49 protein-coding genes, 2 rRNA genes and 1 riboswitch (2 of these 52 cut by a window edge) are annotated in these 57,671 nt (G+C 61.6%); of the genes, 31 read left to right on the forward strand and 20 right to left on the reverse strand.

All coding sequences use genetic code 11. The features are described 5' to 3' along the window. Window positions 1-2,664 (forward strand): 23S ribosomal RNA (locus tag A0W34_RS02790) (it extends 472 nt beyond the left edge of the window). A 153-nt stretch (window positions 2,665-2,817) separates the two neighbouring features. After that, window positions 2,818-2,934, forward strand: a 5S ribosomal RNA gene (rrf, locus tag A0W34_RS02795). Window positions 2,935-3,245: 311 nt separating this feature from the next. Here the strand turns inward: rrf and pdxR are convergent. Continuing rightward, window positions 3,246-4,640 (reverse strand): MocR-like pyridoxine biosynthesis transcription factor PdxR, encoded by a 1,395-nt coding sequence (gene pdxR / locus A0W34_RS02800; protein WP_081305463.1) that lies wholly within the window; start codon window positions 4,638-4,640, stop codon window positions 3,246-3,248. A gap of 47 nt (window positions 4,641-4,687) precedes the next feature. Between pdxR and A0W34_RS02805 the strand changes: the two genes are divergently transcribed. From A0W34_RS02805 to A0W34_RS02820, 4 genes are all read left to right on the forward strand, one after another. Next, complete coding sequence (locus A0W34_RS02805; protein ID WP_007727180.1) at window positions 4,688-5,146, forward strand: carboxymuconolactone decarboxylase family protein; 459 nt, start codon at window positions 4,688-4,690, stop codon at window positions 5,144-5,146. A 620-nt stretch (window positions 5,147-5,766) separates the two neighbouring features. Further along, window positions 5,767-7,230 (forward strand): hypothetical protein, encoded by a 1,464-nt coding sequence (locus A0W34_RS02810; protein ID WP_231915070.1) that lies wholly within the window; start codon window positions 5,767-5,769, stop codon window positions 7,228-7,230. 129 nt (window positions 7,231-7,359) lie between these two features. Further along, window positions 7,360-8,058, forward strand: coding sequence for a class F sortase (locus A0W34_RS02815; RefSeq protein ID WP_058039293.1), 699 nt, complete (start codon window positions 7,360-7,362; stop codon window positions 8,056-8,058). A gap of 77 nt (window positions 8,059-8,135) precedes the next feature. Then, window positions 8,136-8,933 (forward strand): SDR family NAD(P)-dependent oxidoreductase, encoded by a 798-nt coding sequence (locus A0W34_RS02820; RefSeq protein WP_007727170.1) that lies wholly within the window; start codon window positions 8,136-8,138, stop codon window positions 8,931-8,933. Window positions 8,934-8,947: 14 nt separating this feature from the next. On the opposite strand, the gene A0W34_RS02825 is transcribed toward A0W34_RS02820, so the two are convergent. Then, window positions 8,948-10,069: a GGDEF domain-containing protein gene (locus A0W34_RS02825; protein ID WP_042450505.1), complete on the reverse strand. Its 1,122-nt coding sequence runs from the start codon at window positions 10,067-10,069 to the stop codon at window positions 8,948-8,950. A gap of 175 nt (window positions 10,070-10,244) precedes the next feature. Between A0W34_RS02825 and A0W34_RS02830 the strand changes: the two genes are divergently transcribed. Then, window positions 10,245-10,889: a GntR family transcriptional regulator gene (locus tag A0W34_RS02830; RefSeq protein ID WP_007727164.1), complete on the forward strand. Its 645-nt coding sequence runs from the start codon at window positions 10,245-10,247 to the stop codon at window positions 10,887-10,889. Next, entirely contained in the window at window positions 10,889-12,163 is a 1,275-nt protein-coding gene (locus tag A0W34_RS02835) for an MFS transporter (RefSeq protein WP_081557280.1), read from the forward strand. Before A0W34_RS02830 ends, A0W34_RS02835 begins: the two co-directional genes overlap by 1 nt. Window positions 12,164-12,208: 45 nt before the next feature. On the opposite strand, the gene A0W34_RS02840 is transcribed toward A0W34_RS02835, so the two are convergent. The 6 genes from A0W34_RS02840 to A0W34_RS02865 form a co-directional block, all read right to left on the reverse strand. Beyond that, window positions 12,209-13,780 (reverse strand): flotillin family protein, encoded by a 1,572-nt coding sequence (locus tag A0W34_RS02840; protein WP_050655914.1) that lies wholly within the window; start codon window positions 13,778-13,780, stop codon window positions 12,209-12,211. A gap of 11 nt (window positions 13,781-13,791) precedes the next feature. After that, a complete protein-coding gene (locus A0W34_RS02845; protein WP_037129298.1) occupies window positions 13,792-14,307 on the reverse strand; it encodes a DUF1449 family protein in 516 nt (171 codons plus the stop codon). Window positions 14,308-14,455: 148 nt separating this feature from the next. Further along, window positions 14,456-15,757, reverse strand: a complete 1,302-nt coding sequence (locus A0W34_RS02850; protein ID WP_047269739.1) for a M1 family metallopeptidase — start codon at window positions 15,755-15,757, stop codon at window positions 14,456-14,458. An 11-nt stretch (window positions 15,758-15,768) separates the two neighbouring features. Next, on the reverse strand, window positions 15,769-19,662 hold the full coding sequence (locus A0W34_RS02855) for a Pls/PosA family non-ribosomal peptide synthetase (RefSeq protein WP_081557281.1): 3,894 nt from the start codon (window positions 19,660-19,662) through the stop codon (window positions 15,769-15,771). A gap of 122 nt (window positions 19,663-19,784) precedes the next feature. Then, the gene (locus A0W34_RS02860) at window positions 19,785-21,638 is read right to left on the reverse strand and encodes a BCCT family transporter (RefSeq protein WP_064688676.1); all 1,854 of its coding nucleotides are present in this window, start codon (window positions 21,636-21,638) and stop codon (window positions 19,785-19,787) included. A gap of 428 nt (window positions 21,639-22,066) precedes the next feature. Continuing rightward, window positions 22,067-22,369, reverse strand: a complete 303-nt coding sequence (locus tag A0W34_RS02865) for a ribosomal protein L7/L12 (RefSeq protein WP_232329970.1) — start codon at window positions 22,367-22,369, stop codon at window positions 22,067-22,069. Between the two features lie 3 nt (window positions 22,370-22,372). Between A0W34_RS02865 and A0W34_RS02870 the strand changes: the two genes are divergently transcribed. Beyond that, complete coding sequence (locus tag A0W34_RS02870; RefSeq protein ID WP_425328784.1) at window positions 22,373-22,837, forward strand: hypothetical protein; 465 nt, start codon at window positions 22,373-22,375, stop codon at window positions 22,835-22,837. On the opposite strand, the gene A0W34_RS33080 is transcribed toward A0W34_RS02870, so the two are convergent. Beyond that, on the reverse strand, window positions 22,825-22,965 hold the full coding sequence (locus A0W34_RS33080) for a hypothetical protein (RefSeq protein WP_003941170.1): 141 nt from the start codon (window positions 22,963-22,965) through the stop codon (window positions 22,825-22,827). The genes A0W34_RS02870 and A0W34_RS33080 overlap by 13 nt on opposite strands. Window positions 22,966-23,209: 244 nt before the next feature. Here A0W34_RS33080 and A0W34_RS02875 point away from each other — a divergent pair, with 244 nt between their 5' ends. The 8 genes from A0W34_RS02875 to A0W34_RS02910 all read left to right on the forward strand — a co-directional run bounded on the left by A0W34_RS02875 (window position 23,210) and on the right by A0W34_RS02910 (window position 33,152). Then, on the forward strand, window positions 23,210-23,941 hold the full coding sequence (locus tag A0W34_RS02875; RefSeq protein ID WP_081557282.1) for an SDR family oxidoreductase: 732 nt from the start codon (window positions 23,210-23,212) through the stop codon (window positions 23,939-23,941). 150 nt (window positions 23,942-24,091) lie between these two features. Next, a complete protein-coding gene (locus tag A0W34_RS02880) occupies window positions 24,092-25,459 on the forward strand; it encodes a purine-cytosine permease family protein (RefSeq protein ID WP_081557283.1) in 1,368 nt (455 codons plus the stop codon). A gap of 30 nt (window positions 25,460-25,489) precedes the next feature. Beyond that, window positions 25,490-27,070: a hydantoinase/oxoprolinase N-terminal domain-containing protein gene (locus A0W34_RS02885; RefSeq protein ID WP_081557284.1), complete on the forward strand. Its 1,581-nt coding sequence runs from the start codon at window positions 25,490-25,492 to the stop codon at window positions 27,068-27,070. Further along, complete coding sequence (locus A0W34_RS02890; RefSeq protein ID WP_050655919.1) at window positions 27,067-28,176, forward strand: DUF917 domain-containing protein; 1,110 nt, start codon at window positions 27,067-27,069, stop codon at window positions 28,174-28,176. The genes A0W34_RS02885 and A0W34_RS02890 overlap by 4 nt, the downstream gene beginning before the upstream one ends. A 6-nt stretch (window positions 28,177-28,182) precedes the next feature. After that, window positions 28,183-29,241, forward strand: coding sequence for a DUF917 domain-containing protein (locus A0W34_RS02895; RefSeq protein WP_081557285.1), 1,059 nt, complete (start codon window positions 28,183-28,185; stop codon window positions 29,239-29,241). After that, the gene (locus A0W34_RS02900; RefSeq protein WP_081557286.1) at window positions 29,238-30,773 is read left to right on the forward strand and encodes a PucR family transcriptional regulator; all 1,536 of its coding nucleotides are present in this window, start codon (window positions 29,238-29,240) and stop codon (window positions 30,771-30,773) included. The genes A0W34_RS02895 and A0W34_RS02900 overlap by 4 nt, the downstream gene beginning before the upstream one ends. A gap of 60 nt (window positions 30,774-30,833) precedes the next feature. Beyond that, a riboswitch (SAM riboswitch) is annotated at window positions 30,834-30,948 on the forward strand. A gap of 53 nt (window positions 30,949-31,001) precedes the next feature. Next, on the forward strand, window positions 31,002-32,327 hold the full coding sequence (locus tag A0W34_RS02905) for an aminotransferase class V-fold PLP-dependent enzyme (RefSeq protein WP_003941108.1): 1,326 nt from the start codon (window positions 31,002-31,004) through the stop codon (window positions 32,325-32,327). Between the two features lie 210 nt (window positions 32,328-32,537). Continuing rightward, window positions 32,538-33,152, forward strand: a complete 615-nt coding sequence (locus tag A0W34_RS02910; protein ID WP_050655923.1) for a hypothetical protein — start codon at window positions 32,538-32,540, stop codon at window positions 33,150-33,152. Here the strand turns inward: A0W34_RS02910 and A0W34_RS02915 are convergent. Continuing rightward, window positions 33,131-34,009, reverse strand: a complete 879-nt coding sequence (locus tag A0W34_RS02915) for a phage repressor protein (protein WP_050655932.1) — start codon at window positions 34,007-34,009, stop codon at window positions 33,131-33,133. The genes A0W34_RS02910 and A0W34_RS02915 overlap by 22 nt on opposite strands. 143 nt (window positions 34,010-34,152) lie before the next feature. Here A0W34_RS02915 and A0W34_RS02920 point away from each other — a divergent pair, with 143 nt between their 5' ends. Beyond that, window positions 34,153-35,151 (forward strand): alpha/beta hydrolase family protein, encoded by a 999-nt coding sequence (locus A0W34_RS02920; RefSeq protein WP_042450570.1) that lies wholly within the window; start codon window positions 34,153-34,155, stop codon window positions 35,149-35,151. Next, window positions 35,144-36,355, forward strand: a complete 1,212-nt coding sequence (locus A0W34_RS02925; RefSeq protein ID WP_081557288.1) for a saccharopine dehydrogenase family protein — start codon at window positions 35,144-35,146, stop codon at window positions 36,353-36,355. The genes A0W34_RS02920 and A0W34_RS02925 overlap by 8 nt, the downstream gene beginning before the upstream one ends. Here the strand turns inward: A0W34_RS02925 and A0W34_RS02930 are convergent, their stop codons facing one another. Together A0W34_RS02930 and A0W34_RS02935 are read right to left on the reverse strand one after the other, a co-directional pair. After that, window positions 36,356-36,700: a hypothetical protein gene (locus A0W34_RS02930; protein ID WP_042922749.1), complete on the reverse strand. Its 345-nt coding sequence runs from the start codon at window positions 36,698-36,700 to the stop codon at window positions 36,356-36,358. Window positions 36,701-36,793: 93 nt separating this feature from the next. Then, entirely contained in the window at window positions 36,794-37,171 is a 378-nt protein-coding gene (locus A0W34_RS02935; protein WP_042922747.1) for a hypothetical protein, read from the reverse strand. A gap of 63 nt (window positions 37,172-37,234) precedes the next feature. Here A0W34_RS02935 and A0W34_RS02940 point away from each other — a divergent pair, with 63 nt between their 5' ends. Further along, entirely contained in the window at window positions 37,235-37,813 is a 579-nt protein-coding gene (locus A0W34_RS02940; RefSeq protein ID WP_042450527.1) for a CGNR zinc finger domain-containing protein, read from the forward strand. Window positions 37,814-37,947: 134 nt separating this feature from the next. After that, on the forward strand, window positions 37,948-39,555 hold the full coding sequence (locus A0W34_RS02945) for an ABC transporter substrate-binding protein (protein ID WP_081557289.1): 1,608 nt from the start codon (window positions 37,948-37,950) through the stop codon (window positions 39,553-39,555). A gap of 354 nt (window positions 39,556-39,909) precedes the next feature. Here the strand turns inward: A0W34_RS02945 and A0W34_RS02950 are convergent, their stop codons facing one another. Further along, window positions 39,910-41,412 carry an MFS transporter gene (locus tag A0W34_RS02950; RefSeq protein ID WP_081557290.1) on the reverse strand — a complete coding sequence of 501 codons (1,503 nt, stop codon included), beginning with the start codon at window positions 41,410-41,412 and terminating at the stop codon, window positions 39,910-39,912. A 158-nt stretch (window positions 41,413-41,570) separates the two neighbouring features. Between A0W34_RS02950 and A0W34_RS02955 the strand changes: the two genes are divergently transcribed. Then, window positions 41,571-42,245 (forward strand): TetR/AcrR family transcriptional regulator, encoded by a 675-nt coding sequence (locus A0W34_RS02955; RefSeq protein WP_047269737.1) that lies wholly within the window; start codon window positions 41,571-41,573, stop codon window positions 42,243-42,245. Here A0W34_RS02955 and A0W34_RS02960 read toward each other — a convergent pair. Next, window positions 42,235-43,194 (reverse strand): DMT family transporter, encoded by a 960-nt coding sequence (locus A0W34_RS02960; protein WP_081557291.1) that lies wholly within the window; start codon window positions 43,192-43,194, stop codon window positions 42,235-42,237. The genes A0W34_RS02955 and A0W34_RS02960 overlap by 11 nt on opposite strands. Before the next feature lie 269 nt (window positions 43,195-43,463). Here A0W34_RS02960 and A0W34_RS02965 point away from each other — a divergent pair, with 269 nt between their 5' ends. Continuing rightward, window positions 43,464-43,742, forward strand: coding sequence for a YHS domain-containing protein (locus A0W34_RS02965; protein ID WP_003941173.1), 279 nt, complete (start codon window positions 43,464-43,466; stop codon window positions 43,740-43,742). A gap of 78 nt (window positions 43,743-43,820) precedes the next feature. Here A0W34_RS02965 and A0W34_RS02970 read toward each other — a convergent pair whose 3' ends face one another. From A0W34_RS02970 to A0W34_RS02980, 3 genes are all read right to left on the reverse strand, one after another. Then, entirely contained in the window at window positions 43,821-45,143 is a 1,323-nt protein-coding gene (locus A0W34_RS02970) for an MFS transporter (RefSeq protein ID WP_198035683.1), read from the reverse strand. Further along, window positions 45,127-45,654, reverse strand: a complete 528-nt coding sequence (locus A0W34_RS02975) for a carboxymuconolactone decarboxylase family protein (RefSeq protein WP_058227976.1) — start codon at window positions 45,652-45,654, stop codon at window positions 45,127-45,129. Before A0W34_RS02975 ends, A0W34_RS02970 begins: the two co-directional genes overlap by 17 nt. Before the next feature lie 73 nt (window positions 45,655-45,727). Next, the gene (locus A0W34_RS02980; protein ID WP_081557292.1) at window positions 45,728-47,158 is read right to left on the reverse strand and encodes an MFS transporter; all 1,431 of its coding nucleotides are present in this window, start codon (window positions 47,156-47,158) and stop codon (window positions 45,728-45,730) included. Between the two features lie 311 nt (window positions 47,159-47,469). On the opposite strand from A0W34_RS02980, the gene A0W34_RS02985 reads away from it, so the two are divergent. The 3 genes from A0W34_RS02985 (at window position 47,470) to A0W34_RS02995 (ending at window position 49,204) form a co-directional block, all read left to right on the forward strand. Next, window positions 47,470-48,216, forward strand: coding sequence for a hypothetical protein (locus A0W34_RS02985; protein WP_442971942.1), 747 nt, complete (start codon window positions 47,470-47,472; stop codon window positions 48,214-48,216). Between the two features lie 198 nt (window positions 48,217-48,414). Further along, window positions 48,415-48,792, forward strand: coding sequence for a metal-sensitive transcriptional regulator (locus tag A0W34_RS02990; RefSeq protein ID WP_020906032.1), 378 nt, complete (start codon window positions 48,415-48,417; stop codon window positions 48,790-48,792). 7 nt (window positions 48,793-48,799) lie between these two features. Further along, entirely contained in the window at window positions 48,800-49,204 is a 405-nt protein-coding gene (locus A0W34_RS02995; protein ID WP_054187872.1) for a 6-carboxytetrahydropterin synthase, read from the forward strand. A 41-nt stretch (window positions 49,205-49,245) separates the two neighbouring features. Here A0W34_RS02995 and A0W34_RS03000 read toward each other — a convergent pair whose 3' ends face one another. Continuing rightward, window positions 49,246-50,847, reverse strand: a complete 1,602-nt coding sequence (locus A0W34_RS03000) for an ABC transporter substrate-binding protein (RefSeq protein WP_081557294.1) — start codon at window positions 50,845-50,847, stop codon at window positions 49,246-49,248. 163 nt (window positions 50,848-51,010) lie between these two features. Next, window positions 51,011-51,466, reverse strand: coding sequence for a hypothetical protein (locus A0W34_RS03005; RefSeq protein WP_228401782.1), 456 nt, complete (start codon window positions 51,464-51,466; stop codon window positions 51,011-51,013). A gap of 91 nt (window positions 51,467-51,557) precedes the next feature. Here A0W34_RS03005 and A0W34_RS03010 point away from each other — a divergent pair, with 91 nt between their 5' ends. After that, entirely contained in the window at window positions 51,558-52,232 is a 675-nt protein-coding gene (locus A0W34_RS03010; protein WP_065352843.1) for a class I SAM-dependent methyltransferase, read from the forward strand. Here the strand turns inward: A0W34_RS03010 and speB are convergent. Beyond that, window positions 52,196-53,152 carry an agmatinase gene (speB, locus tag A0W34_RS03015; RefSeq protein ID WP_003941134.1) on the reverse strand — a complete coding sequence of 319 codons (957 nt, stop codon included), beginning with the start codon at window positions 53,150-53,152 and terminating at the stop codon, window positions 52,196-52,198. The two genes, A0W34_RS03010 and speB, sit on opposite strands and share 37 nt — an antisense overlap. A 146-nt stretch (window positions 53,153-53,298) precedes the next feature. Here speB and A0W34_RS03020 point away from each other — a divergent pair, with 146 nt between their 5' ends. The 4 genes from A0W34_RS03020 to A0W34_RS03035 form a co-directional block, all read left to right on the forward strand. Then, complete coding sequence (locus tag A0W34_RS03020; RefSeq protein ID WP_007727089.1) at window positions 53,299-53,934, forward strand: helix-turn-helix domain-containing protein; 636 nt, start codon at window positions 53,299-53,301, stop codon at window positions 53,932-53,934. 133 nt (window positions 53,935-54,067) lie between these two features. After that, on the forward strand, window positions 54,068-54,913 hold the full coding sequence (locus A0W34_RS03025; protein ID WP_050655995.1) for a carbon-nitrogen hydrolase family protein: 846 nt from the start codon (window positions 54,068-54,070) through the stop codon (window positions 54,911-54,913). Next, window positions 54,910-56,598: a flavin monoamine oxidase family protein gene (locus tag A0W34_RS03030; RefSeq protein WP_007727084.1), complete on the forward strand. Its 1,689-nt coding sequence runs from the start codon at window positions 54,910-54,912 to the stop codon at window positions 56,596-56,598. The genes A0W34_RS03025 and A0W34_RS03030 overlap by 4 nt, the downstream gene beginning before the upstream one ends. 127 nt (window positions 56,599-56,725) lie before the next feature. Further along, on the forward strand, window positions 56,726-57,671 hold the 5' end (the start) of the coding sequence (locus A0W34_RS03035; RefSeq protein WP_081557295.1) for an NAD-glutamate dehydrogenase domain-containing protein. The gene runs 2,261 nt beyond the window's last position; only the first 946 of its 3,207 coding nucleotides appear in the window; the start codon lies at window positions 56,726-56,728; its stop codon lies off the right edge, out of view.

Genomic DNA, 57,671 nt, shown 5'->3' on the forward strand with positions numbered 1-57,671 from the left:
CGTGAAATCTGGTGTGAATCTGTCGGGACCACCCGATAAGCCTGAATACTCCCTGGTGACCGATAGCGGACTAGTACCGTGAGGGAAAGGTGAAAAGTACCCCGGGAGGGGAGTGAAATAGTACCTGAAACCGTGCGCTTACAATCCGTCAGAGCCTTCGAGCAGTTTACTGCTGGGGGTGATGGCGTGCCTTTTGAAGAATGAGCCTGCGAGTTAGTGGCATGTCGCGAGGTTAACCCGTGTGGGGTAGCCGTAGCGAAAGCGAGTCCGAATAGGGCGATCGTAGTGGCATGCTCTAGACCCGAAGCGGAGTGATCTACCCATGGCCAGGTTGAAGCGACGGTAAGACGTCGTGGAGGACCGAACCCACTTAGGTTGAAAACTGAGGGGATGAGTTGTGGGTAGGGGTGAAAGGCCAATCAAACTCCGTGATAGCTGGTTCTCCCCGAAATGCATTTAGGTGCAGCGTCGCGTGTTTCTCACCGGAGGTAGAGCTACTGGATGGTCTAGGGGGCCCACAAGCTTACCGAAATCAGCCAAACTCCGAATGCCGGTGAGTGAGAGCGCGGCAGTGAGACTGCGGGCGATAAGGTTCGTAGTCGAGAGGGAAACAGCCCAGATCGCCAGCTAAGGTCCCTAAGCGTGTACTAAGTGGAAAAGGATGTGGGGTCGCGAAGACAACCAGGAGGTTGGCTTAGAAGCAGCCACCCTTGAAAGAGTGCGTAATAGCTCACTGGTCAAGTGATCCTGCGCCGACAATGTAGCGGGGCTCAAGTACACCACCGAAGCTGCGGCATTCACGCAATAGCCCCCCTTCACTCTGCGGAGTGTTGGGCAGGTGTGTGGATGGGTAGGGGAGCGTCGTGTGGCCATGGAAGCGGCAGGGTGACCTAGCCGTGGAGGCCACACGAGTGAGAATGCAGGCATGAGTAGCGAAAGACGAGTGAGAAACTCGTCCGCCGAATGACCAAGGGTTCCTGGGCCAGGTTAATCCGCCCAGGGTGAGTCGGGACCTAAGACGAGGCCGACAGGCGTAGCCGATGGACAACGGGTTGATATTCCCGTACCCGTGTGAACGCGCCCATGGTGAATCAGTGATACTAACCATCCTGAAGCCACGAGAAGACCTTCGGGTCTCGAGTTGGTGGATGCATGGGACCTGATCTGGTAGTAGCCAAGCGATGGGGTGACGCAGGAAGGTAGCTGAGCCAGTCAGTGGTAATACTGGTGTAAGCGTGTAGGGCGTGACCTAGGCAAATCCGGGTCGCACATAGCCTGAGACGTGATGCGTAGCCGATTGAGGCGAATTCAGTGATCCTATGCTGCCGAGAAAAGCCTCTAGCGAGCTTTCACACGGCCCGTACCCCAAACCGACACAGGTGGTCAGGTAGAGAATACTAAGGCGATCGAGATAACTATGGTTAAGGAACTCGGCAAAATGCCCCCGTAACTTCGGGAGAAGGGGGGCCCTGTCTGGTGACGACATTTACTGTCTGAGCTGGGTGGGGCCGCAGAGACCAGTGAGAAGCGACTGTTTACTAAAAACACAGGTCCGTGCGAAGTCGTAAGACGATGTATACGGACTGACGCCTGCCCGGTGCTGGAAGGTTAAGAGGACCGGTTAGTTCCTTTTAGGAGCGAAGCTGAGAATTTAAGCCCCAGTAAACGGCGGTGGTAACTATAACCATCCTAAGGTAGCGAAATTCCTTGTCGGGTAAGTTCCGACCTGCACGAATGGCGTAACGACTTCTCAGCTGTCTCAACCGTAGACTCGGCGAAATTGCATTACGAGTAAAGATGCTCGTTACGCGCGGCAGGACGAAAAGACCCCGGGACCTTCACTACAGCTTGGTATTGGTGTTCGGTTCGGTTTGTGTAGGATAGGTGGGAGACTGTGAAACGGTGACGCCAGTTATCGTGGAGTCGTTGTTGAAATACCACTCTGATCGAATTGGACCTCTAACCTCGGACCATGATCTGGTTCAGGGACAGTGCCTGGTGGGTAGTTTAACTGGGGCGGTTGCCTCCCAAAATGTAACGGAGGCGCCCAAAGGTTCCCTCAGCCTGGTTGGCAATCAGGTGTCGAGTGCAAGTGCACAAGGGAGCTTGACTGTGAGACTGACAGGTCGAGCAGGGACGAAAGTCGGGACTAGTGATCCGGCACCGGCAAGTGGAAGCGGTGTCGCTCAACGGATAAAAGGTACCCCGGGGATAACAGGCTGATCTTCCCCAAGAGTCCATATCGACGGGATGGTTTGGCACCTCGATGTCGGCTCGTCGCATCCTGGGGCTGGAGTAGGTCCCAAGGGTTGGGCTGTTCGCCCATTAAAGCGGCACGCGAGCTGGGTTTAGAACGTCGTGAGACAGTTCGGTCTCTATCCGCCGCGCGCGTTAGAAACTTGAGGAAGGCTGTCCCTAGTACGAGAGGACCGGGACGGACGAACCTCTGGTGTGCCAGTTGTTCCGCCAGGAGCACCGCTGGTTAGCTACGTTCGGAAGGGATAACCGCTGAAAGCATCTAAGCGGGAAGCCTGTTCCAAGATGAGGTTTCTCACCCCCTCGAGGGGGTAAGGCCCCCGGCAGACCACCGGGTTGATAGGCCAGAACTGGAAGTGCAGTAATGCATGCAGGTGACTGGTACTAATAGGCCGAGGACTTACCACAAAGAAGCTACGCGTCCACTGTGCGGTATCTGAAACAACACACAGATACTGATGAGAAACCCTGTTTTCTCCATCCCCCAACACCAGAAACTGGTGTTGACGGGTGGTGAAACCAGGTGATCAGAAGAAGGTTACTGTGACAGTTTCATAGAGTTACGGCGGTCATAGCGAAGGGGAAACGCCCGGTCCCATTCCGAACCCGGAAGCTAAGCCCTTCAGCGCCGATGGTACTGCACTCGACAGGGTGTGGGAGAGTAGGACACCGCCGAACACACATTAGAGAAGCCCCCCAACCAGTACTGGTTGGGGGGGCTTTCTCGTACCCAAAACACCCCACCCCGCCAACACCCGAAAGCACCGCCGCCGGCACCCCCGACTTCGAGCGAACGGCACTGTCGTCGCCTCAGATCGACCGAACGCACCGTTCGCACCATCAAGGGGCGCGAGCACAGCGGGCTCACCACCCCGTCCGGGATCGAGTGAACGACACGCTCACCCTCTTGGGCGAGGGGAACGGTACGTTCACTCCATCAGGGCAGGGCAGGGCAGGGCAGGTGAGCGGATGCGCAGGGCCGGCAGGCGTTATCGCAGAGCCGCCTGCAGCACCTCGCAGAGCACGTCCAGCGTCTTCGAGTACTGCGACTGCGTCGGCGTGCTGTAGCCGACGACGATGCCGTCACCGCCGACTGACGACACGTCGGGATGTCGGAAGACCGACAGCCCTTCGAGCCCGAGATCGCGCGCCCGGGCCGCTGCAAGAACAGATTGTTCGGTGCCGGAGGGCAGACGGATCACAGCGTGAAGTCCCGCGGAGATCCCCTCGACCCTGACCTGGGGTACTTGCTGCGCAAGTGTCGCGACCAGTTGATCGCGTCGTCGTCGGTACGAGGTGCGCATCTTTCGAATATGGCTGTCGAATCTTCCGGATTCGATGAAGTCCGCCAAGGTCAATTGATCCGTTGAACTTACCCAGCGTTCGTAGGGTCCCTTTGTTGCGAGGACAGGTTCGATCAGCCTGTCCGGCAACACCATCCATCCGATGCGAATTGCCGGCGACAGTGTCTTGCTGACAGTGCCCAGGTACGCAACGTGCTGCGGTGCGATTCCTTGGAGTGCACCGACAGGTTTTCTGTCGTAACGGAATTCGCCGTCGTAGTCGTCCTCGATGATGACGCCGCCCGTAGTCGTGGCCCATTCGAGAGCGGTCGCGCGCCTCGCCGGTGTGAGGGGACCGCCGAGAGGGAACTGATGGGTCGGCGTCAGCAGAACACTCTCAGCAGAAGTAGACGCCAATTCGTCTGTGCAAGTGCCTGATTGGTCAACCGATATGGGAACTGTCAGCAGCCCTTCGTCGGCGAGCAACTGCCGGTGCAGGTGAAGGCAGAAAGCGTCGACCGCAATCGTTCCTCCGAGTGCGCGGGCAAGGAGGGAGATCCCGTGACCCGAGCTGGCACTGATCACAATGCAGTTCGGATCGACGCGAACGCCTCTGGTGCGGCTCAGGTATGTGGTGAGGGCGTTTCGGAGTTCGACTCGGCCTCTGGGATCAGTAGTCGCGAACGCGTCGGTCGGCGCGGTGGTCAAAGCACGTCTGGCGGACGAAATCCATGCAGTGCGGGGAAACGCCGACGCGTCGGGCGATCCAGGGAGAAGGCTGTAGGTCCAGCGTCGTCGAGTCGGTGATGGCTCGACCTCGCGGGTGTGTGTGCTGGCGAGCGTGGCGACCAGGGTCCCGGAACCAGGCCGTGTGACAAGCCACCCAGCTGCGGCGAGCTCGGCATAGCAGTCCGCAACGGTGTTTCGGGCAACTCCGAGGTCGAGCGCGAGGGTGCGGGAAGGTGGGAGTCTGGTGCCGGGCTTCAGCAGTCCACTGTCGATCGCGTCGCGAAGGGTCTGAAGCAGTGCAGCGCGAACCCCGATTCCCTGTGGCAGCTCGATATGTAGATCGAACCCAAGATTGGCCCACGAATTCACCACCGGATTGAACCATGTTTCCGGGTCTTTCCGGGATTACCGTTTGAGTTATGACTACAGCAACAGGACAAAGACTGGATATCGCAAAGCTGGCGCCCGAGGTCTACAAGGCGATGATTGCGTTGGATGCCGCTGCACGCAAGGGGCTGGAGCCGACGCTCGTCGAGCTGGTCCTCACGCGTGCGTCGCAGCTGAATCATTGCGCATGGTGCCTGGACATGCACACTCGCGACGCACGAAAGGTCGGCGTGACGGAGCAGAAGCTCTACCTACTGAACGCGTGGGAAGAAGCGCGAGGGATGTACTCCGATCGTGAACGTGCCGCGCTCGCCTTGACCGAGGCCGTGACAGTCCTCACCGACGGTTTCGTTCCGGACGAGGTGTACAGCGAGGCTGCCGGCGAATTCTCGGACGTGGAACTGGCTCAGCTCATCAGCGTCATTTTGACGATCAATGCGTGGAATCGCATTGCGGTTACCACGAGGAAGGCGCCTCCGGTCCGAGACTGATCCGAGGCTCGTGCTCCGCTCTCCGGCAGGGCAGGGTTCCGCCGTCGGAGATCTGGGTAATCGGCGCAAAGAGGACCAAAAGATTGGTTCAGGGTGTGAACAAAACCAACAGATTCTTTGAATGTGAGGCAAATCACATAATGTGAGTGGAGATTGTTCTGGGTCATCTACAAGTTGCCCGAATCCCGACAAAGCAGTCTCGGTCGGAAGTTTCCGGCGAAGGGGTCCGCATAGCGGGCCCCTTCTTTTGCGCGCGAGCTGAAAACGCCCCTTCCTGTGAGTTTCCCCAGAATGTCCAAGTTACCGACTGGCTAGCGTTGGCGAAATGTCGGGAACGTCGCGGTTGGATGAGCAGATTTTGGGGGGATCGCGATTGTTGTGCGGTTGGACAAAGGTTCAGTCACCTTCATGGCTAACTCGTCATCCGAATGTCCAAGCTGCGCCCTGGGTGCTCGACGATTGGGTGATCTTTCTTGAAACATGCACTACATTGCCATTCAGTAACTGGCTGATTGCCAAAAGTGATCGGCTGATCCTCTCGGAAGTGAGCGCTGGGTGGCGTGGTATTGGGAATCCAGGCAACCGTCCCGCTACCGAAATGTCTTGAAAGGGAAGCTTTGATGACTGTGTCTGGTTCACGGCGTAGGCCGCTTGTTCTCCGGCTCTCGCTAACTGCAGCTATTGCCGTAACGGTCGCCGGTAGTAGCGTTGCTTTTGCTTCGCCAGCTGTGTCCGCGCCGATGCCGGTGCGAACCGCGGCCGCTCCGGCGTTCACCGCCGGGTTGTGTGAGGGCACCGAGTACACGCCCTCGGAGCAGATGCTCGACATCTCCGGCATTCGGCTGGATCACTACAACGACGGCAACATCGTGCCGATGTACGGCACCACCGATCGGGGTACCTCGGCCGCGGTGGATGCTCCGGTCTGCGGTGTCCGCGATGTCGACGGAATTGCGAAGTCGGAATGGATGTACTGCACGGACTTCGATCTCGATCCGTGTGCCGGTGTCGACGAGAACGGTTTGCCGGTTGACAAGCACAACGACGAGATGGGTGCGACGGTGCCGTCTTCGGGCAATCCCGATCTGTCAGCCGACGATCTCGCTGTCATCAGTTGGTTGCTGCAGAATCCCGCCAAACTCGACGGTGTCGTTTCGGGAAATGGCAGCGAGGATGCACGTTCGGCGCGGCAGACGCTTGTGTGGTGTGTCTCGGACTACGACAATCCGCTGATGGCCGATTTCAAAAGCCTGTGTGACAGGAACATCGGCGACGACGAGCGAGCTCGCATCGTCGAGATCATGAACGTCACGCAGACGCTCGACCTCGTTCGCAAGACACCCGCGACGGGGACTCTGAAGGCCGGCGAGACTGCCGTTTTCACCCTGAATACGAATATGTACCGGAAGCCGATCACTGTTCAGTCCTCGGCGGGCACCGAACTGACCGTCTGTGGTGACAACGCCAAGGCGACGTTGTCTGCAAATCAACTGACGGTCGACGGCCGCGGCGACGCACCGACTGCTGTTGATCTTTGCCTCACCGCTGCGGCCGGCGGGGACTACTCGGTGACTGCAAGCGTCATTCCGGATTCGGTCGAGAACCTGCACTGGAACACGGCAGGCGCACAGTGCCAGATCTTCGCGTCGTTCGACACCGTTCGGCCGGCTTCGATGAATGCATCTGCCAGCGTCGGATATGCAGCAGCACCCACGACGACACCGGCAACGAGCACGCCGGCAACGACCACACCGGCAACGACCACACCGGCCACCACGACGCCTGCAACCCCGGTCGTTCCGATCGTGCCGATTGTTCCGATCGTGCCCATCGTGCCGATTGTGCCGATTGTGCCGATCGTGCCTGTAGTTCCGGGTGCACCTGTTCCGTCGCAGCCGGTTGCAACTCCCGCAACTCCGGCGCCGTCGGCTCCGAAGCCGGCCACTGGCCCCCGCCCGGTTGCCATCGACGGTGGTGCTGCTGAACAGAATTCAGGCCGCAACGTCGCCGTCGCAGTGACGGGCCTCGGGCTTGTCGGAATGGCTGCTGCCGGAGCAGTTGCTCTCCGCCGCAAGCGATCCTGACACCAGGCACGTGTAGTAGACGTCGGCACCGATCACGCTTCGTGTGATCGGTGCCGACATTGATCAGACGCAGGGGGCGTCAATTCGCACGAGGTGCCGGGGGCGCCTCATCCCGCAGGAGACAGTTCGATGACCATGTACGAGTCGGATCCCAATCCATCCAATCCATACGACGATCCCAACCACGATCAGCCCGCGAGTCCAGGCAAAGGGCGTCGTGTCGCGTTCATTCTGGCTCTCATCGCGGTGTTGGTCGCCGGTGCTTCCATGGCCTTCGTCGGCCTGCGATCCTCCGATGACGATGCTGCGATCCCGCCGAGTCCGGGAGTTGTCATGTCGCACTCCGCGAATCCGGCAACGCCTACGGATGCGTTGATGACTCCCAACACCCTTTCGCTCGACCCGGTCGGTGTTCAGGCGCCGATCGTGGACGCCACCGTGCCGGAAGGAGTTCTCACTCCGCCGGAGAACGTCAAGAACGTCGGAATCTGGCTCGACGGTGCATCTCTCGATTCCGCCACCGGCACGACCTTGATTGCCGGACACGTCAATCTGACCGGCCAGGGTAACGGCGCGCTGTTCGACCTGGGCACGATCGAGCCGGGTGAAGTGATCCGTACATCCGACGCGACGGGTAAGAGCACGTCGTGGAAGGTGACTGCGGTGACGACGCGACCGAAGGCCGATGGTGTGGAGGAAAGCGTGCTGGCCGGCCCGGAGGGCCCTCGTAAGTTGGCAGTCGTAACCTGCGGCGGCGAACTGCAATTCGCGGACGGTGTGGGCAACTACGCCGACAACGTCTACCTGTACGCGGATCTGATGCTCTGAGACACAGGAATGATTCCGACGGTCCCCGATCCCTCTTCGTAGCGATCGGGGATCGCCTGTTGGATAGTGTCGCAGGTATGGATCTTCACTTGTCTGGAAAGCGTGCGATCGTTGCCGGTGGTAGCAAGGGGATCGGTCTGGCAATCGCCAGAGGTCTGGCCGCTGAAGGGGTCGACATCGCGATACTCGCGCGCACTGAGCGAACCGTCGTAAGCGTTGCACGAGATTTGGTTTCGGAGTTCGGAATTCGTGCGATCGGAGTCGTGACGGATACGCGAGACGACGACGCGGTTCAGGCGTCGGTGCGGCAAGTGGTAGAGGAGTTCGGCGGTGTCGACATTCTTGTCAATTCGGCAGCGACGCCGTTCAGCGCCGGAAAGCCGACGGATTTCGAGGCGACCACCGACGACGTCGTGCGAGACGAAGTCGAAGTGAAAGTGCTGGGGTACCTGCGAACTGCGCGCGCTGTAGCGCCGTATCTGATCGATCAGGGTTGGGGTCGGATCATCAACATCAGCGGTTTGGGTGCCAGACAGGCAACTTCGATCGCCCACACGATCCGCAACGTCAGTGTGTCTGCACTGACCAAGAATCTTGCAGACGAGCTGGGCCCCAAGGGAATCAACGTCACCGTCGTCCATCCGGGCGTGACGAGGACCGAGAGGTTGACCGCACGGATTACGCGCGAGTCGGAAGAATCCGGCCGCTCGCAGGCAGAGGTGGAGCGTGGTATCGCGACGAACTCGATACATCGGATCATCGATGCCGAAGAAGTAGCCGACGTCGTGACCTTCCTGGCATCGCCGCGAAGCATCGCGATCACCGGTGACGCAGTGGCAGCGGGTGGAGGAGTGCCAGGGCCGGTCTACTACTGAAATTGTGCGTACTGCTACCTGCCGGCGGTGGTGACGATCGTGTGAACGCGTCCGCCGCCGAGTCTCTTGCTTTCGTACATCGCCGAATCGGCGACTTTCTGCATGTCCGTGAACGCTGCTGCGCGGTCTTCTCCGGCGACGAATTTGTGGGTACGCACGGCGATTCCGATGCTCGAAGTCGACGGTATCTCGTCGGTATTCGAGTGCATTGCCGGTCCGATCGAGTTGAGCATCGGTCCGATGGCTGGCACGGAAAGTCTTTGGACGAGGATGAATTCGTCGCCACCGACCCGCGCGACGACAGCATCGGCGTGTGCCCAGGCGGATAACCGCTGCGATACCCGGAGAATGATGCGATCGCCGACGTCGTGGCCGTGCACGTCGTTGATCGTCTTGAACCGGTCGATGTCGATCGCGATCACGAGTAGTGCCGCAGATTCTTGACGCTGGAACCCCTCGAGTACCTTCTCGACGTGGCGGTCGAGGCCACGACGGTTCAAGAGGCCGGTGAGAGGATCGAGGTCGGAACTGGAAGCATCCATGCTGAGCATCGTCAGCACGATCTGCGAGATGAATGCGCAGACCACCAACGCGGTGATGACGACCAGTACTTTCGAAACACCAAGGGCTGGATCGCGATCCGGCCCGAACAGAATTGGCTGCGCAGCCACCGCGATCACAAGAAGCGAAAAAGCTATGTGCGCGATCTGCAACTTCGGGTTGTGGAAGTAGGCGATGTAGATGCCGACCAGAGCAAAAATGACACAGGTGAGCAATCGTGCGAGCTGGGAGGAATCTCCAACGACGGAGATCGTGACCGCGATGTCGCAGAAGACCACGAAACCGAACGAGCGACGCTTTGTGGGGCCGAAGACCCACCATGAGACTCCGACTACGAAGCACGAGATCACGACAACAGTATTGAAGAACAGCGCAATCGTGCTTGTCGGACCGGCAGGGCTGAATCTGTTCAGTAGTGCGCACACTCCCAGTCCGATGACAATGATGCCAAGTAATAGCCGGGTGGCGGTCGTGAGGCCGTTGTCGCGGAGATAGCGAGTGAAGCGGTCGTATTGATCGGGAAGAATCAACCACTCGCGGGTCAGCGTCCTCATCGACTTCATCTGCGATGTCATGAGTGCATCAGTCTTCGAAGGCTGGAGCGTGCGCCATTCATCGCGAACTGATTCCTCTTCTGTCTGGCACCTTGCAATGCTAACTGGATCGATGCCGCATCGGACCGAGATGTTCGGATCGGTGACCCGGATGTCTGCGTTGCGCCAGCGTGGAGTATAAATACATCTTGTGTCTATGTTGTATTCCGCTTCCGAAACCGTCTTCCGCGAAGTCAAGGAGCTGATCCTTTCCGGCGAGCTCGCCGGCGGGGAGCTGATCAGTGAGGGTGACATCGCTGCACGGACCAATGTGAGCCGAACGCCGGTGCGTGAGGCGTTTCTGCGTCTCGAATCGGAAGGTTGGATGCGCCTCTATCCGAAGAAGGGGGCGCTGATCGTCCCGGTCGCGGATGGGGAAGCGGAACACGTAGTCAGTGCCAGACAGCTCGTCGAGACTCAGAGCGTTCGAGTGGTGTCGGTCCGACCGCACGCACGGGAAGCGCTTGTCGCAGCGTTGCGCGCGAATCTGATCGAGCAACGTGAGATTGCTGATCGCGGGGACGTGGCCGCGTTCAGCGCAATCGATGCAGACTTCCACAAGATGATCGTTGCCGCCGGTGGGAACCCTTTGCTCGACTCGTTCTACGCGAGTCTGCGCGACAGGCAACGACGGATGACAGCCCGGTCGATCTCACGCGACCCTGGCCAACTCTCGCGCATCCTTGCCGATCACACCGCGCTTACCGACCTCGTCGACACAGGCGATGCCGACGGATACAACACTGCCGTCCTCACACACATGCGCCAGGTCCACGGCCTCGGCTTCGAAGGAACTCTGTGATGAGCACCCAAACGATCGGCGCTGGGACCGCGGCCGAAACTCGTCTCGAGGGTGAACGCCTCTCCGGCGGAAAGTGGCTGTGGCTGACCGTTGCCGCCAGTATGTTCGCCGCTGCCTGGGGCGGAAACGAATTCACCCCACTGCTGGTGATGTACCGACTCGACCACGGCTATTCGCCGGTGATGGTCGATTTCTTCCTCTTCGCCTACGTCGTCGGAATTGTGCCGGCCCTGCTGCTCGGCGGCCCGCTGTCCGATCGATTGGGTCGACGCCCGATCATGCTCCCCGCGCCGATCATCGCGATCGCCGGTTCGACGCTGCTCGCTTTCGGGGCGGACTCCGCCGCTGCTCTCATCCTGGGAAGAATCCTCTGTGGCATCGCCTTGGGGATCGGTATGGCCGTCGGCGGCTCCTGGGTCAAGGAGTTGTCCACGCAACCTTGGGACCCGACGGCGTCGGAAGGCGCAGGTGCTCGGCGAGCAGCGATGAGTCTGACCGCGGGCTTCGCCTTGGGAGCGGGTGCTGCGGGAATCTCGGCGCAGTGGGCGCCCATGCCGAGTGTGTTGGCGTACGTGCTGCACATCGCGATCACCGTCCTCGCCGCCATGGCGCTGTGGCGTGCGCCCGAAACACGACCGGCACAGGCGAAATCCGACCGTCGCAGGTTGATCGACGACCTCAAGATCCCCTTGGCAGGTCACCGCAGATTCCTCTACGTCGTCGTTCCGTTGGCGCCGTGGGTGTTCGGTGCCGCCAGTGTCGCGTATGCAGTTATTCCGGCGCTCATGACCGGGCACAGTGGCGATGCGCCCGTGGCCTTTTCGGCTCTGCTGTGCATGGTCGCGCTGACATGCGGATTCGCGATTCAGTCGTTGGGGCGCAAGATCGACACCGACCGCAGTGCTCGTGGCGCCGTTGTGGCTCTGGTGTTTCTGGTGGTCGGTATGGCCGGTGCTGCTCTGGTTGCGTCGACGCTGACCGTGGCGATCGCGATCGTGGCTGCAGCGATCCTCGGTTGCGGGTACGGCATGGCACTGGTGTCCGGGTTGCTGGAGATCCAGCGAATCGCGGGGCCGGACGATCTGGCAGGATTGACCGCGGTGTTCTACTCGATCACCTACATCGGGTTCGCGGTGCCTGCGTTGCTGGCGATGCTGTCGGAAAGCATTCCGGCACTGAGCTACACGGTGACTCTGCTGTTCGGATCAGCCGCCGCCGCTGCCTGCTTGATTCTGATTCTCTTCAAGTCGCGTTCACATCTTCCGAGCGCGTGAAGCCGGCCCGCCGACTCCTGCGAGAGTCGGCGGACCGGGGCGAAATCACGCGTCTACGGTTGCGGAACCGTTTTCCGAATTGTGGACCGAATTGTGTACCGAACCAGCCGGAACCGATGCGGTCTTGTTCAGGCCGTTGAGCAAACCGGTGATATCGACGCCTGAGCTTTCGAGAGTTTCGATGACACCGGCAATCACCTGGGGACTGATGCCCAGGATCGAGCCGATCGAACCCTGCGCCCCGTCGCTTCCGCCGACGATGGAGATCCGATCGATGTCGCCGACCGGCTTCGCTGCTGCTGCGGTGGCGTCGACCAGTGCTGCCAGAACGTCAGGCAGAGTGAGCAACTGCGCGGCCTGCGGGGTGTAGGAATTGAGCGCCTCGGCGATCTGACGCTTACCGGCAGCCTCGGCTTCGAGCTTGGCGCGCAAACCATCCGCTTCGGCCTGCTGTTCGGCGCGAACGGCGTCGGCCGCTACCTTGCGGCCGTCAGCTTCGGCTTCCAGACGTGCTCGAAGGCCGTCGGCATCAGCCTGCTGCTCGGAGCGAACAGCGTCGGCGACGAGCTTTCGTGCATCGGCCTGAGCCCCGCCGGCCTGCCTTGCTGACTCGGCCTGTGCCTGGGCGCGGAGGATCGCGGCCTGTCGCTCACCCTCTGCGCGTGCGATGGAGGCTTGGCGTTCGGCCTCGGCCGGTGCAATGACATCTGCCTGCAATGCCGCTTCCGATTGCTGGGCGCGACGACGCTCGACCTCGGTGCGAGCTTCGACGCGGGCCGCCTCGGCCTGCTCACGTGCGATGCCGACGGCCTTCTCGGCCGTTGCCTGCGCGAGTGGTCCGGCCTGGTCGGCTTCGGCGTTCTCGGCTTCGGTCTGTGCTCGAAGGCGAGCGAGTTCGACGTCGCGCTTCTGATTTGCACTCGCGATCGCAGTGTCGGCCTCGGCCTGTGCGACGGAGCCTGCCTGTCGCGCCTTTGCCGACTGGATCTGCGAATCACGCTCTGCTTCAGCAGTTCCGATCGCGGCATCACGTTTGACCTCGGCGATGCGGCGCTGACCGAGCGATTCGAGGTAGCCGTTGAAGTCGGAGATTCCCGCGATCTTGATGACATCGACTTCCATGCCGATGCGTGCGAGGTCGCCGCCTGCCTCCTCGACCACGCTGCGTGCGAGCGAATCGCGGTTGGAGTTCAGATCCTCGACCGTCATGGTCGCGGTGATTCCGCGCAGGCTGCCGGCGAGGATTTCGTTGATCTGCTGCTGGAGTTCGTCCAGGTCGGAGGTCAGGAATCGTTGCACCGCTGTCTGAACCGCTTCGTCGGCGGAACCGATTCGTACCAGGCCGACTGCCTCGACGTTGACCGGAACACCGTCGTTGGAGAGCGCATTCTTGAGATTGATGCTGACGTTGAACGGCTCGAGCGACATGATGTCGACGCGTTCGATTCCCGGAATCTTGAACCGGGCTCCGCCGCGGACGACTTTCGGCTTGCCTCGTCCGGTGAAAACCGCCACTTCGTTCGGCGGGACCTTGACGTAGTTCTTCACGTAGATCGCGGGGAGAACGATGAAGATGATTACTGCGACTACAACCGCAATGATGATGATTGGCAGCATGTATCGAGTCCTTAGATCGCGTCGTCAACCGTGACGACGTGAAGGTATTGATCGTCTACATCGGCGATGTAGACGGTGGTGCCGGTGGTGAGCGCCATCGGCTGTGCACTGACGGCCTTGGCCTGCACGCGATTGCCTTCGGCGTCGACGAACGAGACTTCTCCCCAACCTTCGGCTGCAATGGTGAGGGTGACGGTGCCCAACAGCCCGGAGTACGAAGCTCGTCCGATGTGCGAATTATCTTGTTGTTCAAGGAGATAGGGGAGAAGTAGGCCGCGCGTGACGACAACGAGAACGGCGGCGAGTGCGAGTGCTGCAATCGCCGCTACCAATGTCGGAGCGTCCGCGAGAGTGGCAGCTACGCCGCCGGCGCCGAAGCCGAAAAGTGCTGTGGCCAAGGTTGTCAGGCTCAGAAATGGCAGCCCGTCTGCGTGGCCGCCGCCCAGATCTGCAACCTCGCCGACGGCAAAGGCTCCGACCAGGGCCACGACCCCGATCACGAAACATATTGTGAATACAACGAACATCGATCCCCCGATCTACCTGTCGAGGAAGCGTGCCCTGAGAATTGTGTTGTCGGGGTCGTCCCTCGGCCCACCTCTATAGTAAAGGTAAGACAAAGATAATCGGCGCATTCGGAATGTTTCGGCGTGGTGATATCGCGGTGAGAGAGCGTCAGAGACGGGGCAGGGAGCGCTGATTCAGCCATGCATCCCACAGTGGGCGCAATGGAGTGTCGGTGAAACGTGAAGCGAGATCGGTGAATTGCTCGGTACTGACCGTGCTGTGTCGATGCTTCGTGGTCCACTGACGGATCAGTTCGAAGAACTTCTCGTCTCCGAGAACGCCGCGCAGGGCGTGCAGAGTCAATGCGCCCCGCTTGTAGATTCGATCGTCGAACATCAGGGCAGGACCGGGATTGGCGACGATCAAGTCCTGAGATTTACGCCCGAGCCCTTGATAGGCGTTTGTCGCGAGTTGGTTCGAGGACGGGCCACCGGAATTCTCGGACCAGATCCACTCCGCGTAACAGGCAAAGCCTTCGTGCAGCCAGATGTCGCACCACTGCCCGAGAGTGAGGCTGTTGCCGAACCATTGATGGGCAAGCTCGTGTGCGACAAGACGTTCGGAACCGCGCCTGCCTGTGCAGTGGTTGGCTCCGAAGATCGAGAGTCCCTGCGCTTCGATGGGGATTTCGAGTTCGTCGTCGGTGACCACAGCGGTGTAGTCGGTAAAGGGATACGGTCCGAACAGCTTTCCGAAGACCTCCAACATCTGGGGTTGGCGCCCGAAGTCGACGTCGAACGCTGCTCGCAGCCGAGGTGGGTGAACGGCGAAGACCGGTACCGGCCCGGCGCTCACTTGTCGGTGCTCGTACTGACCGATCTGAATGGTTGCCAGGTAGGTTGCCATCGGTTCGGTCTGCTCGTAGACCCACGTCGTCTGACTCGCACGGGTCTGCTTGCGGATCAGCTTGCCGTTGGCGAGGGCATAGAACGGGGAATCGGTGGTGATCGAGATGCGGTACGACGCTTTGGAAATCGGATGGTCGTCGCACGGGAACCAGGACGCCGCGCCGTTGGGCTGACTTGCGACCAAAGTTCCTTCGTCGAGTTCCTCCCAGCCGACTTCGCCCCACAGGCTCTTGATCGGCTCGGGGTTGCCGCTGTACGCGATGGTGACCGACAGGGCACCGCCCGCGGGGATCTTGGTAGACGGCGTGAGGATCAGCTTGTTGTTCAAGTGCGCGTACTTGGTGCCGCGGGCACCGTTGACGGACACCTTGGACACCTGCAGGTTCTGCGCGAGGTCGAAGCTGAACTTGGATCGGCTCTCGGTGGTGACAGCGGTGATGACAGCTTTGCCGGCGAGACGGTTGCTGAAGACCTTGTACGTCAGTTCCAGTTCGTACCGGGACACGCGGTACCCGCGGTTGCCGTTGAGCGGCAGGTACGGATCGATCGGCTCCTCGAGCATTCGGTTCGGCTTCACGACGCCACCCACGGTGCAATCGGGTTGCCCTGCCAGCGGGTGGAGGGCGGAACGGTGTCACCTCGCATCACCAGAGATGCAGGCCCTACCGTCGCTCCCGCGCGGATGCCGGCTGCGGGTAGCGCGACACAGTGCGGTCCCAGCGTTGCTCCTGCTCCCAAAGTGACGGTGTCCATGGACATGATCCGATCATGGAAGAGATGAGTTTGCACGACGCACCCCCGTTCCACTGTCGCTCCGTCGCCCAAAGTCACAAGATCTGCCTCGGGTAGCCAGTACGACTCACACCAAACGCCCTTACCGATCTTGGCCCCGAGTCCACGCAAGAAGATGTTCAGTACGGCCGTACCAGTCGCCGCGCGAGCGAACCACGGCGCCGCGACGGTCTCGACGAAGGCGTCGGCTACCTCGTTTCGCCAGACGAACGAACTCCACAGCGGATGCTCGACCTTGGCGATGCGTCCGACGACGATCCACTTGGCGGCGATGGTGATCGCGCCCGCCACTGCTCCGGCGACGAGCAGAATTACGCCGCTCAGCAGAGCCGCGAACCAGAATCCGACTGCGCCGACCAGTGCTTCGAGTGCAAACAGAACACCGAGACCGATGCCGAACGTGACCATGACGGGGATCAGTCGGCAGGTTTCGACCACTCCGCGGGCGATCTTGAGGCGCATGGGCGGATTGAACGTGCGGGCGGCGTCGGTGTCTCCGGCAGCCCTTCTCAGACGTACCGGTGGACTACCCAGCCACGATGATCCGGACTTGGCCTTGGACGGGGTAGCCGACAGAACCGCCACCAGACCGTTCTTGGGGACGCGTCGACCGGGGGCGGTCATACCGGAGTTGCCGAGGAACGCGCGCTTGCCGATCTTCGCCTGTTCGATGTGCATCCAGCCGCCGCCGAGGCCGTAGCTCGCAACCATGGTGTCGTCAGCGAGGAATGCACCGTCGGCGACCGTCGTGAACTTGGGAAGGAGGAGCACGGTGGATGCTTCGACGTTCTTGCCGATCTTGGCGCCGAGAAGGCGGAGCCATCCCGGCGTCAGCAGGCTCGCGTAGAGCGGGAAGAGGAAGGTTCTGGCCGAGTCGAGCAGGCGTTCGGTCGCCCACACCTGCCAGCCGATGCGGCTGCGGACAGGGTGGTAACCGGGGGTCAGCCCGATCGAGAGAAGACGAACGGCCACAAGGGTGACGACTGCGAAGACGAGCAAACTCAGGATGGTCGCGACGGGAAGCATGATCAGCGATTGGAGCACTGCGCTCGCGAGCGTGTCGGTGTCGCGAATCCACCAACCGATCAATGCGATCCCGGCCATCAGCGCGAAGATCGGCATACCGGCCAGGAAGACCGAGGTGACGCCGTATACCGGCACCCAGCCGGGTGCACGCTTCGGATGTTCGGCAGGCCAAGGATGATTCGCTTTCCCGACCTTGGTGGCGGGGGAGCCGGCCCACTGCTGGTTTGCCTTCACTCGGCCGAACACCGCAGATCCGGGTTCGACGACGGCGTCGCGACCGATACGCGCGCCGGGCAGAAGCGTCGAGCGTGAACCGACGGAGGCGCCGTCACCGATCTTGATCTCGCCGATGTGAATGACGTCGCCGTCGATCCAGTGGCCGGAGAGGTCGACTTCGGGTTCGACGGAGCAGCCGTCACCGAGTTCGAGCATGCCGGTGATGGGAGGAAGGGTGTGGAGATCGACGCCGCTGCCGATGTCGGCGCCGAGGGCGCGGGCGTAGTAGAGCATCCACGGTGCGCCCGAAAGGTTGGCTGCGCCACTGGCTTCGGTGAGTCGCAGCGCTATCCACAGACGCAGGTGTTCACTACCGCCTCGGGGATACGTGCCCGGTTCCAGCTTGCGCAGGAGCAGGCGCGCTCCGACGACAGCGATGGTCATGCGCCCGATCGGCGTGATGAACACGATGAATGCCAACAGGATCCACCACCACGAGACCGTGGGCGCCCAGCTGACGTCGACGAACCAGCCGAGGACGTTGTTCGCGATCGCCAGCCACGTCACCCACTGCAGTCCGGTGAGCGTCGTGAGCGGAACGGTGACGGCGATCTGCGCCAGCTGAGTTTTCAAGGGTGTCGGAGCGACGATGCGCGGCTCCACAGTTTCGGTGGGTGCCAATTCGTCGAGATATTCGGCGAGCGATCCCAACCGCGGATGGTCGTAGAGTTGTGCGACGGTCACTTCTGGGAACCGCTCGCGCAGGGCGGTCACCAACTGAGCAGCAGAGAGGGATCCGCCGCCCACTTCGAAGAAGTCGTCGTCGAGTCCGGTGATCTGGGCTCCCAGGATCGATCCCCACAGGCCGGCAACCCAGGCAGCGGTGCCGTCGAGGCCCAACGCGGCCCCGGCATCTTCACCGGCGCCGGGCAACGGCCACGGCAGCGCATTGCGGTCGACCTTGCCTGACGTACGCGTCGGAAGTTCGTCCATCAACGCCAGACGCGGCACGAGGGCTGCTGGTAGCTGCTCGCTGAGCAGTGCATGAGCGGCCTTGAGATCGAAGTCGGGATCCGTGCTGGCGATGTATCCGACGAGGAGTTGATTGCCGGCTGCAGTCTTCTTCACGGCTGCGGCAGCGCCGCTCACGCCCGGCAGGTTCTGCAAGGCGTTGTCGACCTCACCGAGTTCGATGCGCCTGCCGCCGAGCTTGACCTGATCGTCCGCGCGGCCCTGGAACATCAGGCCGGTGGTCTCGAGCCGGACCAGGTCGCCGCTTCGGTAGGCGCGTTCCCACCCGAGCGAGGGCATCGACGCGTACTTCTCGGCGTCCTTCGCGGGATCGAGGTAGCGGGCGAGGCCGACGCCGCCGATCACCAGCTCGCCCACCTCACCGACCGCGACGGGATTGCTCTGGGCGTCCACGACGGCGAGGTCCCAGCCGTCGAGGGGGAGGCCGATGCTGACGGGGCTCTTGCCGTCCATCAGTGCGCCGCAGGCGACGACGGTTGCCTCGGTGGGGCCGTAAGTGTTCCAGACCTCGCGGCCCTCGACGGCCAGGCGTTCGGCCAGTTCGGGTGGGCAGGCTTCGCCGCCGAAGATCAGCAGTCGAACGGCTTCGAGGGCCTCGGCCGGCCACAGAGACGCAAGCGTCGGCACAGTGGAGACGATGCTGACGTCACGCGAGACCAGCCACGGGCCGAGGTCCATGCCGCTGCGAACCAGTGAACGAGGCGCCGGGACGAGGCAGGCGCCGTGACGCCACGCGAGCCACATCTCCTCGCAGGACGCGTCGAATGCCACGGACAGCCCCGCGAGGACGCGGTCACCAGGCCCGATGGGCTCGTCCTGGAGGAACATGCGCGCCTCGGCGTCGACGAACGCCGCGGCATTGAGGTGAGTGACCGCGACGCCTTTGGGGGTGCCGGTGGATCCTGAGGTGAAGATGATCCAGGCGTCGTCCTCGGGTTCGGGTTCGCGAACCGGTGGATGTTCGAGCCGCTTCGGCGCCGTCCCCGGCTGGATTCCGTCGCCGGTGATGATTGCCGCTACCTGCGCCTCGCCGAACACCAACTCGGCGCGCTCTTCCGGATCGTCGGCGTCGACGGGAACGTAGGCGGCGCCCGCCGCGAGGATCGACAGGATCGCCACGTACAGCGAACGCGAACCTGACGGCATCCTGATTCCGACGCGGTCACCTGCGCCGACGCCGGCATCACCGAGCCAGCGCGCACCGAGCTCGATCTCGTCGAGCAACTCCGAGTACGACAGTGTGGTGTCGCCGTCGTCGATGGCAGGTGCTTCCGGGTTGGCCTCGGCTGAGGCCCGCACGATGTCGATGAGCGTGCGCGGCGCAGGTGCATGCGCCGACCGTAGGAATACGGACGGAATCCCGAAAGATTGTTCCGTCTCCGACTGCGACTGGAGTGGCAAACCCGTTGGTCCTGTTCTACTCACGAAACTTAGAGTCCTGCGAACTGTCGAGTTGAAAGTCTCATGACAAGTTTGCGAGTTGGTGAACAGATATGCCTAATGCAACATGCCGAACGTGCCGGTCAGTCCGTACTGGCAGCTTGCGCGTGGCCTTCTGCCGAGTCGGCGAACTCGGGTGTGTCGAACACCTCTCCGCCCAGCGGATCGACGACCTTCGATTCCTCGGAGAAGTCGACGGCGCCGGTATCCGGGTCGATGTTGACCGCATGGGCGGGAACTTCGTGGACCGCGACGAGCATGTGGGCGTCGGAGGGATCCGTCATGATTCCGCTTTGTGACGGGGTCAGCCCGGCGAAGGTCGACGAGATCTTCAGATCGCGGAGCCGCTTTTCGGTGGGTTGCGGAACGTCGGTCGATGCCGAGGCATTTGTAGAAACCCGCAGGTAGCGTGGTGCCGACGCGACCTCGTATCGGAATGCCTTCAGCATCGACAGACATGCCAGCACCATGATGACCGAGAACGGTACCGCCGTGGCGATGGCAACGGTTTGCAGCGCCGTGAGCGATCCACTGCCACCCACGATGAGGAGAACTGCGGCCGCGGCACCGGAGAGGAACGTCCAGTAGACACGCGTGATCTTGGAGGTCTCCAAGCTGCCACCGGTCGCGAGGATGTCGATGACGATCGAGCCGGAGTCCGCGGACGTGACGAAGAAGAACACGATCACGACGATCGCGAGAACACTCGAAATCGTTCCGAGCGGAAGTCCGTCGAGAAGCGTGAACAACGACGTGTTGGTGTCCACTGCGCCGGATGCGTCGAGCATCGTGCCCTCGTTGCGCTGACGCAGAATGCCGGAGTTACCGAAGATCGTGAACCACAACGAACCGACCAGCGTCGGGGCCAGCAGCACACCGAAGACGAATTCGCGGATGGTGCGGCCGCGTGAGATGCGCGCGATGAACATGCCGACGAACGGTGCCCAGCTCATCCACCAACCCCAGTAGAAGATGGTCCATGCGCCCTGCCAGCCGTCTTCGGCGAACGGGGACGTACGCAGCATCAGTTCGGGCAAGGCCTGGACGTATCCGCCGAGGTTCTGCACCCACGACTGCATGAGGAACAGCGTCGGTCCCAGAATCAGGACGAACAGTGCCAGCGCGGCAGCGAGCATCATGTTGATGTTGGAGAGCCACTTGAGGCCCTTCGTGACACCGGAGACGACCGAGAAGGTCGCCATGCCCGTCACGATGACGATGATGGTGATGACCAACCAGTTGTCGGTCTCCACCCAGCCGAGGTAGTCGAGGCCGGCCGAGATCTGCTGGACACCGAAGCCCAGCGACGTCGCGACACCGAACAGCGTGCCGACGATGGCGACGACGTCGATGGCGTGGCCGATCTTTCCTTCGATGCGAGCCCGTCCGAGGAGCGGCTCGAGCAACCAACGGATCGAGAGCGGACGACCCTTGCGGTAGGTCATGTACGCCAGACCGAGGCCGACGACGACGTAGATCGCCCATGCATGAAGGCCCCAGTGGAACAGCGTCAGTTCCATTGCTTGATTGGCTGCGGCGTCCGTGGATCCGGCGATCTGCCCGGCGACGGGTGGGGTCACGTAGTGCGAAAGTGGTTCGGCTACTCCGTAGAACACGAGCCCGATGCCCATGCCGGCGCTGAAGAGCATCGCGAACCACGAGAGCATCCCGAACTCGGGCTGCTCGTCGTCACGTCCCAATCGGATGTTGCCGATGCGGCTGATTCCGCAGTACAGCGCAAAGATCACGAAACCGGTGGCCGAGAGGATGTACCACCAGCCGACGCCGTCGCTGATCACGTTGTTGAGTGTTTCGAAAGCGTCCGCGGCTGTTCCCGCATAGATCACGGCAAAGGCGATCAGGGCAAAGATCACTATCGACGCGGGGATGAACACGGGTTTCCGTAGTTCACGCCACGCAGTTTTGGCCGCAGTCATTCCACTCCTCGAACGTTCAGGCATTCACAGCGCCCATACGGGCAGCCACGTGTCACGCGTAGGTGGGCGTTGCGCTCACACCATCGCAGGTCAAGACCGGGCTATTGCTTTGAAATTCAACGTAACGTCAAGTTTCGGTCAACTCAACTGGACGAAAGATGCTGCACTGTCGCGAAAGTTCTCACTGGATACCGTAGTTCCGGTTGTAAATCGTTGGGTAATAGTGGCATTGGGCCATGAGTGGAATGCTGAACGGCGAATTCGATTGGTACGGTGAGTTGAATCGGTCGAGTCGACGCTCACCGATTGACCACATTTGTCAAACTCGGCGAAACAGCCTGTCTGTCAGGTGGTTAACTCCTGGTGTGCTTGCCCGATCGTGGCGGTCAGGTGTCGATACCTAACTGTGATTGTGATGGTCGCAACTATCAGTGATGCGGGCCCTGTTCGCCCCGCTGAGCGTCGATCAGATCCATCGCATCCTTCAGACCCAAGCCCGGATGCAGTTCGCGTAGTGCCTTGATTGCCGGAATGCGGTCGTCTGTCGACGCGAGTGCGCTACGGACGTCGTCGGCGGGTATTTCGGTGGGGGCAGTCGTCCCTTCCCACCACACCGACTGAGGTTTGTTCCTGTTTCGCCAGGCTTGGACGGTGCCGTAGGCAAATCCGGCCGTCGCGAAAAGCCAGATTGCCAGGCGAACCCAATTACCGGTTGTCGGTTCCGTGGTCACTGTATGGATGGTGCTCGGACCGATTACGACTACGAGCAGGACGAGGCCAATCGTCTGCCACCATCGCTCGACGCGCCTGCTCGGATTCCACCACTCGGCCATCGATCGATACTCGCACAGGGCTGCTGTTTCGGTGCGACGATGGAGATCATGGAGATTCGTGATGCGGTGGAGCGACTTCGGGCGGATTCCGGGACCTCGATGATCTTCGGAGAACCGCACCAGACCAGCGACGGATCGACGATCATCACGGTTTCGCGTCTACACCGGCGGTGGCGCCGCGACCCGATACCGGTGCCAGTGGGAGTGTTCTCGATCCACGAGGGTGAGCCGTCGTGGTCACCGGCCGTCGATCACACCAGGGCGGCTTTGATGGGGGAGTTCATCGGGTTGGCGGCCGCAGTGATCGCAACTCTGGCCGTTCTACGTCGACCGCCCTGGCCTGATGTGACGATTCAGAAGGGGTGACCCAGAATTACGCCGATCAGTTGGAACGGCATCGCGAGGAACATCGATCCGACGTAGAGCGGATAGCGAATCGGATCGCCGGCGAGGTAACCCTCGGCGAGCCAGGCCATGACGTCTGCTGATCCCATAGTCGTTACTTCCCTTCGCTGTTGTGGTTCACCGACATTTTCGGTCGTGGGAGTTGTTTTGTTACAAGCGAACTCGAAGGAGGAGTACATGTGAAGGCAGTTTCGACGCAGCAAACGTCGTCAAGCGAGATCCCCGGGGGCGGTGTCCTCTACCAGCTAAGTCTCGATACTTAGCACTGTTCCGTAGTGAAATCTGTGCGTTCTGCACATGTCGGGACAATTCGGTGAGCCCTACAGTCGCTGCATGACAACGACACCTTCTCCTCTCTCAGGCAAGACCGTCGTACTGATCGGCGGCGGAACAGGCATCGGGCTGCGAGTGGCGCAGCTTGCCGTCGACGCCGGCGCGCAGGTAGTTCTCGGTGGCCGAACCGCATCCAAGCTCGAAGCAGCGGCCGCGCAGCTGGGTGAGGCTGCGCACTGGTTCACCGTCGACACCTCCGACGACGACTCGGTGAAAGAGTTCTTCACCAACATCCCCAGCGTCGATGCTCTCTTCACCACGGCTGCCGATTACCAGGTCGGCTCGTTCCGTGAACAGAGCGTCGAGGAAGCGGCGTCGCCGTTCACCTCCAAGTTCTGGGGGCAGTACCGCGTCGTGCACGCTGCGCTCGACAAGCTGACACCCACCGCATCGGTGGTCCTCATGTCCGGCGCTGCCAGTGTGCGGCCACCCGCAGCTGCCGCGGCATACGTTGCAGCCAACGCGGCAATCGAGGGGCTCGGGCGGGGGCTGGCGGTCGAACTGTCGCCGATCCGCGTCAACACTGTCGCTCCCGGAACCATCGACGGGCATCTGTGGGCTCAGCGCCCGGCGGAGGTTCGGGAGGCCGCGTTCACCTGGAGTGCCGAGAACAACGTGCTCGGCCGCGTCGGGAACGAAGACGAGATTGCACAAGCGGTGTTCTATCTCTTCGCCAACACGTACACAACGGGTTCCACGCTGTACCCCGACGGCGGGTACGCGTTGCGTTAGACCCGTGCCATTTGGCGACTGTGTGAAATGACGACTGTGCGAGATGCATTGTCGTAACACGAAGAAACGCCAATTCGCCCATAGGCGTGACCCCTGCCACATTCGTACCGTCTTCTCCGAGAACACTTCCAACTATTCGAGGAGTCCGTCATGAAAAACACGTCAGCGACCGCCGCCGGCGGTGAAGTGCCCGACGGTGACGACTACGCGCTCACCCGCGTTCCCGACGAAGCACGATATTCGTGGTTCTCGGTGGCAGTACAGCGATTCGGTCAGGTATCGGCACTCGCACAGTTCTTGCTCGGTGCGACGCTCGGCTACGGTATGACGTTCTGGAATGCCTTCTGGGCATTGACAGTCGGGGCGGTGATTCTCGAGGTCGTCTGTATTTTCATCGGCATCATCGGGGTTCGTGAAGGGCTCAACACATCGGTGGTCGCACGCTGGTGTGGATTCGGGCACGCAGGTTCCGCGGTGATCGGTTTGGTGATCGGGGTCAGCCTGATCGGTTGGTTCGGCATTCAATCTGCTGTCTCTGCATCAGGTTTGCACGGAATCATGCCGTTTCTGCCGCAGTGGGCGTGGGCTTTGGCCTTCGGTCTCCTGATCACCGCGATAGTCCTTCGCGGGTTCGGATCCATGCAACTGATCGCCAACATCACCGTTCCGCTGTTCCTGATCCTGGTCGGTTGGGCCGTCATCGCCGAACTGCGTAATCACTCGCTGTCAGATCTGATGGCATCTGCTCCAGCCGGGCCGGAGCTCAGCTTCCTCGCCGGAACTACCATCGTCGCAGGCGGTTTCATTGCCGGAGCAGTGATCACACCTGACATGACGCGCTTCAACCGCACGGCAGGCGATGTCGTGAAGCAGACGCTCGTCGGAATAACGTTGGGCGAATACGTGATCGGGCTGACCGGTGTTCTCCTTGCCCATGCCGTTCGCAGTTCCGACATTGCCACGATCATTCTCTCGTCGGTCGGTTGGGTCGGCGTTCTGATCATCGTTCTCGGCACCTTCAAGATCAACGACTGGAACCTGTACAGCTCGGGGCTCGGCGTCGTGAACTTCATCGACGTCGTGTTCGGTCGACGGATCAATCGCGCAGTTGTCACAGCAGTTGTCGGCATCACCGGTTCGGTCCTCGCGGCTGCCGGAATCCTGAACTCGTTCACCGACTTCCTGATCCTGTTGGGCGTCGGATTCCCGCCGATCGCCGGGATCATGGTGGCGGAATACTTCATCGTCAAGACATGGCGCAAGGATCTGGAGGAGAGTCGAGCTGCGGGTACCCTCCCGAACTCGGCACCCACTTGGGTACCGGCCACGCTGGTGATCTGGATCGTCTCGGCGCTGATCGGTCATTACAGCACCTTCGGCCTGCCGTCGATCAACGCGGTGGCCTCGGCCTTCGTTCTCTACGTCGTCGCGGGTCGACTCGGCCTGATTCGCGGAGTCGGACGCACCGCCACCGAAGCGCCGCAAGAGACTTCGGGAAAATCTGCGCTCACGCACTAGCACGGCACACACTGTAGAAGGGAGTTCGCGATGCGAATCGGAATCGACGTCGGTGGTACGAACACCGACGCGGTCCTGATGGACGGGACCACCGTCATCGGGCATGTCAAACACTCGACCAGCAAGGACATCACCGGCGGAATCGGCGGAGCTCTGACGGCGCTGCAGCAGCAGTACTCGTTCTCTCCCAGCGCTGTTCAAGCAGTGATGATCGGCACGACGCACTTTCTCAACGCTCTCATCGAGCAACGCGGACTTGCACCGACAGCGGCTCTGCGATTGGGGCTTCCGGCGACCGCGGCGCTTCCTCCGATGGTGGGGTGGCCGCGAGACCTGGTCTCCGCTGTGCAAGGAAGGCACTACCTCGCTCACGGTGGGCACGAGTTCGACGGTCGTCGTATTTCGCCGCTGGACCCCGACGAGATTCGCCGCCATGCCGCCGATATGGCTCGCAGCGGTACTCGTTCGGTCGCAATATCTTCGGTGTTCTCTCCGGTCAATCTCGAATGCGAAGCGGCCGCCGCGGAGATCGTGCGTGAGGAACTCGGCCCGGACGTCGCAATTTCGCTCTCGCACGAGATCGGTCGAGTGGGTCTACTCCAGCGGGAGAACGCGACCATCATCAATGCTGCGCTGCGCGAGCTCGCCGATCACATCGTCGACGGTCTTGCCCGATCTTTGGTCGAGCACGGCATTGTCGCGCCGCTGTACCTGAGCCAGAACGACGGAACCTTGATGGACATCGAGTACGCGAGGCGTTATCCGGTGGCGACTTTCGCATCGGGACCGACCAACTCCATGCGAGGCGCCGCTGTGCTGTCCGGTCTGGCCAGCTGTGCGGTGATCGACATCGGAGGTACCACTACCGACGTGGGCGTATTGACCAACGGTTTCCCGCGAGAAGCCACCACGGAGGTGACGGTCGCCGGGGTACGGACCAATTTCCGTATGCCGGACGTCTTCTCGATCGGTATCGGTGGTGGTTCGCTGGTGGAAGCAGACGGACTCACAGTCGGACCCGAATCTGTGGGATACGAATTGGGTTCACGGGCACTCGTATTCGGCGGTGACACGTTGACGGCCACCGACATAGCCGTCGCGGCAGGCTTGGCCGACGTCGGAGATCGCAGTGCGGTGGCGCACCTCGACCGCGGCCTGGTGTCGACGGCACTCGACCGGATCTCGCGCCGAGTCGCCGACGCCGTGGAACAGATGCGGACCACGTCGGATCCACTTCCCGTTGTGGCGGTTGGCGGGGGATCGGTACTGCTGGAGCGTGAACTCCCGGGCCTGGGAACGGTGATTCGTCCTGTGCGCTTCGATGTTGCCAATGCGATCGGCGCTGCGATCGCGCAGGTCAGTGGTGAGGTAGATCGAGTCGAAGCGGTGCGGGACGGGCACCGGCAGGTTTTTGCCGACGATGCTCGCCAGGAGGCGATCGATCGGGCAGTCGCCGCAGGCGCACGGCCCGAGTCGGTGCAGATCGTGGAGTTCGACGAAGTCCCCATTCCGTATCTGCCGGGCAACGCAACACGTATTCGAGTGAAGGCAGTCGGTGACTTGGCACTGCACAGTGGTTTGGTCTCCACCGGTCAGGAGGGCTCACGATGAGTTGGACACTACGAACGGCGGATCTCGACGACCTCGCCAGGGGCGCAGCCTTGTTGGGCACCGGCGGCGGGGGAGATCCGTTCGTCGGCAAGATGTTGGTCACGCAGGCGCTCGGTGAGGCCGGTGAAATCACAATTCTCGATCCGGAGGAGCTTGACGACGACGCGTGGGTGATTCCCGTCGCGCAGATGGGTGCCCCGACCGTCGTGGTCGAAAAGATGCCGCGCGGAACCGAACCCGAGCTGGCGCTGATCACGTTGGAGAAGCACACGGGTCGAACTGCAGATGCCACGATGCCGATGGAGTGCGGCGGAATCAATTCGATGATTCCGTTGCTGGTGGCCGCACGGCGCGGCCTGCCGGTTGTCGACGCCGACGGGATGGGGCGAGCCTTTCCTCAGCTCGAGATGGAAACCTTCTCGGTGTACGGGATTTCGGCGAGTCCGCTCGCCATGGCGAACGAGCACGACGAGGTGGCGATCTTCGACACCGGAAGTGACAACAGCAGATTGGAGGGCCTCGCCCGCGGGGTGACGTCGAGGTTCGGTGGGATGGCGCACATCGCGCAGTACTCGATGACGGGTGCAGATGTGAAGCGGACGGCGATCCCACGGACTCTGTCGTTGGCCATGACCATCGGCCGGTCCATCAGACTTTCACGTGAGCAGCGGGTGGACCCGGTGCAGGCGCTTGTCGACAGTCTCGCCGACACGCTCTACGGATACGGGCGAGTTCTCTTTCACGGCAAGGTGATCGATGTCGACAGGCGAACCGATGAGGGGTTCGCTCGCGGTTCGGTGCGTATCGCCGGCGTCGGAGACGAAGAGCTGGAAGTTCAGTTCCAGAACGAAAATCTGATCGCCGTCCAATCCGGAGTGATGGTGGCGATCGTGCCAGACCTGATCTGCATCGTCGAGGCCGATACCGCCGAACCCATCACCACCGAGGGCTTGCGGTACGGGCAGCGCGTTGCGGTCATCGGGATCGCGACCCCACCCATCATGAGAACCCCGGAGGCACTGGCGGTCTTCGGCCCGGCTAGCTTCGGGCTCGATCGCCCGTTCCTGCCGGTGGAGACACTCGAGCAACCTGTACTGGCAGAATAGCGAGCCGTGAGCAGGCTGCACGCGGTCCGGGAGGCCGACCTCGACGCGATCGCAGCGGGGGCGGTGGTCCTGGGCTGCGGCGGGGGCGGCGATCCACGCTTGTTCGTGGAATTGCTGCGTCCACTGATGACGTCTACTTCGGTGGAGGTCATCGCGCCGGACCAGTTGCCGGAGGAGGCATTGGTGATGCCGGTGGGAATCGTCGGATCGGCCCTGGCCTTGGAGGAGCAATTGCCCTCCGGGCGTGAGTTTGCAGATACTGCAGCAGCTTTGACGCGCTGGACCGGGAAGCGTCCAACCGCGGTGATGACTTTCGAAGGCGGTGGACTCAACGCTCTCTCCGGCATTGCGGCGGCGTTGGCGTTGGGAATTCCCGTGGTCGACGCGGACCTGCTGGGTCGAGCGATGCCGCGGCTCGATCACTTCTCTCTCGCCGCAGCCGGGTTGGAATTGTGCCCGGTCACACTCGCCCAGCCCGGCGGCCTCATTACCGTCGTCGACGGAGTGGATGTGCTGGGCGCCGAGGTAGCAGTGCGGTCGTTGATCGGGAGAACCAGCGGTTGGGGCGCTCTGGCGATCGCGTCGATCGATGCGCGGACGGTGCAGGAGGCGTGCATTCCGGGAACTCTCTCCCGAGCATACGAACTGGGTCAGCACATCGGGGTACTGGGCAGTTGGCAGGAGATCGCGGAAAGCTCCGGGGCCCGGGTAATGGGGACTGGCCGGGTGCGTGCGGTCCGTCGTAGTCGTCCGGACACCGGCGATCGTCGGGGCAGCGTGATTCTCGAACACGATTCTGCGGTGATACGAGTCGAATTCGAGAGTGAGTTCCTGACCGTCGCGTTGGACGGCGAGATGATTGCAACGTGCCCGGACATCGTGACGTTGCTCGACGTGCGGACCGGCGCCTTCGTCTCGTGTGAATCCGTGCACCAGGGGCACGATGTGGCCGTGTTGGTTCTTCCCGGTCCACAGTGGTGGGCGGAAGAAGTGGGCAGATTGAAAGTTGTCGGCCCGCGGGCATTCGGGATCGACCACGACGCAGTGCTGATGGAGGCGCGATGAGCGCGAGTGTTTCGGCGTTGCTGAACAACCCGGCCTTTGTCGGGCTGTATCGACTGGCCGGGGAGGGTGATCCCGTCGTGACGACAGTGGGAGCACTCACCGGGGAATCGGCACAGTCGGCCGAGGCCGTGTCGGATGCGGCGAGTTCAGGATCAGTTCTGGTGATTCTCGATCGAATCGACATCGGGGAGTGGAGATTCGACGCTCTCCTTCGGCGCACAGCGGCGACCGGCTGCCAGGTGGTCGCTGTGCACAGCACTGCGGCGGAGGATGCGAATCTCTCGTTGCTTGCCGATCGGCTCGGACTGGTGGTGCTCGGAGTATCCGACCCGTGGCAGTTCAGCGTGGATCTTCGCGATCTTCTCTCGAATTCGCGGGCGGTGATGGCCGACGCAGTACTGCGGGCGACACACGCGGGCCAACGAGCCGGAGGAAGCGTCGAGAATCTTCTGTCGGTGCTACTGAACACTTTTCAGCGTTCATTCTTTCTCCTGGACTCGTCCGGACGTCCGATGACCGGCGCCGACCTGTTGTCAGACACTGATCGAGCAGCCGCCGGTATGTTGTCGGGTCGCGGGGCGCCCACCACGGTCGAATTGGACTCCGGCGGGGTCCTGATTGCGTGCCCGGTGATGTCCGGCGCAGCCCGAGAGCCCTGGCTGGCGGTGCTACTCCCGGTGCGTCAAAGCGTCGAAGAGGCTTCTCTCTCAGTGGTTCTCGACGTGACCTCGTTGGCTGCCGGGCACCGACTGGCCGTTGCGCGCATGGTCGACGAGCGTGAAGCGCGCCGGCGTAGCGCGTTGCTCGGTGAACTGATCGACACGTCAGCAGACGCCACACCCGGACTGCTCCGGCGCGCACTCGACGCGGGTTGGATGCTGGACGGATGGCACATCGGCATCAAAGTCCTGGCGGTCGGTGAGGTCGACCTGGTGGCAAGACGCAGCGAGGTTGCAGATGCTCTCGCCGCCGAGGGAATCGACGCCAATGTCGTGGAACAGGCTGACGGCTGGGCGGCGTGGACGACTCTGCCAGGCGAGCCGCGACCGGAGGCGATCACCAGGATCGCCGAGTGCATCCGTGCAGCTCAGGCCAGGTTGGAACCCACGATGGAGACCTGGGTAGGTGTGGGACGCGCACACGACGGTCCGGCTGGAATCGGTTCGTCCCTGTCGGAGGCCGGGGATGCCGCTCGGCTCGCCGGTTCCCGATCTCAAACAGGTCGATTCCTGCACGTGGACCGCCTCGGGCTGGCGCAGTTGCTGCTGGCGTGGACGCGAACCGACACCTTCCAGCCTGCGGCCGCGGCATTGCTCGCACCGCTACGCGATTCCAATGGAGAGTTGCTCGAGACTCTGTCGACGTACCTCGACGAAGAATCGTCTCTGGCTCACACCGCAACCCGAATGGGCTTGCACCGCAACACCGTATCGAGTCGGATCGATAGAATTCAGCGCCTTCTCTCGGTCGATCTGGCCGATCCGGAAACCAGGCTTGCGCTCCACCTCGCCTGCCGGACGATCGCGCCGTGACGACGGTCTTCGCAGCTTCGTCTTGACAAGCGCGGGAGGTTCCTGCCATCCTCGTTGCCAGGTCACGAGTACCAGTGTTCAGCCCCGGCTTGCTGGTCGGCAACCCTCCTCCGCGGTGGGGTGCTCCGGGTGACGACCCGGCTGCGTTCGAAAACGAATGCGGCAAGCGCGGACTCTTCCGGGGCCATCTCCCGACGAACGAGTCCTTGAACGTGAGGATTGTCTTCGATGACTGCTGTATTGAGTGCCGACACCTGCTGCACCACCGCGATTGCCAAGGTTTCGGGTGCCGACCTGCAGGTTCCATTGGTTCAGGGCGGCGAATGCTCCTACGCCAACTTCGACTACGCGGCCAGCGCGCCGGCATTGGCCCAGGTCACCGACCGTATCGCCGAATTGTTGCCCACGTACGCCAGCGTCCACCGCGGTGCCGGCTACGCGTCCCGGATCTCCACGCTCACCTACGAGAACGCTCGTGAATCCGTTGCTCGTTTCGTGAACTGTGCCGACGATCAGGTTGTCGTCTTCACCCGGAACACCACCGATTCGCTGAACCTGCTTGCGCAGTGCGTCCCCGGCAGCACCGTCGTCCTCGACGTCGAGCATCACGCAAACCTGTTGCCGTGGAACGACGCTCGTATCGTCACCGCCGCAGACACCATCGAAGAAACGATCGAGCGTCTGATCGGTGAACTGTGCACCAAGCCTGCCGCGCTGCTCGCAATCACCGGGGCCTCCAACGTGACCGGTGAGATCCTGCCGATTGCACGTTTGGCTGACATCGCTCACCGTTGCGGCGCACGTATCCTCGTCGACGCTGCTCAGTTGGCTCCCCACCGTCGCATCGACCTGCAGGAATGCGGCGTCGACTACGTAGCGTTCTCGGGCCACAAGCTGTACGCGCCCTTCGGCGCCGGCGTTCTCGTCGGCCGCCGTGACTGGCTCGACGAAGCTCAGCCGTACCTCGCCGGCGGCGGCGCCGTGCGTGAGGTGACCATCGAATCCACCGAGTGGGCTTGCGCGCCCGCACGCCACGAGGCGGGTTCCCCCAACGTGCTCGGTGCGGCAGCCATCGCGACCGCCTGCGAAACCCTGCACGCCCTGGACTTCGACGTGATCGCCGAGCATGAGAAGGCGCTCACCGCCCAGCTCACTGACGGCTTGTCCGCCATCGAGGGCGTCTCACTCGTGCGACTGTGGAACGACGCTCCCGACGCCGTCGGAATCGTCACCTTCACCGTCGACGGATTCGAAGCGGGCGAGATCGCCGCATTCCTCTCCGCCGAGCACGGCATCGGAGTTCGCGACGGTCGCTTCTGCGCACATCCGGTTCTCGCGCGCCTCGGCCTCTCCGGCGGTGCAGTTCGCGCCAGCCTCGGCCTCGGTAGCAGCTCGGACGACGTGACGCGGTTGGTCGACGCCGTGAACATCCTGGTTTCGAATCAGCGTGATTGGAAGTACGCGAAGACGGCAGGTGCGTGGAACCCTGTGCCCGAGACCCGCCCCTTCCTCGGAGCCGCAGACGACAATGCCGGCGCAGCCGAGTGCGTCTGAGCTGAGCTCGGTCCCCGAAAACTCGAACGGACAACTAGCATGGCAGCCATGGCACCAGCGGATTTTCCCGCCACCCCTTCGAGAGTGAGCATCACTCTCGGTCAGTGGTGCCGTCGCCATGTCGATCTGTGCCGCACCTCTTCAGGAATGTGTTCGAGCTGACGATTCGTCTCGCTCATCCCATACTTTTCTGATTTTCGGAGGTCTCACATGTCTTCACTCGCTTCGCATTCTCTGCACGTAGCGGTCGAGTTGACCGGATCCGGTCACCATCCGGCCGCTGAGGGCGCACCCGGCAACCTGCCCATCATCGGCGGCGACTACTGGGTGGACCTCACCGAGGGTGAAAAGGCTCTCGATTTGGCTTCATTCCCTACCAATGTGGTTCGGATTCGCGCTGCGGATCTGCGTGAGGCACAGCTCGAACGCGCACGGATACGCGCTGCCGTCGCTGAAGAAGGACGCGATCCCGACAGCGTCGCAGTGCTGGTCGATCTCGAGATTCTGATCGCGCCGGAGGCTCGCTCCGCTCGTAAGGAGCTTGCGCAGTTGGACAGCGCGTTGACCTCGCCGCGGGTTCCCGTTTCGCTTCATTACGTCGGAACGCCTTCCGGTCTCGGCAGTTTGATCGCCGATATCCGAGCTGCGGAGGTCGCCGACGGCGTTACGTTGCTGCCTCTCGCATTGCCTCGCACGCTCGAGCATCTGGTGGACAGCACCATTCCGTGGCTTCAGGATCGCGGACTTGTCACACCGTCCACCGCAGTCGACGAGGTTCTCGGGCGTTTCGGACTGCCGCCCCGTCATCGCACGCTTGCGTCCTGATCGTCACCGATTGCATCTGCGTACAGGTGGAACAGCGACGGTAATTCGTCGGCACCGTCCACCTGTGCCAGAAGCGTCCAGCACTGCGCAGTGATCGACCGAGCCCTCGTGCCGATCCAGTTGGTGGGCAGTAGTTCCGGCGGCAACAGCGGATCCGGTTCCATGGCTCGCGTGAATTCCGCCGCGAGTTCGATGGTCATCGTGACAGCATCGGTACCCGGACTGTTCTGCAGTTTGTGCAGGCGTGCGGTCGCTACGTCGAGTAGCCGTTCGTATCCGTCAGCGATCTGGTCCAGTGGCCACAACTGCGCGGCAATCTTCACGGGGTCTTCGAGAGTGCCCACTTTCAGATCTCGAGTGGTGAGAGAAGACAGGTGCTGTTCGACGTCGAGTTCGGCGGCCGCATCGCGAATATACGGTTCCCAGGCGTGCGGCGAGACGTACAGACCGCCCTGGACGAGCGCGCCGCCGAGGTAAACGACCCTGGTGCGCAGCGCATCTCGCGCTTTCCGTGACGACTCCGGAATTGCGAATCCGGCCAGGTGCCAATACCCGTCCCACGGCGTCACAGTGTCGCGGTCTTGTCGATAGGCCAGCCGAACGAATTCGACGTCGGGTTCCATCTCGCGCAGGGCTTTCGGCGTTGCTCGTAGCGTGGCCTGCCGCCCGCGACCTTCCTGAGTGAACTTCCCCTCGGTGACCAACCGCTTGATGCACAGCCGAACCTGTTGATCAGTTTTGCCGAGGGCGTCGGCGGTGGCATAGAGGGTGTGCCCGTCGACAGTTCCGTCCGTGCGCAGTAGTCCCTCGATCAAGATCCTCGTGGGTACATCGACGTCCCTGTCGGTCATCGCCATGTCCTTTCCTCGCTTCTCGACACCTTCGCCCACAACTGTACTATCGAATGCAATACGATCGTTTCAAATTCGTACGTTAGGGCGGGAAGATGGCAGCGGAATCGATGAGCGAGGGCAAGAGTAAGCCTCGTTTACGCAGGTGGATGGTTACTTCCCTGGCGGTGGTCGTTGTTCTGATCGCGACTCTGGTGGGCTGGACGCTGTACCAGAACACCTATGACATCCGTGAGGAAAAAGTGACGATCACCGGGGGATCGGTGCCGCTCCAGGGAGTCCTTGCACTGCCCGAACACGGTGACGGTCCCTTCGGGCTCGTGGTTTTCGTCCACGGAGACGGCCCGGTCGATGCAACACATGAGACGTTCTATCGACCGGTGTGGGAGGCGTTCGCAAAGGCGGGGTACGCGTCACTCTCCTGGGACAAGCCGGGGGTGAATGGGGCACCGGGCAATTGGCTCGACCAGAGCATGGACGATCGCGCGGCAGAAACGGAAGCGGCAATCGAGTGGGCGCGGGGACGTTCGGATATCGATCCGTCTCGGATCGGTCTGTGGGGTGCAAGCCAGGCAGGGTGGGTGATGCCCAAGGTGGTGAACCTCGACCCGGACGTAGCGTTCGTCATTGCCGTGGGTCCCGCGATCAACTGGCTCCAACAAGGCGAATTCAATACCCTAGCCGAACTTTCCGAGAGAAATGCGTCGGCCGACGAGTTCGAGAAAGCGCGGGTCGATCGTGCGAAGAACTTGGATCAGTTGGCCCGTGATGCATCGTTCGACGATCTCGTGGCCTCCGGCGAGGCCGACGGTCTCACCGAAGACCGGTGGAACTTCATCCGAAAGAACTACCTCTCGGATGCGCGAGCCGATCTCGAAACCGTGAAGGTTCCGGTGCTCTTGATCATCGGCGGACAAGACGTCAACGTCGACGTGGCTGATACCGAAAGGGTGTATCGCGAATTGTTGGACACTCCAGGGCAATTGGTGGTCAAGAAGTACCCCGACGCTACGCATTCGATCGTGGACAAGGATCTCGAAGACTCGGAAGTGAGGTCCGCTCTGGTGGCCGTCCTTGCTCCCCGTTCGATCTTCGCTCCCGGCTATCTAGCGGATCAGACTGCATTTTTGGAGGGAATTCATGGCTGACGGAATCACGGTTGTCGCACTGGGTGGTGCCGGTGCCATGGGCTCGGCAGCAGTTCGTCTGGCCGCAACATTGCCGGGAATCGGCAAGGTAGTAGTCGCGGATCGCGATATCGATGCTGCGAAGCGTCTTTCAGTTGAACTGGCGCAGGCGTCAGCGGAAGTCGAGGCGCGCAGCATCGACGTCACGGACGGTCGCACGCTACGTGAATTGCTTGACGGCGCAGACGTGGTCGTCAATACGGTCGGACCGTTCTTCCGTTTCGGCGTCGGCATTCTCCAGGCAGCGATCGAGACCGGGACTCACTATCTCGACATCTGCGACGACTGGGAGCCGGCCGTCGACATGCTGGAATTGGACTGTGCCGCGAGGGGAGCCGGAATCTGTGCGGTAGTCGGCATGGGCGCAAGTCCCGGGATGAGTAACCTCCTGGCCGCGATGGGAGTCTCGCGATTGGACGTGGTCGACGATCTGTATACAGCCTGGCCGGTTGATGTCGAGGGCGAGGACGAGTCGGTGGACACATTGAGTGCAGCCGCCGTTCACTGGATGCAACAGATCAGCGGCCAGGTTCCGGTGGTTCGTGCGGGGCGAATCGTCAACGAAGAACCGTTGCGTTCCATCGCACTCGAACTGCCCGGCGGACGTCGGGGGAACGCTTACGTGGTCGGGCATCCGGAGCCGGTGATGTTTCATCGGACCATCAATCCTGCGGGGCATTCGGCAAATCTGATGGTCATCACACCGGAAACCGTGGCGTTTCTCGACGTTCTCCGCGCCGACATCGACAAGGGGAGAATCGATCTCGACTCGGCCGCCGAAGAATTGGGCAAGCCTTCGCTCGGACGGATGATCCGTGCTGCGCCTCGAATGCTCACGCGCGCCGGCCACGGATCCCTGCCGTTGTTCTTCGCCTCGGCGACAGGAATGTTCGACGGAAGAGCGATGCGCGTCGTGGCCCGGATTGCAGACGATTCACCGGTGTCGGAGTTGCTGTCGGACATGGCCGGTGCAACCGGAATCCCCTTGGCGCTCGGCCTTGCTCAGGTGGTGTCCCGGCTCGCCGACGGAACGATTTCGGATCGGATCGGTGTGCACTCACCCGAGAGCGTCGTCGACCCGGAAGTTCTGTTCACTGCGCTGGCGCGGTTGTTCGATCGAACCGACTGGAGTGAGATCGTCACCGTCGAATCCGAGTTCCGCTAGTCAGTTCGCGGCGTGTGATCCGATGCGACTGCGGATTTCGGTCTCGACGCGATCGGCGTCCTTGGGGCTGAACGAAGGCGATCCGTGGCCGGCGAGAGTGAGTACCACCGCGGTCTCCTTCCACGGGCGTGAAAGATCCAGGCTGTACCACGAGCTGAAATCTGTTGTTCCCCAGATTCGTAGGCGTCCGCTCAGCCATGACATGACTCCGAGGTCGACGGATTCGATCTGCGAGTACGGGACGAACTTGCTGACAAACGGGAAGTAGTAGTGGCGGATCGTGACGCCCTGATCGTCGATCCGGACGGTTCGGTCCTCGTAGATTGTCGATGTTCCTGCACTCACAGTGATAACCCGGTTCCTGCTGGTCGATGCTCTCGATGGCTGCTTGAAAACCAACCATACAGTCTCTATTGGGACAGGCTGCGAGCGCGGGCGTCAAGCGCTGGTGGGCCTTGAGACGACGAGATCGCTCACCGCGATCTGGGCATTGCCGATTGCCGTCTGAACTGGTTCACAACTGCTCGATGCTCGGGCGAGCGCAAGAACTGCGGTGAGCAGGGCAGCGTCGGGTTGTCCTTCGAACGGTCCGCTCTCGACATCGAACTTTCCAGCTCGCAACTGCTTTCGGGCGTTGATTCCCAGTTGTGAAATGACCTCGTCCATCGCGGTCAGGCATTGGGCGAGCGCTCCGATCGACCAGTAGAGATCGGCTGCAACGACGGGTGTCCCCGACGCCACGGTGCCGGCGCGGCGTAATCGGTTGTGGGTGTCGAGGAGTATCTCGGGCAGCCTGTGGTCTGCGCAGTGTTCCATCCCGCCGCCTCCGTAAGGTGTAAAGTTAGGTTATTCAATTACGGTAGGGCAGGACGGTAAGGGATGCAAGTAGTTTTAGACGATTACGTCGCCGGTGCGTCGTTTGCGACCGACTTGGTCAATACCTCGCCCCGCGTGTGGGTGGAGGCAGGTGACGCGTTGGCTGCCCCTCAGGCGCTTCACGATCTACTGGACGAACATGGACTCTCGCCGGATGCGCTCACCAACGGACGTCGGCTTACCAGCGGTGAACTTGCTGAGGTCAAGGAACTCAGAGAGGGGATTCGTTCGATTCTCGATGCTCCGACTTCTGATGAGCTCGTTGATCGCACTCATCGACTCCTGCAGACCGTCCCGCATCACGTCCGACTCGTGCCTGATGCCCGGTCCGACTATCGATGGAATGCGGTACCGGACAGCAGAATCAATCTCACCGGCGAACTTGCGCTGTTGATCGGCTACTCGTTGCTGGGGACTCTGCGCACATTGGGGTACGAACGATTCCGCCCATGCGCCTCGCCGACGTGCAACGGGGTGTTCGTCGATACAAGCCGTGGAGGGCGACGCCGCTACTGCATGCCGGCGTTGTGCGGCAACCGAATCAACGTCGCGAATCACCGTCAACGGCAGCGTCGTACTTAGCGTCTGTGCTTGCCCGGTCGATAGTGACAATCGAACAGAGTACGGCCGACTGTATGGGGAACTTCAACGAGATACAGACCACGTCAATCCCGCACGATTGTCGCCATGGCAACTCCTAGTAGATGGCGGCTCGTATGAAAGCCCGTTCTGTCTCCGCGACAGCAGTTATCAGCGTTGGGGTTTTCACCCTGGCCGGGTGTGGCGGCGCATCCAGTCCCGGAGGTTCGGTCGGTGAGTATGCAAAGGACGGCAGTTTCACGACTGTCATCAACGCCGATCCCGGAAATCTGCACCCTCTGATCACCAACCTTACGTCGACTCAGATCGTGAACGCGTACTCGTACGATTCGTTGATCGACATCGACGCGCAAACACGCACTGTGCGTCCCTATCTGGCGGAGAGCTGGAGTGAAGAAGGGAACACTCTGAAGTTCGTGCTCAAGAAGGGCATCACTTGTGCCGACGGCACTTCCTTCACCGCACAGACCGCGGCCGATGACATCAACTGGGTCATGGATCCTGAAAACGCTTCACCGCTACGCGGATCCACTGTGCCGATGTCGACTTCGGCCTCAGCGGACGGTGACGAACTGACGGTGACTACCGCCGAGCCAGCGCCCTTCCTGCTCTCTCGAATCGGCGCGTTGCGGCTTCCGTGCGCTGCGACGCTCGAAGACCCGGCCAGCATCCGTTCGAGTAGCAACGGAACGGGTCTGTTCAAGGTCACCGAAGTTGTTCCCAACGATCACATCACGATGGAACGACGCGACGGTTACACCTGGAGTCCGAACGGCGAGACCACTTCCGGCACTCTCGGAGTGCCGAAGACAGTGACGATCAAGATTGTCACCGATCCCAGTACGACGGCGAATCTTGTTCTCACCGGCGGAGTGAATGCCGCAGCGGTCACCGGTTCGGACGAGGAACGAGTCTTGGCCGCGGGTCTGGATTCGAAGACCTACACCACGTTGTCCGGCGAGTTCATCTTCAATCATTTCGCGGCCCTACCCACGGCAGACCGTGCTGTGCGGCAGGCCCTCGTGCAGGCAGTAGACCTGGACGACTACACCGAGATCACCACCGGCGGTAAAGGAACCCGCGCACGCGCCCTCGCGGTTTCGGAACCCCTTGCCTGCGACTACAACAGTGTCGAAGGGACGATCCCCGATTTCGACGTCGATGCAGCAAAGAAAACGCTGTCCGACGCAGGTTGGAAGGCGGGGGCCGACGGCATCCTGACGAAGGACGGTCGACCGCTTGCCCTCAACGTGATTTTCAACAACTCACGCGATACGAACTCTGCCGCCGCGGAATACGTGGCAACCCAGTGGGAAGGACTGGGCGCGAAGGTGAAACTGACCGGTGGCGACTACAGTTTTGTCATCGCCAACACATTCAGCACCACCGACCTGTCGTCGTGGGACGTTTCCATCGGTTTGACGCTGGGGAGCGATACGCCGAGTATCTTTGCGAAGTACTTCACCGGCCCACCGAAGCCTGAAGGAGTGAACTTCGCTTCCCTCGACAACAAGAAGTACATCGAATTGTCCACTGAGGCTTCGCTTCTTCCCGGTGACGAGTCCTGCAAGGTCTGGGAGGAAAGTGAGCGGGCATTGTTCAAGGACGTCGACCTGCTGCCGGTATCCACGACTCCCGCTCACATGTTCTTCAACGGGGCAACGTCGATCTATCCGCCATCGAGCGGAATCCTTCCGGGCTCGGCGATCCGTGTCCTGAAGTAGGACCCTCGGCAGCGCTCACTTTCGGGTATTGATCATCCGAAGAGCAAACCGAAATACCACTGCAGCACCCGCACCTGCAGCCAGGCCGGCGACGACATCGGCAAGAAGGACACCGACGCCTATGCCCAGGACGGCAGCGGCGGCGACAGCAAGGGCTACGTCAGCACGAGGAGCGGCGATCGCGGCATCCTTTCCCCGAGTATCGAACGAGCACCCATCTCAACGGAGCATGTCACGAAACTGTCGTCCGCAGGTGTATCAACAGCAAAATGTGTGAAACGCGTCGGCCCCGACGGAGTTGGACTCCGCCGGGGCCGGGCTGTGTGTACAGCGCAGTGTGTATTGCGCGCTGGCTCAGTGTGTCGGAACGGATTCCTTCGAGGAGGTCGGGGACGTATCGGTGTGCTGGCTACCAATCTCCCTGCGGGAGTTGGAGCTGTTGAACCGAGGGAGGAAACCGGCCAGGACGAGTGCGACGACGGCGGATCCGGCAGCGAGGGCCATGACGACGCGGAAAGCGTTCTCCGACGGCAGCGTTGCCCCACCGATGGACATGGTCATCTGGGCGATGACGACACCCGCGATGGCGCTGGCGAATGATGTACCGAGGGAGCGCATCAGGGTGTTGAAGCTGTTGGCTGCACCGGTCTCGGACGGAGGAACAGCCCCCATGATGAGAGCGGGCATCGCGCCGTAAGCCATACCGGTACCGGCGCCGATGATCACGGCGATCACGATCAGTTCCCAAATCGAGTGCATGGCGAAAATGCCGATGCCGTAACCGATTGCGACGACAACGGCGCCGAGCATGAGCGTCACCTTGGGGCCGTGCGAATTGGTGATACGTGAGGACAGCGGAGAGATCAGCATCATGATGATGCCGGAGGGAGCCATGACCAGACCCGCGGTGAGCATCGAACCGCCTAGGCCGTAACCAGTGACTTCAGGCAACTGGACTACCTGGGGAAAGACCATGCTGGCGGCGAACATCGCGAATCCGAACACGATCGATGCGAGGTTGGTGAAGAGCACCTGGCGGCGGATGGATACGCGTAGATCCACCAGCGGCTTGGGGGTGCGTAGTTCCCACCAAGCCCAGAATCCGAATATCAGGATCGCGGCGCCGAACAGGGAAAGCGTGAGCGTGCTCGTCCAACCCCAGTCGCCACCCTTGGAAATGGCCAGTAGTAGAGCGATGAGGGCGGCTGAGAGCGAGATTGCCCCGCCGAAGTCGAACGTGCCACCTGTTCGAACCGTCGATTCGGGGACCAGGACGACAACAAGAACGGCCGCAAGAGCGCCGAGCACGGCTGACGCCCAGAACAGGACGTGCCAGTCGGCGTACTCGGCGATCAAAGCCGCGATCGGAAGACCTAGAGCGCCACCGACTCCCAGTGAAGCGCTCATCATCGCAACAGCGCCGGCGAGCTTCTTGGGCGGAAGCACGTCGCGCATCACACTGATGCCCAGCGGAATGACGCCGGCAGCAAGGCCCTGCAGGATTCGGCCGGCAACGAGGGGGATAACGCTCGAACTGAGTGCTCCGACCACCGAACCGGTGACCAACAGCGCCATGCTGATCAGGAGTAGACGCCGTTTGCCGAACATGTCGCCCAAGCGGCCCATGGTCGGGACGGCGACGGCAGCTGCGAGCAGCGTGGCGGTCACAGCCCACGCGGTATCGGACGCCGGCGCGTTCAGGTACTCGGGCAGATGCGGGATGATCGGGATCACCAGCGTCTGCATGAGCGAGACGACGATGCCGGAAAACGCCAGAACAGCCACCACTGCGGTGGTGGCTGGCGACTTCGTTGTCTGTGGCGGCGTTGTCGGTGGTGGTGAAGTGGTTGACGACATTGCGGTAACTCCATCGGAGGAAGAACGAATAATGGTTTAAGTCAGTTGCTTGAACTAAAGTTAAATCAATTGACTGACTTAACGGAAGGCTGTGTCTCCGATCGTGACGAATATCTCCGGTGCCGAGCAGCTTCGGATGGTCGAGGATGATGGTGTCCATGACTACGAGGACTGAGGACGCGTCGGCCGATGTCGGCGGCGCCGCAAATTCCGCGCGCTCTGCTGCAACCCGAGACCGCATTCTCGCCGTCGCCGAGCAGTTGTTCGCAGAACATGGAGTCTTCGCGGTTTCGAACCGTCAGGTGAGCGAGGCGGCAGGTCAGGGCAACAATGCTGCCGTCGGATATCACTTCGGAACCAAGACCGATCTGGTCCGCGCGATCGTGAACAAGCATTCCCAGCAGGTCGAGAAGAACCGTGGCGAACTGCTGCGTGAGATCGAAGGGTCCACAAATGTTCGTGACTGGATTTCGTGTCTGGTTCGGGCGTCGACCGATCACTACGCCGAAATGGGTGGCCCGACCTGGTATGCGCGGTTCAGCGCGCAGATTCTCACCGACCCGGTCCTGCGGAAAATCGTCTACGACGAGGTACTGGCCTCGCCCACCCTGCAGGAGACGCTTCGGGGACTCTCTGACTGTCTGGCCGACATGCCGATGAGTGTTCGACGCGCCCGCGCGGACATCGGACGCAATGCGATCGTGCACATGTTCGCCGAACGTGAGCGCACGCTTGCCGAAGAGGGGCCGGACGCGGTCACGTCATGGGAGGACTTCACGACCGATCTCGTCGACGCGCTGGTCGGACTTTGGACGGCTCCGATCAGCCGCTGACCGGCCGTTTGTCCGCGCTAGCCGCCCGCCCCGGGGCAACCCTGCGGGATGGATCTCGCGTCGGTGGAAGATCCAGGAGCAAGCCGACTCCGGCAAGAATGACGACGAGCCCGCCGACGAGCGCGAAGGTGACAGGTTCGTGCAACCACAGCACTCCGATAGCTGATGCCGAAATCGGAACGAGAAGCGTGACGGCCGATGCCGCGACTGGACCCGCCTGACGAATTATCCAGAAGTAGACCAGGTAGCCACCGGCGGTAGCCCCCAGCCCCAGGGCTACCACGGCGATGAGTGGGCCGACGGTTATGGGCCCCGGAGGGGGAGCGACGGCGGACACCGGCACCAAGAGGGCGACCGCGGCAAGTTGCTGGCCGAGGGCCAGCGTCAGGGGTGGAGTGTCCTGGAACGACTTTCGTGCGTAGACACCTCCGACTGCGTACAGCAGCGCCGCGGTCAAAGATGCGCCAATGGCCAGCATTGCGCGACTGTCGATCGTTGACGGAATTCCGCCGACGAGCACCGAGACACCGGCAATGCCGATCGCGACCCCCGAGAGTTTTCGCCAGGTGATCTTTTGCCGAAGCCAGAGAGCGGCGACGAATACGGTGAACATCGGAGTCGTGGCATTCAGGATCGACGCCGTCGACGAGTTGAGGCCGACGATCGCAGTTGCGACAAGTGTCAGGGGCCCAGCGACGTTGAGGGCAGCCAGCAGTAGGAATGCAGGAAACCGATGACGGACCGCGCGCCAGGTCGATCTGCTGGAAGCAGTTATCAGCGCGAGAACCAACGCTGCAACAATGAAGCGGCCGTGCGTCGTGCCGACGGCGCCGAGAGTTGGTGCTGCCACAGCAACCAGAGGGAACGAGCTTCCCCAAAGCATGCCGACCAACAGCAAAGCTCCAACTACGGCGAATCGGCTGCTGCCGATTGCTTTCCAGTTCTTCATTGCTCCTCTTCGTCGACGACCACGCGGACATGGATGGTCGATGCCAGACCTACCCTATACCCCCGGTAGGTATAAGGTTGAGTGTGTCATGATGCTGTAGGTGATCCGAGACTGGGGACGCATTATTCGTTCTCCTGCAATGGTTTATGTGCTGAGATGCTGTACGCGCAGACCTTCAAGTTATCTCCAATATACCTATAGGGGGTATATTGATTGTGTCGGGCTCGCTTTCCGGGCCACATCCGTCCAGCAAAAGAACAGGAATCCCAATGAGCAGTTGTGGCTGTGGCAACACCCCGAAGTCTGACGCCAAAGGCGATGTCGGCGCTGTCGGTTCGGCGATGCCGACCGGTGGGAAAGACCTACTCACCGCTGGCAGTAGTGAACTCGTCGAATGTCGGGTCATGCCGGGCAGCGTGATCGAGAAGGTGCGTGCCGAAGCGGAAGGCCTGTTTCGTGACTTCGAAGGAAATCGGTACTGGTTCTGCTGCAAGGGATGTGGTCCTCGGTTCGACGCAAATCCCAGGAAGTATGCCGACGTGAGCTGAGCGAAAAGTGGTGGTGCAGGCGATGGCTGCACCACCACTTTCGTTGTAGCCCTGTCGGGGGCAGTCGGACCGTCGACATCAGACGGCGCGAGCGCACGCGCACTGGGTAGCCGCCAAGGTGCATTCGCCTCGCGTGGTTTCGTACGTCGCCTGTCCGGGCAATTCAGCAACTGTCTCCCGAGGCCAAAGTGCAAATCCTGCAACGGCTCCCACCGTGGCAAGCGCTGCAAGGATGCTCCAGGTGACCGCAAATCCCGCGCTCGAACCAACCCATCCGGCGATCGGATAGGTGACAAGCCAGGCAAGGTGCGACAGGGAGAACTGGGCTGCGAACACCTCCGGAATACTTGCGGGGTCGACGGAGCGCCGAAGTACTTTTCCGGTCGGCGTGACGATCATGGCCATCCCGGCGCCGACGAGTGCCCACACTGCGGCAGTGAGCATCCACGTGAATACACCCGCCACGGCGAGGGCTGCTGCCGCGCTGGCACTGACGACCAAGACAACGGAACCTGCTGTCATCACAGTGCGTTCAGCGGTTCTGTCGAGAACGCGTGGAAGAAGCAGCGCGGTCACCAACGTGCCGGTGCCTGACGCGGCAAGCATCCACGCCACGTCGGATTGGGTTCCACCGAACTCGTCGCGGACGTAGTTGACGGTGTTGACCACCACGATCGATCCGGCTGCTGCCACCACGAGATTGAGTGCCATGATGCCGCGCAGTCGCGGCGTGGTCACGAAGATTCGCACCCCCGACGCGATCCGATCCCACGCCTTGCGGTGAGTACTTCGGCGAGCGTTGGGGATTCGGGTGGCCAGCACGAGCAGTGCCGAGACCGCAAAGCCCACGGAGGTGGCGACGAACAACAGGTTGAATGTCATGAAGGACAGTGCGACCGCGGCAAGAACAGGGCTGAGCAGGCTTTCCATCGTGTAAGCGACCTGCGATGCCGACAGTGCGCGGGTGAAATCGGCCTCGTCGGTCACGATGTCAGGGATGACCGCTTGGAACGTGGGAGTGAACGCTGCCGACGCAGCTTGGAGAACGCCCACCAGCACGTAGATGTGCCAGATCTCGCTGACGAAGGGCAATGCGATCACGACCGCTGCGCGAATGGCGTCGAGGGCAACGAGGAAAGCCCGTCTCGGCAACCGGTCTACGTACGCCGCCGCGAGTGGAGCGATCACGACGTACAGGGACATCTTGATCGTCAGCGCGGTGGCCAGCACGGCTCCGGCGCTCGGTCCGGCGAGTTCGTAGGCGAGTAGACCCAGGGCAACCGTCGCCAACCCGGTGCCGAACAGCGCGATGATCTGGGCGCTGAAGAGCAGGCGATAGTCGCGAATCAAGAACAGACGCAGGCTGTTCCGTTCCGGTGCGGAGTTAGCGATCCGGTTCATCTGGTTTCACTCCCGCGACAAGATTGAAAGCTCCGGTCAGGACATTGAGGGCGACGATTCCGACTACGTCGGCGATCTCGCGATCACCGTAGCCGTGCGCTCGAAGGCCCGTGATGTGTTCGTCTGAAATCGAGGCAGGCTCCCGATAGACGCGAAGCCCGAGGTCGATCATTGCCGCGATGGCGGGATCGGCCGAGGTGCCCGCGCGGGCACGCTCGATCTCGTCCGCCTCGACGCCGTTGGCGTGCGCGGCGGCGACGTGGGCTTCGAGGCAAACAGCGCAGCCTTGCTGGACCTGCACAGCGATAGAGATTCGCTCGGTGATCTTGCGGCTGAGTTTCGCTCGCTTCATTGCCCGGCTGAGTTGCAGATAGCCACCCAGTACGGCGGGCGAATGAGCCATCGCCGCGACCATGTCACCGACCTGTCCGTGACGGTTCACGAGTTCGGCGAGAAGGTCTTTAGATGCACCGACAGCGGTGGTGGGCGTGAGAGATGCAAGGCGCGACATAACGAGTCCTAAGTGGTTCCGCCGGTGGTGGGTTCGGCTGGTGACAGCCGGCCGAACCCACCACCGGAGTTGGTCAAGAATTGACGGTGGATTGAACGGTTCGAGGATCGTCGACCTTGGTCGACCGCATCACGATCGCGGTGATTGCTGCGCCAACCGCTGCGATGGCGGCTGCTCCGAGGAACACGGCGGAGAAACCGTTCGTCAACTCCGTCAGGTCACCGAGTTGATCAGCGCCGAACACTGCTGCGATCGCGGTCATCACCGCGAGGCCGACAGCCGAGCCGACCTGGTAGCTGACGTTGACGATGCCGGAAGCCAATCCGCCCTCTTCCGGGCGCGCAGCCGAAATCGCCGTACCGAGTGAGGGAATGAACGCCAGCGTCATACCTGCCGCAGCCACGAGCGATGCCGGCAGTACGTCGACCCAGAAGTTGCCGGTGGGCCGGATCAACGACATCCAACCCAAACCGATTCCCAGTACCAGCAATCCGGTCACGATCATCGCTTTTGCACCGAAGCGTGCCATGGCCCGTGGTGCCACGACGACCATGCCGAGCATGACGAAGATCGTCATCGGCAGCAGCGCCGCACCGGCCGGGAAGGCGCTGTATCCGAGCACTTGCTGCAGGTACAGGTTCAGGAAGAACCACATCGGTATCCAGGCAGCGCCGAGGACGAGCTGAGCGATGTTCGCGGCACCGAGGTTGGGCGCCTTGAAGATTCCCAGACGCACCAGAGGTTCCCGACGCTTGGACTGGATCAACACGAATGCACCCAACAGAGCGGCCGAAACGGCGAGCGCCAGCCACGTCTGCCCGGATCCCCATCCGACATCAGGTGCTCTGACGATGCCGAAGACTCCGACAGCAAGACCTGCGGTGACAGCGAGTGCGCCGAGGAAGTCGATCGACCCGGTACGTGCCGGTGCGTTCGGCATCAGGAGGGGAGTAGCGATCAGCGCGATGACAGCGATGGGAATGTTGAGGTAAAACACCCAAGGCCAGCTGGTGTATTCGGTGATGACGCCGCCGAGGAACACGCCGGCCGTACCGCCGGCCGGAGCGGCAGCGCCGTAGATGGACAGCGCCTTGGTCATTTCCTTTTGTGTGCTGCCGAACAGCATCATCAGCAAGGTGAGCGCGGAGGGCGCGATGAGTGCGGCGCCTGCGCCCTGGACTGCACGGCCCGCAAGTTCGACGGCGACGTTACCGGCGGCACCGGCGACAACGGAACCGATCAGCAGGATCAGCCAACCAGCAGAGAACACTCTGCGGGCGCCGAACAGGTCGGACAGGCGGCCGCCGAGGAGGAGTAGCCCGCCGAACGCGATGACGTACGCATTGAAGACCCAGGTCAGGCCTTCTTGGGAAAAGCCGAGATCGCTCTGCATCTGGGGGAGAGCGACGCCGATGATGGAGGTGTCCATGATGACCATGAACTGAGCGGCGGCGATCAACGCCAACGCCCACCACTTACGGGTGGATTTCGGTTGTGTGGACATTCTGAGTTCCTTACCTGTACGGGGTATAGGTGATGCTTGTGTGGTCAAGGGGTGTCGTAAGCGGGCCTGGGTGACATCGGCGCAGCGCTTCGTTGGGGTGCACGGGGAAATGCTGCTCTTGGAACTCATTCGGCCGGCGCTCTGCGTAGATGCGCATCGGATCTCCTTCGAGTGAATTCAGGGTGTTCGAGTAGTTCGTTGCATACCCTAGGGGGGTATGGTACAAATTGCAACAGGTTCGATGTCAAGGAGTGCAGAACCTGACGCAGACGGCAACGAAAGTGCTGCCGACCCAAACTTTGGAGGGCAAGATGTTCAGCGACAACGGCTACACACTGGAATTGGCAACGTCGGAGGCGACCGTCGGCAACCATGTCCCCTTGCAGTTCCGGATCCTGGATCCGGTTGGAACTCCCTTGATCCGGTACACGGACACCCACGACAAGCAGTTGCATCTGATCGTGGTCGGTCTGGACCTGACCGGATTCCAGCACGTGCATCCCGAATTGGACGAGAACGGAAACTGGCATGTGTCAGTCGATTTCGATCATGCGGGAGACTATCGAGTATTCGCTGATTTCACTCCGGACGGTGGTGACGGAATCACGCTCAGTGCGGATGTGCGCGTCGCCGGATCCTATGATCCTCGGCCGTTGCCCGCCGCTACTGCCGCCACGACGGTCGACGGCTACGCAGTCTCTCTCGAAGGCGCGGCCCACGCAGGGCAGACATCGAAGCTCACACTCTCGGTCAGTCGTGACGGAATCCCGGTCACAGACTTGCAGCCCTACCTTGCCGCATACGGGCATCTGGTCGCGTTGCGTGCCTCCGACCTCGCCTATCTCCATGTCCATCCGGACGGCTACCCCGGTGACGGTCTCACGCCGGCCGGACCGGCAATCACCTTCTACGCCAACATGCCGAGCGCCGAGGATTACCGGTTGTTTTTGGACTTCAAGCACGGCGGAGTGGTGCGTACGGCGGAATTCACGCTGACGGCCGACAATGCGACCACGCCTGGGGCCGAACACTCGAGCCACGCGCACCACGGGCACTGAAACCGAATGCGTTTCGCAGCAACGGGAAAACGGGCATGGGCAATCGCCATGCATCCATCTGTTCGTGCAGTAGCGAAATGCGTGGCGATGTGCGCAGTGATTGCTCTGCAAGACAACGGAAGTCGAAGAGTCGCCGCACATCGCCCCGGTAACGAGAATTGTTGCGAAGTCACGCGTTGACGAACAGGAGGACATCGAATGTCGGAAGCGACAGAAGTGGGCAGTGCGCCAAGCAGTGCTCCAAACAGTGCCCAAGGCAGTGATGCGACCGGCGATGCATGCTGCACGAGTGATTCGCACGGCTACATCACCGCCAAGGGCGACTACCTGGCGCGTCTGCGTCGCATAGAAGGTCAAGCTCGCGGCCTGCAGCGCATGGTCGACGAGGACAAGTACTGTATCGACATCCTGACGCAGGTGTCGGCGATGACCAAGGGCCTCCAGGCGGTGGCCATGGGCCTGCTCGAGGACCACATCGGCCACTGCGTCGTCAAAGCCGCTGTTGCCGGTGGGCCCGAGGCGGACGCGAAGATCAAAGAAGCGAACGACGCGATTGCGCGATTGGTCCGCTCATAGAATTGTGATGAACATTGATACCTTGGTGCGCATGTTCAGTATCGAGATCCGTCGTACATTCGCTGTGAGGCAGGGGCTTCCGGCACCGGTGCGGGACGCGAAGAACTTGCCGCCGCTGATGCCTGCCGACGGATTTCGCGTGACGATGCGAGTGGCGTTCTCGTTCGAGGACGACCAACTCGGAGAACGTGGATGGTTTGTCGACACGGACGCTCTGGACGAGTCCGTCGATCGATGTGCCGAGCAATTGGCGAGCGGTGCCTGGCCGGAGATTTTCGATTTCCGTCCGTCATTCGAGAATGTCGCGAAGTGGGCTTTCAGTGAACTTGCGTCCAGCATTCCTCAGCTGACCTACGTCGAACTCGACAACGAGACGATCGGTGTGGCAACAAGATACGTCAGATCACAATGATCTGACGTATCTCGTTGACGCACCGCGTTCGGTCGACCGGCCTACTGGTAGAGGCGCAACGCAGAACCGATGAAGGTCTTACCGAATGCGAGTCCGGCCTTGTTGAAGTAGAAGCTCAAGACCGTATCTGCAAACGGGACTGCTGACACCGTTTTGGTGATCTGCGACTCGGCGTCCGCCCACTCCGCGCATGCTTCGTCGCCGGTCAAACCGGAGGCCTTGGCAACGGCTGCTTCGTAGGCGGGGTTGTTGATCGAAGAGAAATTCTTACCTGCTGCCGGAGCAGGACCGGAGAAGAACGGGACGAACCCGCTGGGAACCGAATTGTTGATCTGGATCCACGCGATGTCCCACTGGTTGTTGTCCTTGCCACTGAGCATGACGTCGACAACCTTGGTCTGGTCGGCTCCTGTCACCTCGACGGTCGCACCGAGGTCGGACCATGCCGACTGGGTGAGCTCGGCTGCCGCGCTGCGCGCATCTTCGCCGGCAGCGTAGAAGAGGCGGAGGGTCAGCGGCTTTCCGTCCTTGCTTCGTTTGCCGTCGGAGCCGGCGGTCCAACCTGCAGCGTCCAGTGTTGCCTTTGCTGCGCTGAGGTCGAAGTCCGGAATGTTGCCTGCGACAGAGTCGTACACACAGGCTCGGGGCTCGACGGAGACAAGACTTGTTGCACGGGTGCCCTGGCCGCCAGTGATGACTTCAGCGAGATCGTCGAGATTGACAGCCTGGACGAGAGCTTTTCGAACGGCGGGATCACTGGTCGGATTGTCCGCAATCTGATTGAAGTACATCTGACCGGCGGGAAGTGGGCGCTGGACCGAGTCGAAATTGGCGGCATCGATGCGATCCTTGTCCGGACCGGCGATCGGAGATGCGCTCAGTTCGCCTGAGAGAAGCTGGTTTGCTGCGGTGCTGACATTGGGTGCCATGACAGCAATGACTGTCTTGGGGACACCCGGTGTGTCGGAGGTGGTGTCGTCGGGCCCCCAGCTGTAACCGTCACGACGCTCGAACGTGTAGTGGTCATTGGCCGAGACTTCGGTGACTTCGAACATGCCGGAGCCCAGCGACTTGTTGTTCGAGGCGGTCGGATCTTCGAGTCCGGCATCGCACATGATCGGGAGGCGACTGATGGTGAGGAGGAGGAACGGGGTCGGCGCCGGAGTGGTTACCGTGATGGTGCGGGTGGCGAGATCGGCAGTGGCCGAAGCGCCGATGGGAACTGTGGTGCCGCGTTGTTGTGAACCCTTGGCTGGATCGGCTACGAAGTTGATGTTGTTCGCGACGGTCTGTGCAGTCAGCGTCGACCCGTCGGTACAGGTCACGCCTTCACGAATGGTGAAGGACGCGGAGGTCGGCGTTTCTTCCCACTTCTCGGCCAACCATGGTTTGAATTCACTGGTTTCAGGATCCTGGTAGACCAAGGAGTCGTACGCCAGCTTCGAAATTTCCGCGGTTGCCGCAGAGCCGGACATGATCGGGTTGAGTGCACCCGGATCGCCTTGCAACGCGTACCGGAAGGTTCCGTCAGTCAGAGGCTCACCGCCGCCGGAGCCCGAGGACGTGCCTCCCGAGCTGCAAGCCGACAATACGAGCGCGAGCCCCGCGGTCGCGGCAAGCGTCGAATAGGAGCGGTGTTTCATTGTGCCTCCGTGAAGGAGCCGGGGCCCGGGAGTGAATCGTGAGGGCGCAGTCGAGTGTGACCGCTAAATCTTGGCGTAGGACGTGACGGGCATCTCGGTCGATCCTCACGAAAATCGGGCGGATTTTTGTTCGATTTCACGAAGGTTGGAGTTCTGGTTCAGTTCACGGGGAGTCGAGGTCACTTCGTCGTGGCCACCCGGTCTCCGTGAGCACGGTTGCTGGAACTGACCTCAACGGGGAGGTGGGGCCGAGACCGTGGAGGTCTGCGTCGTCGTCGATTTCGGACCAGAATTCGTCCGCCGAAACATCAAGGCCGAGAACGATCCACGGCGGTCCGGCTTCTTGGAACGCGTACGAGACGGTTCCGGTACGCGGAATTGTCGTATCGAACAGTCGGTCTCCGACGGGATAGCCCTGCTGCTCGCCGACCAAAGTCAAGGTAGTCGGTTCGAAGGATGCATCGCGCAGAATCTTCTCGACTGCGCGGTCGAAGCTCTGCTGGACGCTGAACTCTTCGTCCGAGTTCGAACCGGTGAACTCGGGGAAATGCGCACAACACAAAACGTATGGGCCTGCTGAGTTGCAGTAGAGACGAAACACGGGAAATCCACCGGCCACGACGTGACGTTAGCAGGGCGTCGAAATGGAGAAGTTGCTGTTTCAGCAAAGATGGTTGCGTGAGTTGTGGAAGGTCGTTCATCCTGGGTGCATGAGCCACGAACACCACAATCACCACGAAAACTCCGATACCACCGAGAATCCGTACGCCAAGGCGGACGCACAGTTCTGGAACTCGCTGTACGAGGAACGCCCCGCGCGCTGGAGCGGAAATCCCAACCCACAGTTGATTGCCGAAGCCTCCGACCTGGAACCGGGCACGGCACTCGACGTCGGTTGCGGCGAAGGTGCCGACGCTTTGTGGTTGGCGCGTCGCGGGTGGAAGGTCACCGGCACCGACATCTCGTCGGTTGCGCTCGGCCGCGCCCAGGCTCATGTCGAGGGCGAGGGCGTCGACATCGAATGGCTGGAAGCCGACCTGACGAAGTGGGATCCGCAGGGGCGCTCGTTCGATCTGGTGTCCGCGCAGTACTTCCACATGCTCGAACCCGCGCGCGGGGAATTGTTCCGTGCTCTCGGAGATCTGGTCGCGCCCGGCGGGCATTTGCTGATCGTGGGCCACTCACCTCACGAGTCGCCGACCGAGCACCATCGGGCCATGCTCCATACACCCGAATACGTGGAGTCGCTGTTCACCGATGGTTGGAAGGTGTTGGTCTCGGAGTCGCGGGAACGTGATCTTCCCGCGAACCCCGAGATGCATCACACGACGGATACCGTTGTGCTGCTTCAGCGATTGAGTGCGAGTACCGACAGCAACTCGTAAGCGACGTGAGCCGCTGCGATACCGGTGATCTCGGCGTGGTCGTACGCCGGCGCTACCTCGACGATGTCGGCGCCGACCACGTTGAGTCCCACCAACCCACGCAGTGTGTTCAACAATTCGCGAGAGGTCATGCCGCCCGCTTCGGGTGTTCCGGTGCCCGGAGCGTGGGCGGGATCGAGTACGTCGATGTCGACGGAGACGTACACCGGGCCACCGTCGAGGCGCTTACGCATGCGCTCGACGATGCTGGCGACACCGTCGACCTCGTAGTCGTCACTGCGGATCACCTGGAAGCCGAGGACGCGGTCGTCTTCGAGGTCCTTCTCGCTGTAGAGCGGTCCACGGATGCCGATGTGCTGCGAACGCTCCATGTCGATCAGGCCCTCTTCGCTGGCGCGGCGGAAGGGGGTGCCGTGGGTGAAAGGCTGACCGAAGTAGGTGTCCCAGGTGTCGAGATGAGCGTCGAAGTGCAGGACGGCGATCGGGCCGTGATCGCGGGCCAGTGAACGCAGGATCGGCAGTGCGATGGTGTGATCGCCGCCGAGCGTGAGCACGGAGGAACCGTCGGCGCGCAGGTCGGTGACGGCGGACTGAACCGTCGTGAGAGCTTCCTGGATGTCGAAGGGGTTGACGCCGATGTCGCCGAAATCGGCTACCTGCTGGTTGGCGAAGGGCGAGACCTTCAGCGCTGGGTTGTACGGACGCAGCAGCTTCGACGCAGCGCGGATGTGGCCCGGACCGAACCGGGCACCGGGGCGGTAGCTGACACCCGAATCGAAGGGGATGCCGAGGATCGTCACGTCGGCGCGCGAGACCTCGTCCAGGCGCGGGAGACGCGCAAAGGTGGTCGGCTCGGCGTAGCGGGGGACGCGCGTGGCGTCGACGGGTCCGATGAACGATCCGGGGTTGTTGGTAGCCATGTGCAGAGGTCCCTGCTCTCGATTCGGCGCACACCGGGCGCCCTTCAGTGATGTAGCTCTCTGAGCAAGTATGGTTTCTTCAAGAGGCTCGGTTGTCAACCCCTGTTTCCTGAAAGGGACACGGCGGTCGTGAAGGAGTGGGTTCAGTGGCCAAGGCGAAGGAAGCGGTCGAGCCGGTCGGACCGCGCATCGGGGCGAGGCTCAAGGCGGCACGTCAATCGAAGCGGTTGACCCTCGACGACCTGGCCGAGGCCTGTGGTGTGACCAAGGGGTATCTCTCGAAACTCGAGCGCGATCACGTCAACGCGTCGGTGGCGACCCTGATAAAGGTGTGCGCGGTGCTCGAGATCCCCGTCGGATCCCTGTTCGAGAATGCGTCCGCCGGTGAAGTAGTCCGCGCCGACGCCATGCCGCAAATCAGCTTCGGTGGCGAAAAGATGACGGAGTACCTGCTCACGCCTACCAACGAGCGTCGAATTCAGGTGCTGCTCGGCGAGCTGGAACCAGGCGGCGGAAGTGGTCGGGAGTTCTACAGTCTGCCGATCGACGTGAACTTCGTGCACGTGCTCGAGGGCGGCTTGCGGGTCTCGTTCGAGGGCGGTCGGACGGATCCGAACGGTGAGGCCGTCGATGCCGAAGACGTCGTACTTGCGGCGGGCGATTCCTTCACATTCACGCCGACGCACAACCATAGTTTTCAGGCCGAAGGCTCGGTTCTGGCGAAGGTTCTGTGGGTCTTGAATCCGGCATTGCCGGAAGGGCCCCGCGCGTCGTCTTCGTGAGACTCGAATCCGCGAATGTTGATTCTTAGGAAACAAGAGTTGACATGATTGGCGGCACCCGTCACGCTGGTAGTTGTCCCCGTCACACACACCGTCGAAAATTGGCGTCACGGAACTCCTGAAGGAGCGCACCATGCATGTCGATTCAGTTCGAGTTGGCCTGTTCCAAGGTCCGCTCACCACCCCGGACACCTTTGCGTCGGTGGAGTTCAACCTCGCTGCAATCGACACTGCTGCCCGCGAGGCTGCAGCATCCGGTGCGAAGATCCTGCTGACGCCGGAGATGTCCGCAACCGGCTACGACATCGGCGAACTGGTGTCGCTACGCGCGGAACCGGCCGACGGCCCGATCTTCGATTCCGTCGCCGCGATTGCTCGAAGTGCAGGCATCGCAGTCGTCTACGGCTACCCCGAACTCGACGGGGGAGATGTCTACAACAGTGTGCAGGTGGTGGACCGCGACGGCACTTCGCTTGCGCACTACCGCAAGACGCACCTGTTCGGCACGCTCGACCGCGAACATTTCCGGCCAGGTGAGACCCTGGTGGTCGGGTTCGATTTCGAGGGCATCCGCTGCGGGTTGTTGATCTGCTACGACGTGGAATTTCCGGAAGCGGTTCGGGCCCATGCCGACGCCGGTACCGAATGGCTCATCGTGCCGACAGGCTTGATGACTCCTTACGAACACATTGCGCAGCAAGTGGTTCCGGCCCGCGCCTACGAGAGTCAGATGTTCGTCACCTACGTCAATCGCTGCGGTGCCGAAACCGAGCTGACCTACTGCGGTCTCTCGTGCGCCATCGCACCAGACGGTGCCGAGTTGGCGAGGGCCGGCGGCGACCAGGAATTGCTCTTCGCGGACATCGCCGCCGCCACCGTCGCGCAATCGCGCACTCTCAATACACATCTCGACGATCGACGCCTCGATCTGTATCCAGACCTTCCTGTCACGACTGTCTCCAAGGAGAACCGTAGATGACCATCCCAGTAGCTCCGGACAGTTCCTCGGAACCCGGCAAGCAGCCGCCCCTCACGATGTTCGGACCGGATTTTCCGTTCCCGTACGACGACTACGTTTCCAGTCCGGCGGGACTCGGCTCGGTGCCCGACCTGGCACTGGGTACAGAAGTTGCCGTGATCGGTGGCGGACTCTCCGGCATGATCGCGGCCTACGAGTTGCTCAAGATCGGTCTCAAACCGATTGTCTACGAAGCTGATCAGATCGGTGGCCGGATGCGGTCGGTCGAGTTCGACGGGCACCCCGGGGTTGTTGCCGAGATGGGCGCAATGCGTTTCCCACCGTCGTCGACAACGTTGTTCCACTACCTGAACGAACTGGGTCTGCAGACCGAAGAGTTCCCCAATCCCCTTGCCGAGGTCACGCCGAGCACCGTCATCGATCTCAAGGGCGAGAGCCACTACGCGCACACTCTCGAGGATCTGCCGCCGATCTACACCGAGGTGGCGCAGGCCTGGCAGCGCACTCTCGAAGAGCATGCCGATCTGATTCCGTTGCAGCAGGCCATTCGTGACCGCGACACCGCAGAAATCAAGCGGATCTGGAACGACCTCGTGGTGCGCTACGACGACCAGACGTTCTACGGATTCCTCGCCGCGTCGAAGCACTTCAAGTCCTTCCACATGCGGGAAGTGTTCGGACAGGTCGGATTCGGTACGGGCGGTTGGGATACCGACTACCCCAACTCGATCCTCGAAATCCTTCGTGTGGTCATCACGGCCGCCGACGACGACCACCGCGGCATCGTCGGTGGATCGCAGCAGCTGCCGATGCGGTTGTGGAACCGCGCCCCGGCGCACATGGCGCATTGGCCTGCCGGTACTACGGTCGCTTCGCTCAACGACGGTGAGACGCGTCCCCGCGTCACCGAACTCCGGCGTACCGAGCCCGGCAACATCACGGTGACGGACTCCGAAGGTTTCATTCGCACGTATGCGAGTGCCGTTGTGACAGTGCAGAGTTGGATGCTGCTGAACAACATCAGGTGTGACGACGATCTGTTCCCGATCGACCACTGGACTGCGATCGAGCGAACTCACTACATGGGTTCGACCAAGGTGTTCGTTCTCGTCGACCGCCCGTTCTGGAAGGACAAGGACCCCGTGACCGGCCGTGATTCGGTGTCGATGACACTGACCGACCGTATGAGTCGCGGCACCTACCTGCTCGATCAAGGCGAGGGCAAGCCAGGCCTGATCTGCTTGTCGTACACCTGGTCGGACGATTCGCTGAAGCTGCTGGCGCTCGACGCCACCGAGCGCATGAACATCATGCTGCGCTCTCTCGAAGAGATCTACCCCGGCGTTGACTTCCGCAGCCACATCATCTCGAGCCCGGTGACGCTGTCGTGGGAAACCGAGCGCGACTTCATGGGCGCATTCAAGGCGAACCTTCCGGGGCACTACCGCTACCAGGAGCGCCTGTTCTCCCACTTCGTGCAGAATGATCTCGAACCGCGTCATCGGGGAATCTTCCTCGCCGGTGACGACGTGTCGTGGACCGCCGGCTGGGCTGAGGGCGCGATCCAGACCGCGATCAACGCGGTATGGGGCGTCGTCAACCATCTCGGCGGCGCTGCGCCTGCCGAGAATCCCGGACCCGGCGACGTGTTCGAGGAGCTTGCTCCGATCAGGTTGGGCGACTGAGCTCACCGCAACTGCCGAAATGTCGTGCCCGATGGGGGTTGGTACTCCTATCGGGCACGACCTCTTTCCGGTGATCCACGCAACACTGGAAAGTGTTCGGATCCAATAATTTCCAGGAGGGTGTTCAATGGCGAGCACATCATCGGCGACCAAGACCGCAGCTGCAGAATCGAGACCGGCAGGCGGTGATCGATCCGGTGACCCGGCGCTCGAACTGGTCGCCGAATTGGCAGCAGCGGGCCAGCGACTCGTCTTCCGTCAGGGCGACGACTTGAACAGCGATGCCCTGAGCAGTGACGATCTGACCTGTGTGGTGCTGTGGCCGTCCGGAGAGCCCTCCCTCTCCGATCTGTGCGAGAACTTCGAGTCCCTCGGACTCCGAGTTTCGACGCACCGCCCCCTTCCAACCGTTCTGGGTTCGGCGCATTACTTCACCTTCGAGCCGAGCACCTTCGACGGCAGTGCGCTGGAGAAGATGGCGGACGCCTTCGAAGCCGTCATCGCCGGACAGACCCGGATGGACGCATTCTCCAGTCTGATCGGACGAGCAGACATCACGTGGCGCGACGCAGAGTTGCTGCGCGCTGCGTGCCGTTTCCTCGCTCAGGCTCGTATCGGGCTGTCCGAGAGCTACATCGTCGGAGTGTTGGCAGCGAAGCCACTCTTCGTACGGCAGGCAATCGAACTCTTCACTGCGCGTTTCGATCCCGCCGTAGCAGGATTGCGGGAGACAGCAGTGGCCACCGCGGCGGCGGCCATCGACGAATCAGTCGACGGTGCAGACACTCTCGACGAGGATCGCGTCTTGCGCGGCGTTCGTTCGTTCCTGCAGGCGACTCTGCGCACCAACTGGTACCTGCGTGGTGAGTCCGGCGACCCGCTGCCGTACGCGTCGTTCAAGATCGACTCGCAGTTGCTCTCCACCCCACAGAAGACCGTTCCCTTCCGCGAGATCTACGTCAGCGCACCCAATGTCGAAGGCGTTCACCTGCGTAGTTCCTCCGTCGCCCGTGGCGGCCTGCGTTGGTCGGATCGATACGAGGACTACCGCACCGAGGCCCTGAGCCTCATGA

This window comes from Rhodococcus sp. BH4 (assembly GCF_002079265.1).
GTDB classification, from domain to species: Bacteria; Actinomycetota; Actinomycetes; order Mycobacteriales; family Mycobacteriaceae; genus Rhodococcus_F; species Rhodococcus_F qingshengii.

What these genes read in the sequence shown, in the direction of transcription:
- A0W34_RS02875 (WP_081557282.1), top strand. Translation starts at nt 23,210, where the DNA reads ATGACAACGACACCTTCTCCTCTCTCAGGCAAGACCGTCGTACTGATC.
- A0W34_RS02825 (WP_042450505.1), bottom strand. Translation starts at nt 10,069, where the DNA reads ATGACATCGCAGATGAAGTCGATGAGGACGCTGACCCGCGAGTGGTTG.
- A0W34_RS02935 (WP_042922747.1), bottom strand. Translation starts at nt 37,171, where the DNA reads ATGGAACACTGCGCAGACCACAGGCTGCCCGAGATACTCCTCGACACC.
- speB (WP_003941134.1), bottom strand. Translation starts at nt 53,152, where the DNA reads ATGGCTACCAACAACCCCGGATCGTTCATCGGACCCGTCGACGCCACG.
- A0W34_RS02905 (WP_003941108.1), top strand. Translation starts at nt 31,002, where the DNA reads ATGACTGCTGTATTGAGTGCCGACACCTGCTGCACCACCGCGATTGCC.
- A0W34_RS02890 (WP_050655919.1), top strand. Translation starts at nt 27,067, where the DNA reads ATGAGTTGGACACTACGAACGGCGGATCTCGACGACCTCGCCAGGGGC.
- A0W34_RS02860 (WP_064688676.1), bottom strand. Translation starts at nt 21,638, where the DNA reads ATGACTGCGGCCAAAACTGCGTGGCGTGAACTACGGAAACCCGTGTTC.
- A0W34_RS02805 (WP_007727180.1), top strand. Translation starts at nt 4,688, where the DNA reads ATGACTACAGCAACAGGACAAAGACTGGATATCGCAAAGCTGGCGCCC.
- A0W34_RS02820 (WP_007727170.1), top strand. Translation starts at nt 8,136, where the DNA reads ATGGATCTTCACTTGTCTGGAAAGCGTGCGATCGTTGCCGGTGGTAGC.
- A0W34_RS33080 (WP_003941170.1), bottom strand. Translation starts at nt 22,965, where the DNA reads ATGGGATCAGCAGACGTCATGGCCTGGCTCGCCGAGGGTTACCTCGCC.
- A0W34_RS02910 (WP_050655923.1), top strand. Translation starts at nt 32,538, where the DNA reads ATGTCTTCACTCGCTTCGCATTCTCTGCACGTAGCGGTCGAGTTGACC.
- A0W34_RS02970 (WP_198035683.1), bottom strand. Translation starts at nt 45,143, where the DNA reads ATGAACCGGATCGCTAACTCCGCACCGGAACGGAACAGCCTGCGTCTG.
- A0W34_RS02955 (WP_047269737.1), top strand. Translation starts at nt 41,571, where the DNA reads ATGACTACGAGGACTGAGGACGCGTCGGCCGATGTCGGCGGCGCCGCA.
- A0W34_RS03025 (WP_050655995.1), top strand. Translation starts at nt 54,068, where the DNA reads ATGCATGTCGATTCAGTTCGAGTTGGCCTGTTCCAAGGTCCGCTCACC.
- A0W34_RS03000 (WP_081557294.1), bottom strand. Translation starts at nt 50,847, where the DNA reads ATGAAACACCGCTCCTATTCGACGCTTGCCGCGACCGCGGGGCTCGCG.
- A0W34_RS02880 (WP_081557283.1), top strand. Translation starts at nt 24,092, where the DNA reads ATGAAAAACACGTCAGCGACCGCCGCCGGCGGTGAAGTGCCCGACGGT.
- A0W34_RS02815 (WP_058039293.1), top strand. Translation starts at nt 7,360, where the DNA reads ATGACCATGTACGAGTCGGATCCCAATCCATCCAATCCATACGACGAT.
- A0W34_RS02980 (WP_081557292.1), bottom strand. Translation starts at nt 47,158, where the DNA reads ATGTCCACACAACCGAAATCCACCCGTAAGTGGTGGGCGTTGGCGTTG.
- A0W34_RS02975 (WP_058227976.1), bottom strand. Translation starts at nt 45,654, where the DNA reads ATGTCGCGCCTTGCATCTCTCACGCCCACCACCGCTGTCGGTGCATCT.
- A0W34_RS02870 (WP_425328784.1), top strand. Translation starts at nt 22,373, where the DNA reads ATGGATGGTGCTCGGACCGATTACGACTACGAGCAGGACGAGGCCAAT.
- A0W34_RS02885 (WP_081557284.1), top strand. Translation starts at nt 25,490, where the DNA reads ATGCGAATCGGAATCGACGTCGGTGGTACGAACACCGACGCGGTCCTG.
- A0W34_RS02920 (WP_042450570.1), top strand. Translation starts at nt 34,153, where the DNA reads ATGGTTACTTCCCTGGCGGTGGTCGTTGTTCTGATCGCGACTCTGGTG.
- A0W34_RS02845 (WP_037129298.1), bottom strand. Translation starts at nt 14,307, where the DNA reads ATGTTCGTTGTATTCACAATATGTTTCGTGATCGGGGTCGTGGCCCTG.
- A0W34_RS02950 (WP_081557290.1), bottom strand. Translation starts at nt 41,412, where the DNA reads ATGTCGTCAACCACTTCACCACCACCGACAACGCCGCCACAGACAACG.
- A0W34_RS02810 (WP_231915070.1), top strand. Translation starts at nt 5,767, where the DNA reads ATGACTGTGTCTGGTTCACGGCGTAGGCCGCTTGTTCTCCGGCTCTCG.
- A0W34_RS03030 (WP_007727084.1), top strand. Translation starts at nt 54,910, where the DNA reads ATGACCATCCCAGTAGCTCCGGACAGTTCCTCGGAACCCGGCAAGCAG.
- A0W34_RS02830 (WP_007727164.1), top strand. Translation starts at nt 10,245, where the DNA reads ATGTTGTATTCCGCTTCCGAAACCGTCTTCCGCGAAGTCAAGGAGCTG.
- A0W34_RS02990 (WP_020906032.1), top strand. Translation starts at nt 48,415, where the DNA reads ATGTCGGAAGCGACAGAAGTGGGCAGTGCGCCAAGCAGTGCTCCAAAC.
- A0W34_RS02940 (WP_042450527.1), top strand. Translation starts at nt 37,235, where the DNA reads ATGCAAGTAGTTTTAGACGATTACGTCGCCGGTGCGTCGTTTGCGACC.
- A0W34_RS02850 (WP_047269739.1), bottom strand. Translation starts at nt 15,757, where the DNA reads ATGCTCGAGGAGCCGATCGATCCGTACCTGCCGCTCAACGGCAACCGC.
- A0W34_RS02945 (WP_081557289.1), top strand. Translation starts at nt 37,948, where the DNA reads ATGAAAGCCCGTTCTGTCTCCGCGACAGCAGTTATCAGCGTTGGGGTT.
- A0W34_RS02835 (WP_081557280.1), top strand. Translation starts at nt 10,889, where the DNA reads ATGAGCACCCAAACGATCGGCGCTGGGACCGCGGCCGAAACTCGTCTC.
- A0W34_RS02965 (WP_003941173.1), top strand. Translation starts at nt 43,464, where the DNA reads ATGAGCAGTTGTGGCTGTGGCAACACCCCGAAGTCTGACGCCAAAGGC.
- A0W34_RS02900 (WP_081557286.1), top strand. Translation starts at nt 29,238, where the DNA reads ATGAGCGCGAGTGTTTCGGCGTTGCTGAACAACCCGGCCTTTGTCGGG.
- A0W34_RS02960 (WP_081557291.1), bottom strand. Translation starts at nt 43,194, where the DNA reads ATGAAGAACTGGAAAGCAATCGGCAGCAGCCGATTCGCCGTAGTTGGA.
- A0W34_RS02995 (WP_054187872.1), top strand. Translation starts at nt 48,800, where the DNA reads ATGAACATTGATACCTTGGTGCGCATGTTCAGTATCGAGATCCGTCGT.
- A0W34_RS02840 (WP_050655914.1), bottom strand. Translation starts at nt 13,780, where the DNA reads ATGCTGCCAATCATCATCATTGCGGTTGTAGTCGCAGTAATCATCTTC.
- A0W34_RS02915 (WP_050655932.1), bottom strand. Translation starts at nt 34,009, where the DNA reads ATGGCGATGACCGACAGGGACGTCGATGTACCCACGAGGATCTTGATC.
- A0W34_RS02925 (WP_081557288.1), top strand. Translation starts at nt 35,144, where the DNA reads ATGGCTGACGGAATCACGGTTGTCGCACTGGGTGGTGCCGGTGCCATG.
- A0W34_RS03010 (WP_065352843.1), top strand. Translation starts at nt 51,558, where the DNA reads ATGAGCCACGAACACCACAATCACCACGAAAACTCCGATACCACCGAG.
- A0W34_RS02985 (WP_442971942.1), top strand. Translation starts at nt 47,470, where the DNA reads ATGTTCAGCGACAACGGCTACACACTGGAATTGGCAACGTCGGAGGCG.